At 54.9% G+C, this 57,671-nt stretch carries 51 protein-coding genes, 1 tRNA gene and 2 pseudogenes; 29 read left to right on the top strand and 25 right to left on the bottom strand.

Features of this window, described 5'->3' with window-relative positions; all coding sequences use genetic code 11:
• Positions 1–102 precede the first annotated feature (102 nt).
• The 3 genes from rsgA (at position 103) to mscM (ending at position 5,498) form a co-directional block, all read left to right on the top strand.
• Positions 103–1,158, top strand: a complete 1,056-nt coding sequence (rsgA, locus tag P3C52_RS14430) for a small ribosomal subunit biogenesis GTPase RsgA (protein WP_275555672.1) — start codon at positions 103–105, stop codon at positions 1,156–1,158.
• 104 nt (positions 1,159–1,262) lie between these two features.
• Complete coding sequence (asd, locus tag P3C52_RS14425) at positions 1,263–2,162, top strand: archaetidylserine decarboxylase (protein ID WP_275555671.1); 900 nt, start codon at positions 1,263–1,265, stop codon at positions 2,160–2,162.
• Positions 2,163–2,171: 9 nt separating this feature from the next.
• Positions 2,172–5,498 (top strand): miniconductance mechanosensitive channel MscM, encoded by a 3,327-nt coding sequence (gene mscM, locus P3C52_RS14420; protein ID WP_275555670.1) that lies wholly within the window; start codon positions 2,172–2,174, stop codon positions 5,496–5,498.
• 79 nt (positions 5,499–5,577) lie between these two features.
• Here mscM and epmA read toward each other — a convergent pair whose 3' ends face one another.
• Entirely contained in the window at positions 5,578–6,555 is a 978-nt protein-coding gene (epmA, locus tag P3C52_RS14415; protein WP_275555669.1) for an elongation factor P--(R)-beta-lysine ligase, read from the bottom strand.
• Positions 6,556–6,764: 209 nt separating this feature from the next.
• Here epmA and frdA point away from each other — a divergent pair, with 209 nt between their 5' ends.
• Genes frdA through frdD form a run of 4 tightly spaced genes read left to right on the top strand, consistent with a single transcriptional unit; the run spans position 6,765 to position 10,048 of the window.
• Positions 6,765–8,555 carry a fumarate reductase (quinol) flavoprotein subunit gene (frdA, locus tag P3C52_RS14410; RefSeq protein ID WP_275555668.1) on the top strand — a complete coding sequence of 597 codons (1,791 nt, stop codon included), beginning with the start codon at positions 6,765–6,767 and terminating at the stop codon, positions 8,553–8,555.
• The gene (locus P3C52_RS14405; protein WP_275555667.1) at positions 8,548–9,279 is read left to right on the top strand and encodes a succinate dehydrogenase/fumarate reductase iron-sulfur subunit; all 732 of its coding nucleotides are present in this window, start codon (positions 8,548–8,550) and stop codon (positions 9,277–9,279) included. The genes frdA and P3C52_RS14405 overlap by 8 nt, the downstream gene beginning before the upstream one ends.
• Positions 9,280–9,289: 10 nt before the next feature.
• Positions 9,290–9,685: a fumarate reductase subunit FrdC gene (gene frdC / locus P3C52_RS14400; protein ID WP_275555666.1), complete on the top strand. Its 396-nt coding sequence runs from the start codon at positions 9,290–9,292 to the stop codon at positions 9,683–9,685.
• Positions 9,686–9,694: 9 nt separating this feature from the next.
• Positions 9,695–10,048, top strand: a complete 354-nt coding sequence (gene frdD / locus P3C52_RS14395; protein ID WP_275555665.1) for a fumarate reductase subunit FrdD — start codon at positions 9,695–9,697, stop codon at positions 10,046–10,048.
• 2 nt (positions 10,049–10,050) lie between these two features.
• Here frdD and P3C52_RS14390 read toward each other — a convergent pair whose 3' ends face one another.
• Positions 10,051–11,502 (bottom strand): flagellin, encoded by a 1,452-nt coding sequence (locus tag P3C52_RS14390; RefSeq protein WP_275555664.1) that lies wholly within the window; start codon positions 11,500–11,502, stop codon positions 10,051–10,053.
• A 188-nt stretch (positions 11,503–11,690) separates the two neighbouring features.
• Here P3C52_RS14390 and P3C52_RS14385 point away from each other — a divergent pair, with 188 nt between their 5' ends.
• Positions 11,691–12,242 (top strand): lipocalin family protein, encoded by a 552-nt coding sequence (locus P3C52_RS14385; protein WP_275555663.1) that lies wholly within the window; start codon positions 11,691–11,693, stop codon positions 12,240–12,242.
• A gap of 69 nt (positions 12,243–12,311) precedes the next feature.
• On the opposite strand, the gene P3C52_RS14380 is transcribed toward P3C52_RS14385, so the two are convergent.
• Together P3C52_RS14380 and efp are read right to left on the bottom strand one after the other, a co-directional pair.
• Positions 12,312–12,446, bottom strand: a complete 135-nt coding sequence (locus P3C52_RS14380) for an entericidin A/B family lipoprotein (RefSeq protein ID WP_275555662.1) — start codon at positions 12,444–12,446, stop codon at positions 12,312–12,314.
• Between the two features lie 178 nt (positions 12,447–12,624).
• Positions 12,625–13,191 (bottom strand): elongation factor P, encoded by a 567-nt coding sequence (efp, locus tag P3C52_RS14375; protein ID WP_275555661.1) that lies wholly within the window; start codon positions 13,189–13,191, stop codon positions 12,625–12,627.
• A gap of 40 nt (positions 13,192–13,231) precedes the next feature.
• Here efp and epmB point away from each other — a divergent pair, with 40 nt between their 5' ends.
• Together epmB and P3C52_RS14365 are read left to right on the top strand one after the other, a co-directional pair.
• Positions 13,232–14,260, top strand: coding sequence for an EF-P beta-lysylation protein EpmB (gene epmB / locus P3C52_RS14370; RefSeq protein WP_275555660.1), 1,029 nt, complete (start codon positions 13,232–13,234; stop codon positions 14,258–14,260).
• Positions 14,261–14,360: 100 nt separating this feature from the next.
• Entirely contained in the window at positions 14,361–14,783 is a 423-nt protein-coding gene (locus tag P3C52_RS14365; RefSeq protein ID WP_275555659.1) for a DUF1090 domain-containing protein, read from the top strand.
• Positions 14,784–14,913: 130 nt separating this feature from the next.
• On the opposite strand, the gene P3C52_RS14360 is transcribed toward P3C52_RS14365, so the two are convergent.
• The 4 genes from P3C52_RS14360 to P3C52_RS14345 form a co-directional block, all read right to left on the bottom strand.
• Complete coding sequence (locus tag P3C52_RS14360) at positions 14,914–15,261, bottom strand: DUF4156 domain-containing protein (protein WP_275555658.1); 348 nt, start codon at positions 15,259–15,261, stop codon at positions 14,914–14,916.
• A gap of 191 nt (positions 15,262–15,452) precedes the next feature.
• Positions 15,453–17,099 carry a chaperonin GroEL gene (gene groL / locus P3C52_RS14355; protein WP_275555656.1) on the bottom strand — a complete coding sequence of 549 codons (1,647 nt, stop codon included), beginning with the start codon at positions 17,097–17,099 and terminating at the stop codon, positions 15,453–15,455.
• A 46-nt stretch (positions 17,100–17,145) separates the two neighbouring features.
• Complete coding sequence (locus P3C52_RS14350; RefSeq protein WP_275555655.1) at positions 17,146–17,439, bottom strand: co-chaperone GroES; 294 nt, start codon at positions 17,437–17,439, stop codon at positions 17,146–17,148.
• A 218-nt stretch (positions 17,440–17,657) separates the two neighbouring features.
• Entirely contained in the window at positions 17,658–18,119 is a 462-nt protein-coding gene (locus tag P3C52_RS14345; RefSeq protein WP_275555654.1) for an FxsA family protein, read from the bottom strand.
• Positions 18,120–18,496: 377 nt separating this feature from the next.
• Between P3C52_RS14345 and aspA the strand changes: the two genes are divergently transcribed.
• From aspA to P3C52_RS14305, 8 genes are all read left to right on the top strand, one after another.
• Complete coding sequence (gene aspA / locus P3C52_RS14340) at positions 18,497–19,933, top strand: aspartate ammonia-lyase (RefSeq protein WP_275555653.1); 1,437 nt, start codon at positions 18,497–18,499, stop codon at positions 19,931–19,933.
• A gap of 112 nt (positions 19,934–20,045) precedes the next feature.
• On the top strand, positions 20,046–21,347 hold the full coding sequence (locus P3C52_RS14335; protein WP_275555652.1) for an anaerobic C4-dicarboxylate transporter: 1,302 nt from the start codon (positions 20,046–20,048) through the stop codon (positions 21,345–21,347).
• Between the two features lie 107 nt (positions 21,348–21,454).
• Positions 21,455–21,778 (top strand): divalent cation tolerance protein CutA, encoded by a 324-nt coding sequence (gene cutA, locus P3C52_RS14330; protein ID WP_275555651.1) that lies wholly within the window; start codon positions 21,455–21,457, stop codon positions 21,776–21,778.
• On the top strand, positions 21,754–23,541 hold the full coding sequence (locus tag P3C52_RS14325) for a protein-disulfide reductase DsbD (RefSeq protein ID WP_275555650.1): 1,788 nt from the start codon (positions 21,754–21,756) through the stop codon (positions 23,539–23,541). Before cutA ends, P3C52_RS14325 begins: the two co-directional genes overlap by 25 nt.
• A gap of 74 nt (positions 23,542–23,615) precedes the next feature.
• On the top strand, positions 23,616–24,194 hold the full coding sequence (locus P3C52_RS14320; RefSeq protein WP_275555649.1) for a transcriptional regulator: 579 nt from the start codon (positions 23,616–23,618) through the stop codon (positions 24,192–24,194).
• A gap of 109 nt (positions 24,195–24,303) precedes the next feature.
• Positions 24,304–24,379, top strand: a tRNA-Phe gene (locus P3C52_RS14315).
• 540 nt (positions 24,380–24,919) lie between these two features.
• Positions 24,920–25,657, top strand: coding sequence for a hypothetical protein (locus P3C52_RS14310; protein ID WP_275555648.1), 738 nt, complete (start codon positions 24,920–24,922; stop codon positions 25,655–25,657).
• A gap of 385 nt (positions 25,658–26,042) precedes the next feature.
• Positions 26,043–26,330, top strand: a complete 288-nt coding sequence (locus P3C52_RS14305) for a SelT/SelW/SelH family protein (RefSeq protein WP_275555647.1) — start codon at positions 26,043–26,045, stop codon at positions 26,328–26,330.
• Here the strand turns inward: P3C52_RS14305 and yghX are convergent.
• Positions 26,327–27,215 (bottom strand): annotated as a pseudogene (gene yghX / locus P3C52_RS14300) (YghX family hydrolase). The gene P3C52_RS14305 and the pseudogene yghX sit on opposite strands and share 4 nt — an antisense overlap.
• Before the next feature lie 696 nt (positions 27,216–27,911).
• Here yghX and P3C52_RS14295 point away from each other — a divergent pair.
• Positions 27,912–28,802 carry a helix-turn-helix domain-containing protein gene (locus P3C52_RS14295; protein ID WP_275555646.1) on the top strand — a complete coding sequence of 297 codons (891 nt, stop codon included), beginning with the start codon at positions 27,912–27,914 and terminating at the stop codon, positions 28,800–28,802.
• Positions 28,803–28,926: 124 nt separating this feature from the next.
• On the opposite strand, the gene P3C52_RS14290 is transcribed toward P3C52_RS14295, so the two are convergent.
• Positions 28,927–29,624, bottom strand: a protein-coding gene (locus P3C52_RS14290) for an IS1 family transposase (RefSeq protein WP_275553408.1) whose coding sequence is annotated in 2 segments (ribosomal slippage) — positions 28,927–29,375 and positions 29,375–29,624 — 699 coding nt in all. Because the reading frame shifts where the segments join, the coding sequence is not laid out codon by codon here.
• 322 nt (positions 29,625–29,946) lie between these two features.
• Between P3C52_RS14290 and P3C52_RS14285 the strand changes: the two genes are divergently transcribed.
• A complete protein-coding gene (locus P3C52_RS14285; protein WP_275555645.1) occupies positions 29,947–32,334 on the top strand; it encodes a glucose/quinate/shikimate family membrane-bound PQQ-dependent dehydrogenase in 2,388 nt (795 codons plus the stop codon).
• A 43-nt stretch (positions 32,335–32,377) separates the two neighbouring features.
• On the opposite strand, the gene P3C52_RS14280 is transcribed toward P3C52_RS14285, so the two are convergent.
• The 8 genes from P3C52_RS14280 to P3C52_RS14245 form a co-directional block, all read right to left on the bottom strand.
• On the bottom strand, positions 32,378–33,589 hold the full coding sequence (locus P3C52_RS14280; RefSeq protein WP_275555644.1) for an MFS transporter: 1,212 nt from the start codon (positions 33,587–33,589) through the stop codon (positions 32,378–32,380).
• Positions 33,590–33,818: 229 nt separating this feature from the next.
• A complete protein-coding gene (locus P3C52_RS14275; protein WP_275555643.1) occupies positions 33,819–34,502 on the bottom strand; it encodes a substrate binding domain-containing protein in 684 nt (227 codons plus the stop codon).
• The gene (locus P3C52_RS14270) at positions 34,499–34,735 is read right to left on the bottom strand and encodes a LysR family transcriptional regulator (RefSeq protein ID WP_275555642.1); all 237 of its coding nucleotides are present in this window, start codon (positions 34,733–34,735) and stop codon (positions 34,499–34,501) included. The genes P3C52_RS14275 and P3C52_RS14270 overlap by 4 nt, the downstream gene beginning before the upstream one ends.
• Before the next feature lie 115 nt (positions 34,736–34,850).
• Complete coding sequence (locus P3C52_RS14265; RefSeq protein WP_275555641.1) at positions 34,851–35,750, bottom strand: manganese catalase family protein; 900 nt, start codon at positions 35,748–35,750, stop codon at positions 34,851–34,853.
• Positions 35,751–35,822: 72 nt separating this feature from the next.
• The gene (locus P3C52_RS14260; RefSeq protein WP_275555640.1) at positions 35,823–36,329 is read right to left on the bottom strand and encodes a DUF892 family protein; all 507 of its coding nucleotides are present in this window, start codon (positions 36,327–36,329) and stop codon (positions 35,823–35,825) included.
• A gap of 325 nt (positions 36,330–36,654) precedes the next feature.
• Positions 36,655–36,837, bottom strand: a complete 183-nt coding sequence (locus P3C52_RS14255; protein WP_275555639.1) for a general stress protein — start codon at positions 36,835–36,837, stop codon at positions 36,655–36,657.
• Between the two features lie 317 nt (positions 36,838–37,154).
• Entirely contained in the window at positions 37,155–37,517 is a 363-nt protein-coding gene (locus tag P3C52_RS14250) for an AraC family transcriptional regulator (RefSeq protein WP_275555638.1), read from the bottom strand.
• Between the two features lie 11 nt (positions 37,518–37,528).
• Complete coding sequence (locus tag P3C52_RS14245; RefSeq protein ID WP_275555637.1) at positions 37,529–38,122, bottom strand: TetR family transcriptional regulator; 594 nt, start codon at positions 38,120–38,122, stop codon at positions 37,529–37,531.
• Positions 38,123–38,565: 443 nt separating this feature from the next.
• On the opposite strand from P3C52_RS14245, the gene P3C52_RS14240 reads away from it, so the two are divergent.
• The 4 genes from P3C52_RS14240 (at position 38,566) to P3C52_RS14225 (ending at position 43,205) form a co-directional block, all read left to right on the top strand.
• Complete coding sequence (locus P3C52_RS14240; protein ID WP_275555636.1) at positions 38,566–39,435, top strand: nucleoside-specific channel-forming protein Tsx; 870 nt, start codon at positions 38,566–38,568, stop codon at positions 39,433–39,435.
• Between the two features lie 660 nt (positions 39,436–40,095).
• Positions 40,096–40,887, top strand: coding sequence for a histidine phosphatase family protein (locus P3C52_RS14235; protein ID WP_275555635.1), 792 nt, complete (start codon positions 40,096–40,098; stop codon positions 40,885–40,887).
• Between the two features lie 162 nt (positions 40,888–41,049).
• Positions 41,050–42,372, top strand: coding sequence for an OprD family outer membrane porin (locus P3C52_RS14230; RefSeq protein ID WP_275555634.1), 1,323 nt, complete (start codon positions 41,050–41,052; stop codon positions 42,370–42,372).
• A 53-nt stretch (positions 42,373–42,425) separates the two neighbouring features.
• The gene (locus P3C52_RS14225) at positions 42,426–43,205 is read left to right on the top strand and encodes a histidine phosphatase family protein (RefSeq protein WP_275555633.1); all 780 of its coding nucleotides are present in this window, start codon (positions 42,426–42,428) and stop codon (positions 43,203–43,205) included.
• 205 nt (positions 43,206–43,410) lie between these two features.
• On the opposite strand, the gene P3C52_RS14220 is transcribed toward P3C52_RS14225, so the two are convergent.
• Both P3C52_RS14220 and P3C52_RS14215 read right to left on the bottom strand, forming a co-directional pair.
• Positions 43,411–44,049 carry an RpiB/LacA/LacB family sugar-phosphate isomerase gene (locus P3C52_RS14220; RefSeq protein WP_275555632.1) on the bottom strand — a complete coding sequence of 213 codons (639 nt, stop codon included), beginning with the start codon at positions 44,047–44,049 and terminating at the stop codon, positions 43,411–43,413.
• Positions 44,050–44,078: 29 nt separating this feature from the next.
• Positions 44,079–45,650 carry an MFS transporter gene (locus P3C52_RS14215; protein WP_275555631.1) on the bottom strand — a complete coding sequence of 524 codons (1,572 nt, stop codon included), beginning with the start codon at positions 45,648–45,650 and terminating at the stop codon, positions 44,079–44,081.
• A 294-nt stretch (positions 45,651–45,944) separates the two neighbouring features.
• Between P3C52_RS14215 and P3C52_RS14210 the strand changes: the two genes are divergently transcribed.
• Entirely contained in the window at positions 45,945–47,129 is a 1,185-nt protein-coding gene (locus tag P3C52_RS14210) for an oligogalacturonate lyase family protein (RefSeq protein ID WP_275555629.1), read from the top strand.
• 4 nt (positions 47,130–47,133) lie between these two features.
• A complete protein-coding gene (locus P3C52_RS14205; protein WP_275555628.1) occupies positions 47,134–47,457 on the top strand; it encodes a cupin domain-containing protein in 324 nt (107 codons plus the stop codon).
• Between the two features lie 100 nt (positions 47,458–47,557).
• Here P3C52_RS14205 and P3C52_RS14200 read toward each other — a convergent pair.
• The 3 genes and pseudogenes from P3C52_RS14200 to P3C52_RS14190 form a co-directional block, all read right to left on the bottom strand.
• Positions 47,558–48,882, bottom strand: a pseudogene (locus P3C52_RS14200) (cytochrome c).
• 11 nt (positions 48,883–48,893) lie between these two features.
• The gene (locus P3C52_RS14195) at positions 48,894–50,675 is read right to left on the bottom strand and encodes a GMC family oxidoreductase (RefSeq protein WP_275555627.1); all 1,782 of its coding nucleotides are present in this window, start codon (positions 50,673–50,675) and stop codon (positions 48,894–48,896) included.
• 2 nt (positions 50,676–50,677) lie between these two features.
• Entirely contained in the window at positions 50,678–51,418 is a 741-nt protein-coding gene (locus P3C52_RS14190) for a gluconate 2-dehydrogenase subunit 3 family protein (protein WP_275555626.1), read from the bottom strand.
• 318 nt (positions 51,419–51,736) lie between these two features.
• Between P3C52_RS14190 and sbmA the strand changes: the two genes are divergently transcribed.
• The 3 genes from sbmA (at position 51,737) to P3C52_RS14175 (ending at position 53,918) form a co-directional block, all read left to right on the top strand.
• Entirely contained in the window at positions 51,737–52,972 is a 1,236-nt protein-coding gene (gene sbmA / locus P3C52_RS14185) for a peptide antibiotic transporter SbmA (RefSeq protein ID WP_275555625.1), read from the top strand.
• Between the two features lie 155 nt (positions 52,973–53,127).
• Positions 53,128–53,370, top strand: coding sequence for a hypothetical protein (locus P3C52_RS14180; protein WP_275555624.1), 243 nt, complete (start codon positions 53,128–53,130; stop codon positions 53,368–53,370).
• A complete protein-coding gene (locus tag P3C52_RS14175) occupies positions 53,367–53,918 on the top strand; it encodes a DNA-binding protein (protein WP_275555687.1) in 552 nt (183 codons plus the stop codon). The genes P3C52_RS14180 and P3C52_RS14175 overlap by 4 nt, the downstream gene beginning before the upstream one ends.
• Here P3C52_RS14175 and P3C52_RS14170 read toward each other — a convergent pair.
• Positions 53,911–55,548: a dihydroxyacetone kinase subunit DhaK gene (locus tag P3C52_RS14170; RefSeq protein WP_275555623.1), complete on the bottom strand. Its 1,638-nt coding sequence runs from the start codon at positions 55,546–55,548 to the stop codon at positions 53,911–53,913. The two genes, P3C52_RS14175 and P3C52_RS14170, sit on opposite strands and share 8 nt — an antisense overlap.
• A 256-nt stretch (positions 55,549–55,804) precedes the next feature.
• Entirely contained in the window at positions 55,805–57,349 is a 1,545-nt protein-coding gene (locus tag P3C52_RS14165) for a PAS domain-containing methyl-accepting chemotaxis protein (RefSeq protein ID WP_275555622.1), read from the bottom strand.
• Positions 57,350–57,671: the final 322 nt, after the last annotated feature.

The following is a 57,671-nucleotide window of genomic DNA, read 5'->3' as shown; positions in this document are numbered from 1 at the left end:
CCGCGCAAAGCCGCGCCGCGTCACTCGCTGTAATTCCGCCCAGGGTGTATCATAGACGTTTTGCCCAACGAGGCGAAACCGTCCCAATGCCTGTGAGGAAGAGTGAGTAAAAATAAACTGTCTAAAGGCCAGCAGCGTCGCGTCAACGCTAACCATGAACGTCGATTAAAGCAGCGAGCGGAAAAGCCTGAACCCGATGACAGCCTGTTTGGCGAAGCGCAGGATGGCATTGTCATCAGCCGCTTCGGCATGCACGCCGACGTTGAAGATAGCGCGGGCGCCGTTCACCGCTGCAATATTCGTCGCACCATTCGCTCGCTGGTCACCGGCGATCGCGTTCTCTGGCGGCCAGGCGTCGAAGGCGGCGCCACGGTTAAAGGAATTGTGGAAGCGGTGCATGAGCGCCATTCCGTCCTGACGCGCCCGGACTACTATGACGGCATCAAACCGATCGCCGCCAATATCGATCAGATTATTATCGTCTCCGCCATCGTGCCTGAGCTGTCGCTGAACATTATCGATCGCTATTTAGTCGCCAGCGAAACGCTTGGCATCGAGCCGCTGCTGGTCCTGAATAAAACCGACCTGCTTGACGATGAAGGCCGCGCCTTCGTTGATGAACAAATGGAGATTTATCGCCGCATCGGTTACCGCGTGCTGATGGTGTCCAGCTATGCAAAAGCGGGCCTCGCCGAGCTGGAAGCGGCGCTGACCGGTCGCATCAGCATTTTCGCCGGCCAGTCGGGCGTCGGAAAATCGAGCCTGCTTAACGCGCTGCTGGGTCTGGATCTCAGCAACCAAACTATTCTCACCAATGACGTTTCCGACGTCTCCGGTTTAGGCCAGCATACCACCACCGCCTCGCGTCTCTATCACTTCCCCCATGGCGGCGACGTGATTGATTCACCGGGCGTGCGCGAGTTTGGTCTGTGGCACCTGGAGCCGGAACAAATTACCCAGGGCTTTGTCGAATTCCGTGAGTTTTTAGGCGGCTGCAAGTTCCGTGACTGTAAGCACGATACCGATCCCGGCTGTGCAATCCGCGAAGCGGTGGAGAATGGGCAAATCGACGAAACGCGCTTTGAAAACTACCATCGTATTCTGGAAAGCATGGCGCAGGTAAAAACGCGTAAAAACTTCGGCAACAGCGAAGATTAATGCTGCGGTTATGGCATTATCGGCGCGTTAGCCTTAACCGGCTGGCGCTGCTACAATTCGCCCCCTTTTTCTTCAACGTCGTGTGATTAAGCCAGGAGGCTAACGTGTTGGATTCAATTAAACTCGGCCTGAATCATCTGCTCCCTAAAAAATGGCTCACCGAGCTGGCTGGCTGGGCGGCCGGCAAGCGTGCCGGTTGGCTGACCAAAGCAGTGATTGATATTTTTGTCTGGTTCTACCGGGTCGATATGTCCGAGGCGCAAAAGCCGGACACCGCCAGCTATCGTACCTTCAATGACTTTTTCGTCCGCCCGCTGCGCGACGAAGCGCGTCCGATTGATGCCGATCCTAATCTGCTGGTGCTGCCGGTGGATGGCGCCATCAGCCAGCTCGGCCATATCGATGGCGACACCATTTTTCAGGCGAAAGGCCACACCTATTCACTGGAAGCGCTGCTGGCGGGCGATCGTCAGATGGCGGCCCAGTTCCGCGACGGCGAGTTCGCGACTATCTATCTGGCGCCGCGCGATTATCACCGCGTGCATATGCCGTGCAACGGCATTCTGCGTGAAATGATCTACGTGCCGGGCGACCTCTACTCGGTAAACCCGCTGACCGCACGCAATATCCCTAACCTGTTCGCCCGTAACGAGCGCGTTATCTGCTATTTCGATACCGAATTCGGGCCGATGGTGCAGATTCTGGTGGGCGCGACTATTGTTGGCAGCATTGAAACCGCATGGGCCGGTACCATTACGCCGCCGCGTGAAGGCGTCATCAAACGCTGGAGCTGGCCGGGCGCCGACGCCGAAGGCGCGGTTGTGCTGCTGAAAGGTCAGGAAATGGGTCGCTTCAAGCTGGGTTCGACGGTGATTAACCTGTTCGCGCCGGGCCGCATTAAGCTGGCGGAAAGCCTGGAAGCGGAAACCAAAACGCGTCTCGGTCAGCCAATGGCGATGGCGCTACAGCGCACCGACGCGGAAACCGTTTTACATCACGAATAAGATCCTACTGTGCGACAGCTCCTCGCTTTAATTTTTCTCTCTCTGCTCACCCTGCCCACCTTCGCCGCCAGCGCGCCTGACGCGGCGCAGGTACGCCAGGAATTAGAGCAGGCAAAATCCGGGAAAACCTCGCCGGCTCAGGCCGAACTGGTGCAGACGCTGGAATCGGCCCTGAGCGCAATTGACGCGCGCAATGAATCGCTGGATCGCGCCAAACAGTATCAGCAGGTTATCGATGATTTCCCCAAACTGGCGCGTGAACTGCGCCAGCAGATCGCCAGCCTGAATGAGAGCAGTCATACGGTGCGCAGCGGCATGAACAGCGCCGAACTCGATCAGGAGATCCTGCAAATCAGCAGCCAGCTGCTGGAAGAAGGCCGTCAGGCGCAGCAGGAACAAGATCGAGCCAGAGAGATTAGCGATTCGCTGGGCCAATTGCCGCAGCAGCAAACCGAAGCGCGTCGGGCATTAAGCGAAAGCGAACGCGGTTTGCAGGGCCCCTCCTCCGCCACCGGCGCGCTGGCTCAGGCGCAAAGCTATGTGCGCCAGGCAGAAGCGGCAGCCTTAAAAGCTCGCGTTGACGAACTGGAGCTGGCGCAGCTTTCGGCCAATAACCGTCAGGAGCTGGCGCGGATGCGCGCCGAAGTGCATCAGAAGAAAGCGGAGCAGCTGGATGATTATTTGCAGGCGCTGCGCAATCGGCTGAACGGCCTGCGTCAGCACGAAGCGGAGCTGGCGCTGGCGCGTACCGAACAGCTGGCGGAAAACAGCGGCGATCTGCCACCGCCGATCACCGAGCAGTTTCATGTTAACCGCGAGCTTTCCGCCGCGCTGAATCAGCAGGCGCAGCGTCTTGACCTTATCGCCTCGCAGCAGCGTCAGGCGACCAATCAAACGATTCAGGTTCGTCAGGCGCTCAGCACCATTCGTGAACAGTCGCAGTGGCTTGGCGCGTCAAATCTGCTTGGCGAAGCGCTGCGCGCGCAGGTTGCGCGCCTGCCGGAAATGCCGAAGTCGCAGCAACTGGACAGCGAAATGGGCCAGCTGCGTGTCCAGCGTCTGCATTATGAAGATCTGCTGAGCAACCAGCAGCAGTTGCGCCAGCTGAAACAGGAAAACGGCGAGCCGCTGACCAGCGAGCAACGCCGCATTCTTGACGCACAGATCAAAACCCAGCGCGAGCTGCTCAGTTCGCTGATTTCCGGCTGCGATACCCTGATTCTGGAAGTAACCAAACTGAAGGTCGCTAACAGCCAGCTGGAAGACGCGCTAAAAGAAATTAAAGAGGCGACGCACCGCTATCTGTTCTGGACCGCCGACGTTAATCCGTTGAGTCTGAGCTATCCCCTGGACGTGGCGCGCGATCTGACGCGCCTGCTGTCGCTGGATACGCTGGGCCAGCTGGGTGGCGCAGTAATGATGATGGTCACCAGCCGCGAAACCATCCTGCCGATTCTGGGCGCGCTGCTGCTGGTGGGCTTCAGCATTAGTTCGCGGCGTCATTACAGCGCCTTTCTGGCGCGGGCCGCCGGGCGCGTTGGCAAGGTTACGCAGGATCACTTTACCCTGACGCTGCGCACCGTTTTCTGGTCCATTCTGGTGGCCGTACCGTTGCCGGTATTGTGGGCCGCCTTCGGCTTTGGCTTACAGCATGCCTGGCCTTATCCGGTCGCCGTCGCCATCGGCGATGGTGTCACCGCCACGTTGCCGCTGCTGTGGGCTTTTATGATCAGCGCCGCCTTTGCGCGCCCTAACGGGCTGTTCGTGGTTCATTTCCGCTGGCCACAGCTGCGGGTGGCGCGCGCGATGCGTTATTACTCGCTCTGCATCGGCCTGGTTGTACCGCTGATAATGCTGCTGATCACCTTCGCAAATCTGGAAGATCGCCAGTTTTCCGCCACGCTCGGACGTTTGTGTTTTATCCTGATCTGCGGCGCGCTCAGCCTGGTAACCGTCAGCCTGAAGCGCGCCGGAATCCCACTCTACCTGGATAATGAAGGCAGCGGCGATAACGTTATCAACCGCATCCTATGGAATATCCTGATCTGTATTCCGCTGGCAGCGGCAGCAGCTTCCTGCATCGGCTATCTGGCGACGGCGCAGGCATTGCTGGCGCGGCTGGAGACTTCGGTCGCCATCTGGTTCCTGTTGTTGGTGATTTACCATATTATCCGGCGCTGGATGCTGATTCAGCGCCGACGCATCGCCTTCGATCGCGCTCGTGCGCGCCGCGCCGATATGTTGGCGCACCGCGCACGCGGTGAAGAAGAAGCGACGACGTACACCGTGGACGGCGTGGAAGTGGATGAACCGGTTATCGATCTGGACGCCATCAGCGCGCAGTCGCTGCGTCTGGTACGTTCGATTCTGACGCTAATCGCCCTGCTCTCGGTTATCGTACTGTGGTCGGAAATTCATTCTGCCTTCGCCTTTCTGGAAAACATCCGCCTGTGGGATGCCAGCAGCACGGTACAGGGCGTAGAGAGCCTGCATCCGATTACGCTGGGCTCGGTGCTGATCGCTATTCTGATTTTCATTATTACCACGCAGCTGGTACGCAACATGCCCGCCCTGCTGGAGCTGGCGCTGTTGCAGCATCTCAGCCTGACGCCCGGCACCGGCTACGCCATCACGACGCTGACGAAATATCTGCTGCTGCTGATTGGCGGCCTGATGGGCTTCTCGATGATCGGCATTGAGTGGTCGAAACTCCAGTGGCTGGTCGCGGCGCTCGGTGTTGGTTTGGGCTTTGGCTTGCAGGAGATCTTCGCTAACTTTATTTCCGGCCTGATTATTCTGTTTGAGAAGCCGATTCGTATCGGCGATACGGTAACCATCCGCGATCTTACCGGCAGCATTACGCGCATTAATACGCGCGCCACCACCATTACCGACTGGGATCGCAAAGAGATTATCGTGCCGAATAAGGCATTCATTACCGAGCAGTTTGTTAACTGGTCGCTGTCCGATTCGGTGACGCGCGTAGTGCTTACCGTACCGGCTCCGGCGGGTGTGGACAGCGAGCAGGTCACGACCCTTCTGAAACGCGCCTGCGAACGCTGTAGCTACGTGCTGGATACGCCGGTGCCGGAGGTGTTCCTGGTAGATTTACAGCAGGGCATCCAGTTGTTTGAACTGCGTATTCACGCGGCGGAGATGGGTCATCGTATGCCGCTGCGCCATGAACTGCATCAGCTGATTCTTCAGGGCTTCCGCGAACATAATATTGAAATGCCGTTCCCGCCGTTCCAGGTGCGAATGGAGACGGCAGCAAAACGCACGCCTGCCAGTAACGGCGCGCCTGCGGCTCGTACCTTTAAATCGGGTGGGCTGTAGCGCTCAGCGGCGGGAGGTTTAAACCGCTGGAGAGGAAATGTTAAACGCGGCCTGCCTTAAACAGCAGGCCGCTTTGTTATCAGCAGCGATCGACCGGGAAGGCGATCACCTCGCTGAGCGACTCGGCCTTGAGCGCCAGCATAACCAGGCGATCGACGCCGAGCGCGACGCCGGAACAGGCTGGCATTCCATGCTCCAGCGCCGCCAGCAGGTTATTATCGATCGGCTGCTGCGGCAGGCCGCGTGCGGCGCGGCGGCGGTTATCCTGTTCAAAGCGCTGACGCTGTTCGCGCGCGTCGGTCAGCTCGCGGAAACCATTCGCTAATTCGATCCCTTTGAAGTAGACCTCAAAGCGTTCCGCCACACGGTGATCCTCGGTGCTGATCTCCGCCAGCGCCGCCTGGGTGGCCGGGAAATGATAGATAAAGGTCGGTTTTTCCTGGCCGATCTTCGGCTCCACGCCCAGCATAAACAGCAGCTGCAGCAGCGTGTCGCGATCTTCCTCAGCATTTGCCAGATCGCCAACGCCGAGCTTTTCTGCAACGGCGCGCAGCTGCGCCTTATCGGCAGAGAGCGGGTCCACTTCCAGATGGCGAATAAACGCCTGCTGATAAGAGAGCGACTCCGCTGACGGGCACTCCAGCACCTGCTGCAACAGATCGTCCACCTCATTCATCAGGCGGTACATATCGTAATGCGGGCGATACCACTCCAGCATGGTGAATTCGGGATTGTGATGACGCCCCGCTTCTTCATTACGGAAGCTGCGGCCCATCTGATAAATCGGCCCGCTGCCTGCCGCCAGCAGACGCTTCATATGATATTCCGGGCTGGTCATCAGCCAGAGATCTAACCCCTGCGATGCGCCAGGTCCGACAAAGCGGGTCTGGAAGGTGACCAGATGAATATCGGTTACCGTAGCCTGACTCATCGCCGGGGTTTCCACCTCCAGTACGCCGCGATCGGCAAAGAAACGTCGAATTTCCGCCAGGATTTTCGCGCGTTTCAACAGGTTAGAGATGGGTGCGCTCGGCTGCCAGCTTGCCGTCTCGCTCATGGGGTTTACTCCTCAGTCAAACAAGGGGATGCAGTCTACTCGTATCGCCGACATCAGACAAACCTCTGCCGATAAAACCAGCATATTTCCTTCTGCTCGCTTACGCACGCTTTCCCACCTGAATACCTGAGTACATCAATTTTGCGTCCGCTGAGCTGGCATATACTGCATAACCCTAAAGAGTTAGATAGCGTTCGAGGGAGGTAGCAGTGCAAAGCATTCAGGCCGATTTAGTGATTGTCGGCGCGGGCGGCGCGGGCTTGCGGGCGGCGATTGCCGCAGCCGAAGCTCATCCTCAGTTATCCATCGCCCTTGTGTCAAAAGTCTATCCCATGCGTAGCCACACCGTGGCTGCCGAAGGCGGTTCCGCCGCCGTTACGCAACAACATGACAGTTTCAATGCGCACTTCCACGATACCGTCGCAGGCGGCGACTGGCTGTGCGAGCAAGACGTGGTGGATTACTTCGTCCAGCACTGTCCGCAGGAGATGATTCAGCTGGAACAGTGGGGCTGCCCGTGGAGCCGCAAAGATGATGGCACCATTAATGTGCGCCGTTTCGGCGGGATGAAAATCGAACGCACCTGGTTCGCCGCCGACAAAACCGGCTTCCATATGCTGCATACGCTGTTCCAGACCTCGTTAAAATATCCGCAGATCCGCCGCTTCGATGAACATTTCGTTCTCGATCTGCTGGTGGATGATGGCCGTATCGGCGGCGTCGTAGCGCTGAATTTGATGGAGGGCACGCTGGTAACGCTGCGCGCCAACGCCGTCGTGGTGGCGACCGGCGGCGCCGGGCGCGTTTACCGCTACAACACCAACGGCAGCATTGTCACCGGCGACGGCATGGGCATGGCGCTGCGCCACGGCGTTCCGCTGCGGGATATGGAATTTGTGCAATACCATCCCACCGGCCTGCCCGGCTCCGGCATTCTGATGACGGAAGGCTGCCGCGGCGAAGGCGGCATTCTGGTGAATAAGCATGGCTATCGCTATTTGCAGGATTACGGGCTCGGTCCGGAAACGCCGCCCGGCGCGCCGAAAAACAAATATATGGAACTGGGCCCGCGCGATAAGGTTTCGCAGGCCTTCTGGCATGAGCTACAGGCCGGACGCACTATCTCCAGCGCGCGCGGCGAGGTGGTTCATCTCGATTTGCGCCACCTCGGCGCGAAAAAGCTGCACGAGCGTCTGCCCTTTATCTGCGAACTGAGCAAGGCCTATGTCGGCGTCGATCCGGTAACCGATCCCATTCCGGTGCGGCCAACGGCGCATTACACCATGGGCGGCATTGAAACCGACGCGCGCGGCGAAACCCGTATTCAGGGGCTGTTTGCCGCTGGCGAATGTGCTTCCATCGGTCTGCACGGCGCCAACCGGCTGGGCTCTAATTCGCTGGCAGAACTGGTGGTATTTGGCCGCCTGGCGGGCGAACAGGCGGCGCAGCGCGCGCTGGAGAGCCAGGCCGCCAGTGAAAAAGCGTTGAGCGCTCAGGCGCAGGATGTCGAGCAACGACTGCGGGCGCGGGTTAACCAGCCCGGCAACGAGCGCTGGTCAACGCTGCGCGATGAGATGGGACGCAGCATGGAGGAAGGTTGCGGCATCTATCGCACGCCGGAACTGATGCAGCGCACCATCGACAAGCTGGCAGAGCTAAAAGCGCGCTATCAGTGTCTGCATATCAGCGACAGCAGCAGTGTTTTCAATACCGAACTGCTCTACAGCCTGGAGCTGGAACATAGCCTGAACGTTGCCGAGTGTATGGCGCACGCGGCCATGCAGCGTAAAGAGTCGCGCGGAGCGCATCAGCGGCTGGATGAAGGCTGCCGCCAGCGCGACGACGAAAACTTTCTGCACCATACGCTGACCTTTTTCAACGGCGACGGCGCGCCACGCATCGAGACGTCGCCGGTAAACATTACCCGTCTTCCGCCGGCGCAGCGGCTTTACGGTGCCGAGGCGGAGGCCGCACAGGCTCAGGAGGCGCCTCATGACTAAGTCCACCCTGAATGTGACCGTGCAGCGCTACAACCCGGAGCAGGACCACGCGCCGCACGACGAACATTTTTCCGTTCCCTGGGATGAACAGACCTCACTGCTGGATGCGCTGGGCTATATCAAAGATCATCTGGCGCTGGATCTTGCCTGGCGCTGGTCATGCCGGATGGCGATCTGCGGCTCCTGCGGCATGATGGTCAACGGCATCCCGAAACTCGCCTGTAAAACTTTTCTGCGTGATTACCCGGACGGTTTGCGCATCGCGCCGCTGGCGAATTTTCCGGTGGAACGCGATCTGGTGGTGGATATGAGCCACTTTATTGAAAGCCTGGAGGCGATTAAGACCTACATTATTGATAATCCTCGCGTTCCGGCACAGGGCGCCAACCGGCAAACGCCAGCGCAAATGGCGCGCTACCATCAATTTTCCGGCTGTATCAACTGCGGCCTCTGTTACGCCGCCTGCCCGCAGTTTGCCCTGAACCCGCAGTTTATCGGTCCGGCGGTTATCGCGCTGGCGCACCGTTATAACCTTGACAGTCGCGATCGCGGAAAGGCGAAACGGATGCCGTTATTAAACGGCGACAACGGCGTCTGGCCCTGCACCTTCGTCGGCTTTTGCTCGGAAGTGTGCCCAAAACATGTCGATCCGGCAGCCGCTATCCAGCAGGGCAAGGTCGAAAGCGCAAAGGATTATCTGATTGCCCGGCTAAGACCGCGCTAAGGAGCTTTTGATGTTAAGTAAACGCAAACCTTATCGGGCACCGGTTTCCGCAAACTGGTGGCGGCAGTTGAGATTCTATCGCTTTTATATGCTGCGCGAAGGAACCGCTATTCCGGCGCTGTGGTTTAGCCTGGAGCTGCTGTTTGGCCTGTATGCGCTGAAAGACGGCCCGGAGTCGTGGCAAAGCTTTGTCGGTTTTCTCCAGCATCCGATCGTGCTGCTGTTAAATCTGGCAACGCTCGCCGCCGCGCTGCTGCACAGCAAAACCTGGTTTGAGCTGGCACCGAAGGCGGCCATTATTATGGTCAAAAATGAGAAGCTAAAGCCGCAGCCCATCATTATCGCACTGTGGATCGTCACGCTAATCGTGATGCTGGTCGTGCTATGGCTGGCATTGAAAGCGTAAGGAGGAAACATGCAGCAACCACAACGATCGGATGAGCCGCTGTTCTGGGGAATGTTTGGCGCGGGCGGCATGTGGGCAGCCGTGGTGTCGCCGGTGCTGGTTCTGCTGGTTGGCCTGCTGCTGCCGCTGGGCTGGTGGCCGGAGGAAGCCTTAAGCTATGCGCGTATTAGCGGTTTCGCCAGCAGCATTGTTGGACGCGGGCTGATTTTCCTGGCTATCGTTTTGCCGCTGTGGTGCGCGCTGCATCGTCTGCATCATGGCGCGCACGATCTTCAGTTCAGGATCCCCGCCGGTAAATGGTGGTTTTATGGCTTTGCCGCTATCCTGACGATTATTGCCGCTATCGGCGTCGTCACGCTGTAAAATCATCCTTTCAACAGCGACAACATTATCTGCGGCTGCTGGTTCGCCTGAACCAGCACCGCATTGCTGGCCTGCTGAATAATCTGCGCCTTCGTCATATTGCTCGCTTCCAGCGCGTAATCCGCATCCATAATTCGGCTGCGTGCCGCCGTGGTCGCCAGCGTCTGCGCGGAGAGCGTCGCCTTTGCCGATTCCAGGCTGTTAATAGTGCTGCCGTATTCACCCCGGTAGCCGTTAACGGTATCCAGCGCCTTATCCAGCGCGCCCAATGCTCTGCTCGCCTCATCTTTCGGGTTAAGGCGCGTGGAAGCCAGCCCTAAAGAGGCGCTGTCAGAAGGCGTCGGCTCGATAGTTTTGGTTTTCAGTTCATCACCAAAGTTAGCGCTGGTCACGATCTGCGTGGCGCTGCTTACCTTGACCGGCTCTGCGGGCGTGTAGGTTGGCGTCGGCATATTTCCCCAGGTCATGCGTGCGGAGAAAGAGCCATTGCCGACCACCATCACCACCAGGTCTTCGGTCACGTTATCAATCGTGATGCGCTCCTGAGTATTGGTGCTGGAAACGGTGCCGTCGTTATAGCCGCCGGTAGAGGCATCTTCATAACGGTCGCCGTCGCCGCTATAGGTAATGGTCATCCCGTTATAATTTTGTGTGGCGCTACCGTTAATATCGTAACTGCTGCCGCCCTGTACCAACGTGCTGTCATCGTAGCTGGCATTCGGCAGGAAGCCGTTGGCTTCAGTGATGACGCTGCTGTCGGCCTGCGCGGCGCTGGTGATCCCTTTACTGGCCCAGGTAGAATCAGGATCGCTGCCCTGCAGCGGCGTGCCCACCAAATGCTTGCCGTCGCGGGTAAAAATCTGGATGTCATCATCATAAGAGTAAGAATCGATGCGCATCGCAATATTGGTCGCGCCCGCCGGAATGTAGGCCAGCGAAACAATGCCAGAGGTAAAACCGTAGTTAGCGCCTGCTACCGGAAATTTGCTGCTGGCTGGCGCGACGTTTCCTAACTGTACCGGCAGCTCTGCGACCGCAGGCGCCAGCGGATATTTGCCGAAAATCTCAGTATTGCCAGCAATTTGATCGATAGTGGCGCTAATTTGCTGGAATTCATCCTGCAGGCTCTGCCGATCGCTATCTGATAACGCGTCGTTCACTGAACGGATCGCCAGCTCTTTCGCACGGATCAGCAGTTGAGAAATCGAATCCAGGCCGCCGTCGGCGGTTTCTGACAGGCTGATACCATCATCAAGTCCACGTCCGATAACCGTGTCCGCGCCGAGATTCGCCGTCATGCGGTTAGCAATCGCCTGACCAGCAGAGTCATCCTTCGCGCTGTTAATGCGCAGCCCTGAAGAAAGACGCGTAAGCGCCTGGCTAAGCTGTGAGGCGTCCTTTGCCTGATTTTTCAGCACGTTGGCTGATAACAGATTGGTAAAAATGGTCGCCATGATAAGGAATTCTTCATTGACTGTTGCTTGAGTAGAAGGGTTATCGGCGTAAAAACAAGCCGCTTTAGCAGGTTTACATTCGCTTACGACCAGGGCCGACAAGGCTTTGCCCGTTACGGCTGCATTTCTGATGCGGCATTGAATTCACTATCTATACTTAAACTGTTCAAACTTATCAGGAAAGCACGATGAAATTATGGAAAACCTTTATGGCCAGCGTTGGCGCCCTGCTCTCCGTGGCCTGTAGCACGACGCCGCCGAAAAACGTTACGGTGGTCGAAAATTTTGAGGCCGATCGTTATCTCGGTCAGTGGTATGAAATCGCGCGGCTCGATCACCGCTTCGAGCGCGGTCTGGACCATGTCACCGCCACCTACAGCAAGCGCGACGATGGCGGTCTGAAAGTGATTAATCGCGGCTACAGCCCGGAGAAACAGCGCTGGAAAGAGAGTATCGGCAAGGCGTACTTTACCGGCTCGCCGCAGCGTGCGGCGCTGAAGGTCTCTTTCTTTGGGCCTTTCTATGGCGGCTACAATGTTATCGCGCTCGATAAAGAGTATCGCTACGCGCTGATATGCGGACCGAATTACGATTATCTGTGGATTCTGTCACGCACGCCGCAGCTGGACGATTCCGTTAAGCAACGGCTAACGGAGCAGGCGCGGCAGGCCGGTTTCCCGGTCGATAAGCTGATCTGGGTAAAACAGGATGGCGCCACGGCACCGCAGGCGGGAAATTAATGTTAAGGCAGGCGTGAAGGTCGAGATAGGTAAAATGCCGGTACGGAACCGCGTTCCGCACCGTTCATATTACTGAGCGCTGCGCTGAATCGCCTCGCCGCCCGCTTCAACATCCTGGCCCACGCCGCGCGTGGTATTGCAGGCAGAAAGCAGCGTTGAAAGAATTAAAGCGGAAAAAATTGCGACAATACTTTTCTTAGACATAGCCATTTCCTTGTTGGTTACTGTTGAAAGTACAGTAACTAAAGCATAGACCGAAATTATTAGCTTGCTCGTTGCGATAAAGGAAATGGCGGGCAATAAAAAAGCGCATCCGTTGGATGCGCCTCTTCGCTGCTTATTGCACGTACGAAACGTCATTTCATACGTGAAGCATGTTCGCTTATTTTACGCGAGATACGTATTCGCCAGAGCGGGTGTCAACTTTGATCACTTCGCCGATCTGCACGAATAGCGGAACCTTCACGACCGCGCCGGTAGTCAGCGTAGCTGGTTTGCCGCCGGTACCCGCGGTATCGCCTTTCAGACCCGGATCGGTATCAACGATTTCCAGCTCGACGAAGTTCGGCGGCGTAACGGCGATCGGGCTACCGTTCCACAGGGTAACGATGCATTCAGCCTGATCCAGCAGCCATTTTGCGCTATCGCCTACCGCTTTCTCATCGGCAGCCAGCTGCTCGAAGGTTTCATTGTTCATGAAGTGCCAGAACTCACCGTCGCTGTAGAGGTAAGTCAGGTTCATATCAACCACGTCAGCGCCTTCGGCGGAGTCGGTAGATTTGAAGGTTTTTTCAATCAGCTTGCCGGTCAGCAGACGACGCATTTTAACGCGTGCGAAAGCCTGACCTTTGCCCGGTTTAACAAATTCACTGGATTCGATAGCGTAAGGTTCGCCTTCGAACATGATTTTGAGACCGTTGCGAAAATCGTTGCTAGAATAAGTCGCCATAAAGGCCCTCTACAATTAATACTGGTACTTAGCCAAAAAAATGGCACACATTGTAACCCTAAATACCCCATCCAGAGAAGAATGGTTGCATCAACTTGCAGACGTCATCACTGAACCCCATGAATTACTACGCTTTTTAGCGCTGGATCAGTATCCTCAGCTCTCTGCCGGAGCCGATGCGCGGCGGCTTTTCGCCCTGCGCGTGCCGCGCGCGTTTGCAGATCGCATGAAAAAAGGCGATCCGCAGGATCCGCTGCTGCTGCAGGTGATCACCGATCGGCAGGAGTTTATCGATACGCCAGGCTACAGTGTTGATCCGCTGGATGAGCAAAGCAGCGTTGTGCCGGGCCTGCTGCATAAATATAAAAACCGGGCGCTGCTGCTGGTAAAAGGCGGCTGCGCGGTAAACTGCCGCTACTGTTTCCGCCGCCATTTTCCCTATCAGGAGAATCAGGGCAACAAGCGCAACTGGCAGCGGGCGCTGGATTATATTCGCGATCATCAGGAGCTGGATGAGATCATTTTCTCCGGCGGCGATCCGCTGATGGCAAAGGATCATGAGCTGGACTGGCTGATCGGCGAACTGGAAGCGATCCCGCATCTGAAACGGCTACGTATTCACAGCCGTTTGCCGGTGGTGATCCCGGCGCGCATTACCGAAGGACTTTGCCAGCGGCTGGCCAACTCGCGGTTACAGGTGTTAATGGTGACGCACATTAACCATGCGCAGGAAATTGATGATGCGTTGCGCCACGGCGTAGTGATGCTCAAACGCGCAGGCGTAACCATGCTGAATCAGAGCGTGCTGCTGCGCGGCATTAATGATAATGCGCAGACGCTGGCGGCGCTTAGCAATGCGCTGTTTGATGCCGGTATCCTGCCCTATTATCTGCATGTGCTGGATAAGGTGCAGGGCGCGGCGCATTTCTATGTTTCCGATGAGACGGCGCGCACCATTATGCGTGAGCTGCTGGCGCTGGTTTCCGGCTATATGGTGCCGAAGCTGGCGCGTGAAATCGGCGGCGAACCCAGCAAAACGCCGCTCGATTTACAGCTCAGGCAATCCTGAAAACCTGCCCGGTAACAGACTGTTTACCGGACGCCCTCTGGCAGAGATCCTGCCGCTGCTTACAGATAAGCAGATAATTACTTTCGTACAAAGAGTTACGATGAAAAAGCTCACCCTGATTTCCACTCTCATTCTGGCCGGCACGATGAATATGGCGCACGCTGAGGATTGCGCTGCGAAACGCGCCGCTCTGCAAAAAGAGATGGATATTGCCCAGCATTACAATAACAGCGCAAAGGTTAATGGCCTGAAGCAGGCGTTGGCGGAGGTTAACGCGCACTGTACGCATGACAGCGTGCTGGCGGATGCGCGACAGGATGTTGCCAAACTGGAGAGAAAGCTGGAAGAAAAGCAGGCAGATATTCGCGAAGCGGAAGCGGATTTACGTGAAGCACAGGCTGAAGGCAAGCAGGACAAAATGGCGAAGTATCAGCGCAAAATTCGTGAAAAACAGGCTGACCTGCAGGAAATAAAACAGGAACTGGCGCAGGCGCGCGCTGAGCAGGCCGCACTACAAAAATAAGCACATTAAAACGCATCAGGCCAGCAGGAAAACAGGAAAACCGCTGTTAAGCGAAGAGGCTGAATAAACAGGGCGTTAAACCGGCGTTAATCTGAAAAGGCGCCGGAATAACGCAACAGGCTTCAGATGGTTACGGGCACTTATAAACCTGGCCGGTCATCTTGCTGTCAAGCGGTGCGAAGCTTGACCAAATATTTTGCGTTGGGCTGGTGGCACCATAAATGACGTTGCCGCCCATTTCAGCTGCCCGATTGCGTAAGTCATTAGCTGCGCCGCGCAGCGAGCTGTTTTCACCGCCTGCGCCGCTGAGCCAGTTGCTCTGGCTACCGGTGATTTCACCCAGTAACTGACACGTCTGAGCCGGCTGCTGATCGGTAAAGGTGACGCGCTCTCCGGCTGCACTTAGCTCTTTAGAGGTGCTACAACCCGCCAGCAGCAGCGCTGCCGCAGAAAGCCCCAGCAAGACATTAATCCGCATGTGATTCCTCATTTATTATCGTCAGTATCCGGTTCGAGCGTATCAGAAAAGCATGTGTTTTCTTAAACATCCCTTGCCGCAAAACGTTCAGTATAAGACTGCGCGTTTACTTATACCTTTTTCAGCAACAAAAGAAAAACCCCCTGCCATTTCTGACAGGGGGTTGAGATGACTTAAGCCGTTGGGGGCAATTACATCATGCCGCCCATACCGCCCATGCCGCCCATACCACCAGCAGCACCTAAGTCGCCTTTATCTTCTTTCGGCAGGTCAGTCACCATACATTCGGTGGTGATCATCAGACCGGCAACGGAAGCAGCGTACTGCAGCGCAGAACGGGTCACTTTGGTTGGATCCAGGATACCGAAGTCGATCATGTTGCCGTATTCTTCGGTCGCTGCGTTGTAACCGTAGTTACCGTCGCCCGCTTTAACCATGTTCGCAACCACAGACGGCTCTTCACCGGCGTTAGCCACGATCTGACGCAGCGGAGCTTCCATTGCGCGCAGCGCAACTTTGATACCGACGTTCTGGTCTTCGTTCTGGCCTTTCAGCTCAGCGATTTTCGCAGCAACGCGCACCAGCGCCACGCCACCACCAGCAACCACGCCTTCTTCTACCGCAGCACGGGTTGCATGCAGGGCATCTTCAACGCGCGCTTTCTTCTCTTTCATTTCAACTTCAGTTGCTGCGCCCACTTTCAGTACGGCTACACCGCCTGCCAGTTTCGCTACGCGCTCCTGCAGTTTTTCTTTGTCGTAATCAGAGGTCGCTTCTTCGATCTGCTGACGGATCTGAGAAACACGGCCCTGAATAGCGGTTTCTTCGCCCACGCCATCGATGATGGTGGTGGTGTCTTTATTGATAACAACGCGTTTCGCCTGACCCAGATCTTCCAGCGTTGCTTTTTCCAGCTCCATACCGATCTCTTCAGAGATAACGGTACCGCCAGTCAGGATAGCGATATCCTGCAGCATCGCTTTACGACGGTCGCCGAAGCCCGGTGCTTTCACCGCAGCCACTTTCACGATGCCGCGCATGGTGTTCACCACCAGCGTTGCCAGCGCTTCGCCTTCTACGTCTTCAGCAACGATCAGCAGCGGCTTGCTTGCTTTAGCAACGGCTTCCAGAACCGGCAGCAGTTCACGGATGTTAGAAACTTTTTTATCAACCAGCAGGATGAACGGGCTGTCCAGTTCTACAGCGCCAGTTTCCGGCTTGTTGATGAAGTAAGGGGAGAGGTAGCCACGATCGAACTGCATACCTTCAACCACATCCAGCTCGTCCTGCAGGCCGGTGCCTTCTTCAACGGTGATAACGCCTTCTTTGCCCACTTTTTCCATCGCCTGGGCAATCAGGGTACCTACGGACTCGTCGGAGTTAGCAGAGATAGTACCTACCTGCGCGATCGCTTTGGAATCAGAGCAAGGTACGGACAGGGTTTTCAGCTCTTCCACAGCGGCGATAACTGCTTTATCGATACCGCGTTTCAGATCCATCGGGTTCATACCCGCAGCAACAGCTTTCAGGCCTTCGTTAACGATGGACTGAGCCAGCACGGTTGCGGTGGTGGTACCGTCGCCCGCAGCGTCGTTCGCTTTAGAGGCAACTTCTTTCACCATCTGCGCACCCATGTTTTCGAACTTATCGTCCAGTTCGATTTCACGTGCAACGGAGACGCCATCTTTAGTGATGGTCGGCGCACCGAAAGATTTATCCAGAACCACGTTACGACCTTTCGGGCCCAGGGTAACTTTAACTGCGTCTGCCAGGATGTTTACGCCGCGCAGCATTTTTACGCGAGCGTCATTACCGAATTTTACGTCTTTAGCTGCCATTTGAAATTTCCCTTAAATTCGTATGTTCGATGTGGTTTACGCGTAATCAGGCTTCAACGATTGCCAGAATGTCGCTCTCAGAGATAATCAGTACTTCTTCGTTGTCGATCTTCTCGGTTTTAGCGCCGTAACCTTCGTTGAAAATCACAACGTCGCCCACTTTGACATCCAGCGGCTTCACGCTGCCGTTTTCCAGGATGCGACCATTGCCGACAGCCAATACTTCACCGCGAGTAGATTTAGCTGCCGCAGAGCCGGTCAGAACGATGCCGCCAGCAGATTTGGATTCAACTTCTTTACGCTTGACGATAACGCGATCGTGCAATGGACGAATGTTCATTTGATAGCTCTCCTTTGAGAAGTCCAATCAGTCATTTTTGGGATGAATGCCGGGCTTATGGGCTTCCGGCCTCGTGGCTCAAGAGATAGGGACAGTGCCAATCGCTTTCAAGGGGCACAATGAAAAAAAATTTTTGTTTGGGGTGAATCTGCCGAGCCGGCTAACCGGCTGAAGAAAAAAGGGCGGCGGCTGTTTGCCGTCGCCCTTTATCAGGAAAATTAACGATCCTCGCGATCTTTATCGTGGCCGATACGATCGCTCTCTTTGCGTTCGTATTCGCCTTCCATAGTATAGCCGCTGTCGGGGCCCGCTCCTGGCCCGCGCCAGACGCGCAGATGCGGCATCAGCTTCAGCGTAAGATGTTTTTGTACCGGCGGCAGCAACAGCAGCAGGCCGAGAAAGTCAGTAAAGAAGCCGGGCAACAGCAGCAAGAAACCAGCGATAATCAGCGACACGCTTTTGATCATCTCCGCCGCCGGGCTTTCGCCCTGCGCCAGCTTCTGCTGCATCAGCATAAAGTTTTTTACGCCCTGGTTTTTAACCAGCGATACGCCGATGCAGGAGGTAAAGATCACCAGCAGCATCGTCAGCAGCACGCCCATCACATGCGCCACCTGAATAAACAGGGAAATCTCAATCCAGGCGAATAAAAACAGTATTAATAACGGTAACCAGCGCACCGTATTCTCCTTTGGTCGGGCCGCCACGCCTGCGGCGCAGCGGCAATATTCTTAAGGTTAAACGCGCAAAGCGCTTTGCGGCGCGTTCATTATGCGGTCCGCATAAGTTACTGAGATGGGTATCGGCGCGTTATTTTTCAACCATCGCGCCGGATTTTTCCCACCCGCCACAATTTTGCGATTATGATCACACCACAGAGCTGGTAATCCTTCAGCTTTTATCTGAAACGCGATCTGTACTCAGATATTTCTGTTGCTTCAGCCTATGATCGTGCTGCCCGGCAGTCAGGGATACATATTCCGGCGCTGGCTCTATCCGACACGATGAACGCATCACCCGTAATGATGTAACCGGTAGCTCTAACAAGAAGGTTCCCATGGCAAATAACATTCGTATCGAAGAAGACCTGTTAGGCATGCGCGAAGTTCCGGCGGATGCCTGGTACGGCGTTCATACTTTGCGTGCGATTGAGAATTTCTGTATCAGCAGCCACAAAATCAGCGACATTCCAGAATTTGTGCGCGGCATGGTAATGGTGAAAAAAGCAGCGGCATTAGCCAACAAAGAGTTACAAACGATTCCGCGCAACATTGCCAACGCCATTATTCAGGCCTGCGATGAAGTGCTGAATAACGGCAAATGTATGGATCAGTTTCCGGTTGATGTCTATCAGGGCGGCGCGGGAACCTCGGTAAATATGAATACCAACGAGGTGCTGGCGAATATCGGTCTTGAACTGATGGGACATCAGAAAGGGGAATATCAGTACCTGAACCCCAACGATCATGTGAATAAATGTCAGTCCACCAACGATGCGTATCCTACTGGTTTCCGCATCGCGGTTTACACCTCTATTCTGAAACTGTTGGATGCGATCGCGCAGCTTGGAGAAGGCTTTGAGCGTAAAGCGGTCGAGTTCGAAACCATTCTGAAAATGGGCCGTACGCAGCTTCAGGATGCGGTACCGATGACGCTGGGCCAGGAATTTCACGCTTTCAATGTGCTGCTGAAAGAAGAGATTAAAAACATCACCCGCACCGCCGAGCTGCTGCTGGAAGTGAACCTCGGCGCAACGGCTATCGGCACGCGCCTGAATACGCCGGATGGTTATCAGCAGCTGGCGGTAGAAAAACTGGCGGAAGTCAGCAACCTGCCGGTGACGGCGGCGGAAGACCTGATCGAAGCGACCTCCGACTGCGGCGCCTATGTGATGGTGCATTCCGCCCTGAAACGTCTGGCTGTGAAGCTGTCGAAAATCTGCAACGATTTACGTCTGCTCTCCTCCGGGCCGCGCGCGGGCCTGAACGAAATCAACCTGCCGGAACTGCAGGCGGGCTCGTCGATTATGCCGGCCAAAGTGAACCCGGTAGTGCCGGAAGTGGTCAATCAGGTCTGCTTTAAAGTTATCGGCAACGATACAACCGTAACCATGGCCGCCGAAGCGGGTCAGCTCCAGCTAAACGTCATGGAGCCGGTGATCGGCCAGGCGATGTTTGAGTCTGTTCAGTTACTTACCAACGCCTGTTATAACCTGCTGGAAAAATGCGTTAATGGCATTACCGCCAACAAAGCGGTCTGCGAAGCTTACGTCTTTAACTCTATCGGCATTGTGACCTACTTAAACCCTTACATTGGCCACCATAATGGTGATATTGTCGGAAAAGTCTGTGCGGAAACCGGTAAAAGCGTCAGAGAAGTGGTGCTGGAGCGCGGTCTGCTTACCGAAGCAGAGCTGGATGAGATATTTTCCGTACCTAACCTGATGCGGCCAGCGTATAAAGCAAAACGCTATACCGATGAAAATGAAAACTAAGTCAGATCAGTAATTTAACAGGCACGTCTGCTTTCTGAGCGACGTGCCTTTTTTATTGCCGCAAAATACAAACTATTAACTACTTTTTAGCATTCTTTTAAGGAGTCAAATTATGGTGGGGTTAGAGCTGATTATCGTTCTGCTGGCGATATATCTGGGCGCCAGGCTGGGCGGTATCGGTATCGGCTTTGCAGGCGGCCTCGGCGTGCTGGTTCTGACGCTGCTGTGCCAGATGAAGCCTGGCGCCATTCCTTTCGACGTGATCGAAATTATTATGGCGGTGATCGCCGCTATCGCCGCGATGCAGGTCGCAGGCGGTATGGATTATCTGGTCAGCCTGGCCGAGCGCCTGCTGCGTAAGCACCCACGCTACGTCACCTTCCTGGCGCCGCTGGTTACCTACTGCATGACCCTGCTGGCGGGCACCGGCCACACCGCATTCTCCACATTGCCGGTAATTGCCGAGGTGGCGAAAGAGCAAGGCGTGCGCCCGTCGCGTCCGCTTTCTATCGCGGTGGTCGCTTCGCAAATCGCCATTACCGCCTCGCCTATTTCCGCGGCGGTGGTCTATTTCGCGGGCATTCTGGAGCCGCGCGGCATCGGCTATCTGGCGCTGCTGGCGGTGGCGATACCTTCCACCATGGCGGCGATATTCGTGGCGGCGCTGGTAACCAATTTCCTGGGGAAAGAGTTACAGGACGATCCGATTTATCAGGCGCGCCTGGCAAAAGGCGAAGTGACGCTGCGTGGCTCACAGGTTTTTGCAGAGAAGCCCGGCGCAAAACGTTCGGTGCTGCTGTTCCTGATCGGCATTGTCGCGGTCATGCTTTACGCCACGGCGATTAGCGATAATGTTGGCCTGATTCAAAATCCGCTGCTGCCGCGCAATGAAGCGATTGTGGTCTTTATGCTGACCATCGCCACGCTGATCTGCCTGAGCTGTAAGGTGGACACCAGTGAAATCCTGAGCGCCAGTACCTTTAAATCGGGCATGAGCGCCTGTATTTGCGTCATGGGCGTCGCCTGGCTGGGTGATACCTTTGTAAAAGGCCATATCGACGATATTCAAACGCTGGCCGGCGAGCTGCTGAACAACTATCCGTGGATGCTGGCGCTGGTGCTGTTTTTCGCTTCTACCCTGCTCTATTCCCAGGCGGCGACCACCAAGGCGTTGATGCCTGCCGCGCTGATGCTGGGCGTATCACCGATCACCGCCGTCGCCTCTTTTGCCGCCGTTTCCGCGCTGTTTGTTCTGCCAACCTATCCTACGCTACTGGCGGCGGTAGAAATGGATGACACAGGTTCCACGCGCATCGGCAAATTTGTCTTCAACCATTCGTTCCTGATCCCCGGCACGCTGGCAATTGTGCTGTCGGTGGCGTTCGGCTTCCTGTTCGGACATTTATTCCTTTAGCGGTTTGCGCTAACCCGGCTGCGGCCGGGTTACGTCTGTTCACCGCCTGTCAAAAATATCCACATCGGCTCGTGCTATGATTGCCCTTTTACGTTCAGGAGCGAGCCATGTCTTTATCAACCGCCGTCATCGTTCTTTGCACTGCGCCCGACGCCGCCTGCGCCGAACAGCTGGCCGACAAGGCGCTTTCCGCGCGGCTGGCCGCCTGCGTCACCGTGCTGCCGGGCGCTACGTCTTATTATGTCTGGCAGGGCCAGCGCGAATGCGCCAGCGAAATCCAAATGCTGTTTAAAAGCGACGTCACGCATCAGCAGGCGCTAATCGACCTGCTGAAAGCAGCGCATCCTTACGATACGCCCGAACTGCTGGTATTGCCGGTACAACATGGAGAGAGTGATTACCTGTCATGGCTCAGCGCATCGCTTCGTTAATCCTGCTGTTTTTCAGCACTTTTTTCACGCTTTCCGTCCATGCCGGTCTGTTTGATGCCAGTCCGCAAAGCCAGTTTGTGCCGGTTAATCAGGCTTTTTCCTTCGATTTCAATCAGCAGGGCAATCAGCTGACGCTGCGCTGGCAGGTCAAACCTGGCTATTACCTTTATCGCCAGCAGATCAGCGTGACGGCACAGCAGGCGACACTCGCTCCGCTTCAATTGCCAGCGGGCCAGCCGCATGAAGATGAGTTTTACGGTAAGAGTGAAATCTATCCGCAGGATCTGACGATCCCGGTGGTTATTAACCAGGCGGGTTCGGGAGCCAGTATTACGCTGCGTTATCAGGGCTGCGCGGCGGCGGGCTTTTGCTATCCGCCGGAAACGCGAGAGATTCCGTTAACGCCGGTGACGGCAATAAAACCAGCCGCTGAGGCGACGACAGCGACGACAGCGACGACAGCGACGACAGCGACGACAGCGACGACAGCGACGACAGCGGAAAACGTATCCGATGCCGCCGTTAGCGCAACTTCGCCGCCATCCAGCCCGCTGCCCTTCTCACCGCTTTGGGCGCTGCTAATTGGCATCGGCGTCGCCTTCACGCCCTGCGTATTGCCGATGTATCCGCTGATTTCCGGCATTATTCTGGGCGGCAACCGTCAGCTTTCACTGGGCCGTCTGCTGGCGCTGTCGATGGTCTATGTTCAGGGCATGGCGCTCACCTACACCTTGCTGGGCGTGGTGGTTGCAGCCGCAGGTTTACGTTTTCAGGCAGCGCTGCAGCATCCTTATGTATTGATCGCGCTCTCCGCCATATTCGTCCTGCTGGCGCTCTCAATGTTTGGCCTGTTTAACCTTCAACTGCCAGCCAGCCTGCAAACGCGCCTGACGCTATGGAGCAATCGTCAACGCGGCGGCTCCCTGCCCGGCGTCTTTTTAATGGGCGCGCTGGCGGGGCTGATCTGTTCGCCCTGCACCACCGCGCCGCTGAGCGCCATCCTGCTCTATATTGCGCAAAGCGGCAATTTGCTGGCGGGCGCGGGCACGCTGTGGCTATACGCTTTCGGCATGGGTTTGCCGCTGATCGCCGTCACGCTGTTTGGTAATCGCCTGCTGCCGAAAAGCGGCCCCTGGATGCAGACGGTTAAAGAAGGCTTCGGCTTTGTGATTCTGGCGCTGCCGGTCTTTCTGTTGGAGCGCATTGTCGGCGACAGCTGGGGAGTACGGCTCTGGAGCCTGCTGGCGGTCAGTTTCTTTGCCTGGGCCTTTATTATCAGCCTGAAAACGCCGCGCGGCTGGCTGCGGGTGCTGCAAATTTTCCTGTTGCTGGCGGCGCTGGTCAGCGCGCGTCCCTTGCAGGATTGGGCCTTTGGCACAGAAAACGCTGCCGCTCCCTATGCGGCGCTGGATTTCACGCAGGTCAGCAACGTCGCGCAGCTGGATGCGGCTCTGAAGCAGGCGCAAGGCAAAATCACGATGCTCGATCTCTATGCTGACTGGTGCGTGGCCTGTAAAGAGTTCAGCAAATACACCTTTAGCGATGCGGGCGTACAGCAGGCGCTGAAACCCATCCAGCTTTTGCAGGCGGACGTGACGGCGAACAGCCCGCAGCAAAGCGCGCTGTTACAGCATCTTCAGGTACTGGGGCTGCCCACTATTCTGTTCTTCGATGCGCAGGGAAAAGAAATTCCCGGTTCGCGCGTGACCGGCTATCTCGACGCGGACGCCTTCCGTGCGCATTTGCAGAAACTGGCGCGGTAAACGACACTGGAGTCTGGTTCAATAAACGTGGCTCCGCTTTAGCGGCGGAGTCACGCTGACAGGAGAAGTCTGACGTGCAACGTGAACAGGTACTCGACCACGCACTTAACGTACTGGAACATAATGGCCTGGCGGGCACGGTCTCGCTGGAAGAGCTGGCGGGTCAGGTCGCGGTTCCTTATGAGCAACTGCAACGTTTCTGGCCCGATCGCGATGCGTTGCTGTATGACGCGCTGCGCTACCACGGGCAGCAGATTGACAGCTGGCGCCGTCAGCTATTACTCGACGACGAGCTAAATGCAGAAGAGAAGCTGCTGGCGCGTTATAAGGTGCTGGAGGAATCGGTTGGCAACGGGCGCTTCCCCGGCTGTTTATTTATTGCCGCCTGTAGCTTCTATCCGCAGCCCGATCATCCGGTACATCAGCTGGCCGAACAGCAAAAACGCGCGTCCTGGCAATATACTCATGAATTGTTAACGGAACTGGGCGCGGACAACCCTACGCTGGTAGCCGATCAGATGGAGCTGGTGCTGGAAGGCTGCCTGAGCAAGCTGTTGGTGAAACGCAATCAGCAGGATGTGGCGACCGCTCGTCGCCTGGCGGAAGATGTGCTGCGCATCTCGCTCTGTCGGCGAAACGGTGCCTTAACGTAACAATTTTTCACCAGGCTGCACGAAAAGCAGGCGATCGACCGCATTTCCGCAACTTTTTCACAGAAAGCCGTTGACGCTGTTAAGCCTTTACGGTTTAATGCGCCCCGTTGCCCGGATAGCTCAGTCGGTAGAGCAGGGGATTGAAAATCCCCGTGTCCTTGGTTCGATTCCGAGTCCGGGCACCACTAATTCATAGAAACGGACGCCTTCAGGCGTCCGTTTTGCTTTGGTTTTTCCGCCAGCGCTCATTCTTCATAACCAGGCTAACCTGAACGGCGTCTGTTCCTGAAATTTTGTCACGCCCTCTTTCAGCCCGTTAAATTAAGCAAAATAGAAAAACAAATATTCCAGCAGAGTTATTTATTTCTGGATAATCATTGTTAACCTTAAATCGCCAGTCACTCTTCCCTGCCTGCTCAATCATTTCCTAATGTGAAATTCTACCGTTAATGACGTACTCCTCACCATGAAAGCCTGCACACCCAGAAAAATCTCTTTTCCTTTTATTTAGCGCATAAAAGAAATAGAACTAAAGGTGAATTAATGTACATAGCTGAATAAAGACTTTCTTATTGGCATGGCGGCACCGAGCAGTTTAACTAAATTTGCTTAAAACCTGTTTACGCAAGCTCTATCGGCGTCGAAAGCAAAGCCGGTGGCGAAGGCGCAACCTCGCTTGGCTATCGCGCTAATACTTCCGGCTACAGCAGCACTTCTGTTGGCGCATGGAGCAGTTCAGAAGCCAGAATGGTACGGCAATTGGCATATTTGCTTCAGCGACGGCAAATCAGAGCGTGGCGCTGGGTTATCAATTACAGGCGACAAAAGAATATACCGTTTCTCTCGGCAACGATTTTATAAAACGTCAAATTACCAATATGGCAGCGGGTACAGAAGATACTGATGGCGTAAACGTTTTACAATTAAAAGGGGCTAACGCAGAGATATTAATTGAAGCAAATAACTACACCGATAATAAAACAGCTGAGATCGTCACTACGGTAAATAACTATACCGATCAGAAAGCGGCTGAAACTTTAAATTCCGCCAATAACTATACCGACCAGAAAGCAGATGAAACCTTAACCTCTGCCAATAATTACACCAACCAGAAAACCTCTGAAACCCTTACCTCAGCCAATGACTACACCAAGAGTCAGGTTGCTCAGAAGGCAACAGCCCGTCAGGAAGGCGATCGAAAAACGCTGCAAAAAGCTAACGACTATACCGACAGCAAACTCTCCGGGCTGGGTAATAAAGTTACCAATCTGGATAAGCGCATCGATCGTAACCGTAAAACGGGCCGATACCGGCATTTCAGGCGGAATGGTCATGACGGCGATTCCAATGGTGGAAGGAAAACGGCTGAGCTTCGGTATGGCGATGGCGGGCTATCGCGATCAGGGCGCTGTCGCTGCCGGTTTCAGATTACGCACCAACGCATCGTCGGCGGTAAAAATTAATACCGCAGGGATTCCCAAAATGGCGTTGGCGTAGCTGCTGGCTTTGCATTGGGCTGGTAAGCAATAGTCGGCTCGCCGTTCAGACGGAACGGCGACGCAATGAGATAAAATGAAAATGGCGAGCGGAAATACCCCCGCTCGCCTCCTCTCAAAGCGGGTAAACTCTTCTGCTGGATAAAGATGTCATTAGCACGAGTCCTTTACTTGTGCCTTTAGCTCACCGCATAGCGCTGTATCAGACTGCTCCATTTATTACGATTCTCTGCTTCATAAAAGCATCTGCATGACGCGTTCAGACGCAGGCGTCATCTGAATGGGCCTGCGCTTGACAGGCTGGCAGTGGCGCTGGAAGATGCGTTTACCCTTCTCCGCACAGATAGCTGCTATGAAAAACTTACCCGTCGTCACGATTCATTACTGCACCCAATGCAACTGGCTGCTACGCGCGGGCTGGATGGCGCAGGAATTATTAAGCACCTTCAGTACCGATCTGGCGTCCGTCTCGCTGGTGCCCGGCACGCAGGGCATTTATCAGATAAAAGTGGATGATGCGCTTATTTGGGATCGCAAAATTGATGGCGGCTTTCCCGACGCGGCGGAGCTTAAACGTCGGCTGCGCGACCGCTGCTTTCCCGATCGCGCAATGGGCCATAACGAGAAGAAATCGAACTAACTCAGATAGCGGCGAAACCAGGCGATGGTACGATCCCAGGCCAGCTCCGCTGCCTTGCGGTCATAGCGTGGCGTGGAATCATTATGAAAACCATGGTTCACGCCCGGATAGATCCAGGCCTCATATTTTTTTCCGGCGGCCTTTAACGCGGCCTCATAGGCGGGCCAGCCTTCGTTAATGCGCGTATCCAGCTCTGCATAATGCAGCAGTAACGGCGCCTGAATACGTTCCACCTCGTTAAGCGGTGGCTGTCGGCCATAGAAAGGGACGGCGGCGGCCAGTTCTGGATAAGCAACCGCCGCGGCATTAGCCACCCCGCCGCCGTAACAAAAACCGGTAATGCCCACCTTGCCGGTACTTTGCGGATGCTGCATCAGGAACTCAATGGCGGCAAAGAAATCGTTCATCAGCTTAGTTTGATCGACCTGCTGTTGCAGCTCGCGCCCTTTATCATCATTGCCAGGGTAGCCGCCGACGGAACTCAGCCCGTCCGGCGGCCAAGGCAATAAACCCCGCCTTTGCCACGCGACGCGCCACATCTTCAATATAGGGATTCAGGCCGCGATTCTCATGCGCTACCACAATCGCTGGCGCTTTTTGCTGAAGCGCCGCCGGACGGACAAAATAGCCGCGCACCGACTGGTGGCCGTTGGGCGAAGGATAAGAGAGATATTCAGCATGAATATCGGGATCGGTAAACTCCACCTGCTCCGCCAGCGCATAGTTCGGGCTGAGCAGTGAAAGCAGGCTGGCCGCTGTCAGGCCGCCAATGGCATATTTTGCCGCCTGAGAAAGAAACTCGCGCTTACTCATCATGCCATGGGCGTAATAATCGTAAAGCTCCAGCAGTTCTTGCGGAAAATCCTGTGCGGTCAGTCGTGCCATTTTTCGCTCCTTCCGTCGGGTTTGCTCACAATGTAAACAGCGAAAACGGAAAAAAGAAGCGTTATTTAGCCTGTCCATGGCAAGGCCGAAGCCTTTGTAAACGGCGCAAACCCTAAGCCAGCTGCAAAAACAGGAGCAATAGCGTACGTTGCTGGTGACGAAAAGATGTCAGGAAGCGCAAACGTCGGTAAAAAGGCCCGCAGGGCTGGCCATTAAGTTATTAATATTGATACTTTTTTAATACTTCCTGTACCAGCCCGCTAATATCTGCCCCGGTTTTTGACAGGCTGGTTATTTGCTTTTCCGTGTTGCTGCCGATAAGCGAACCCGTTTTCAGGCCAAGCTGTAATGCTTTTTCCCGCTCGGCAGGAAACCTATCGGTATAGAGATGTTAGTAGTAGCCAATCATCAGATCCTGAATTTCTCCAGCACCGCTAATATGGCAGAGCTGGCTATTCGTTAGCGATTTTATAAATAACATTCTTATTATAAGAGATTGAATAAAAAGAGTTATCTCTTGCAACCGCTCTTTTAAACACCCTTTTTCTGCTTACAAAAACAGGCTAATGCTTTTTATCGTGTAAAAACATTTGTTTACACTGAGCTACATTTTGCTACGGAGAATTTTGTTAAATTAATTACCCTGAAAACTGTATCTAACAAAATTATAACTATTGTTACTTTCTGGGTAGGCAAATGGGCGAGACGCAAAAAACGCAGTACATTGAGGATCTGATTGCCTGGATTGAGGATAACCTGACGGAAGCGTTGAATATCGATATCATCGCGCAAAAATCGGGCTATTCAAAATGGCATATGCAGCGTCTGTTTAAAGAGATGACCGGACAAACCGTCGCCGCCTATGCGCGTAAAAGGCGCCTGACGAAATCGGCAATGGCGCTGCGTTTAACGCGCCTTTCGCTGATTGATATTGCCATACGCTACGGGTTCGATACCCAGCAAAATTTTACCCGCGCCTTTCGCAATCATTTCGCTTTAACGCCCCATGCTTATCGTTACGCCAGCGAGCTAAATACCTCCGCCTTTCACAGCCGTTTTACACCGGCGCGCCAGGCGGAAAAACAGCCGGAATTGATAACGCTACCTGAGCGGGTGATATATGGCGAGAGCCAGCAGTATCAATGCTTATATGGCGACTTCGTCGAAGATAAACAGCAAATCCTGACGCAATATCTGCACGATTTTATCCGCGATAATAAAGGAAGCCGTGAGCAAGGTTATATCACGCTGCAGTTTACGCCTTGCGCCCAGCGCCGCGAGTATCACACGGTAAGCCTGATGTGCGGTCTGGAACAGCGTGAAGGCGAATATTCTCTTCAGGCGCAGCGCGATATTTTACCAGGCGGTTTATGGCTGAAAATCGCTTTCCAGGATCGTCCACGTAATTTCAGTGCTTTTATTATCGAAACTTATTATCGTCACCTGGCGCAACCAGGCCTGTCACGCCGTCCCGGTCAGGATTTCCTGTCGCTCGATCTGGCGCGCTGCACGGCGGAATGGCTGGAAGGTTATTTTTTTATCCCCGTTAATTTTCACCTGCCAAATACGGCTTCGCTCGCCTCATAAGCGGACGGCAAATAAATCCCCCAGCGAATAAGGCGATTATTCAAACGATTTTTATTGTCTTTAATCGCCTGCTGATCATAACAACCCGTGCGGAACAGGTTAGTTTTCCGGTAATGACTCCAACTTACTGATAGTGTTTTATGTTCAGATAATGCCCGATGACCTTGTCATGCAGCTCCACCGATTTTGAGAACGACAGTGACTTCCGTCCCAGCCTTGCCAGATGTTGTCTCAGATTCAGGTTATGTCGCTCAATGCGCTGAGTGTAACGCTTGCTGATAACGTGCAGCTTTCCCTTCAGGTGTGATTCGTACAGCGGCCAGCCATCCGTCATCCATACCACGACCTCAAAGGCCGACAGCAGGCTCAGAAGACGCTCCAGTGTGGCCAGAGTGCGTTCACCGAAGACGTGCGCCACAACCGTCCTCCGTATCCTGTCATACGCGTAAAACAGCCAGCGCTGACGTGATTTAGCACCGACGTAGCCCCACTGTTCGTCCATTTCAGCGCAGACAATCACATCACTGCCCGGTTGTATGCGCGAGGTTACCGACTGCGGCCTGAGTTTTTTAAGTGACGTAAAACCGTGTTGAGGCCAACGCCCATAATGCGTGCACTGGCGCGACATCCGACGCCATTCATGGCCATATCAATGATTTTCTGGTGCGTACCGGGCTGAGAGGCGGTGTAAGTGAACTGTAGTTGCCATGTTTTACGGCAATGAGAGCAGAGATAGCGCTGATGTCCGGCAGTGCTTTTGCCGTTACGCACCACGCCTTCAGTAGCGGAGCAGGAAGGACATCTGATGGAAATGGAAGCCACGCAAGCACCTTAAAATCACCATCATACACTAAATCAGTAAGTTGGCAGCATTACCAGTTTTCCTACTGGTTAATCGCCCCGGCATCGCTATTTTTCGCCCACAATTCAGCCAGAGCTGCTATATAAAAAGCAACGGTTAATAATTCATGCCAAAAAAAACGAAACTTGTAACGCTCATTCATATAAAATTTAACGCATCAGGAACATTTGGCTCACAGGAAGAGCAATATCAGGAACACTGAACACCCGTACTTTATCTACTGGTACGCAACCAGGCTGGTTGTTTACTTAGGTTTATGGCAACACTCAAGAGGACTAAATTATGGGGAAAGACTCCTCATCTTCGCGCGTCATACGGTTTCTGACCATATTGTTCGCTGTGCTTTGCGGGGCATATCTGCTGATTGGCGGCATCTGGCTGTCAACCATCGGCGGTAGCTGGTACTACATTATTAGCGGTATCGCTATGCTGGTGACAGCGTTTCTGCTGTATCGCCGCCATAGCGCGGCGCTGGTGGTTTATGCGCTGGTGCTGCTCGGCACGCTGGCCTGGGCGGTCTGGGAAGTTGGCTTCGACTTCTGGGCGCTGGCGCCGCGTACTGATGTCTGGGTTATTTTCGGCGTCTGGCTGTTGCTGCCCTTTGTCTATCGCGGCATTACGAGCGGCGGGAAAGCGGGCGCATCGCTGATGGGATTAAGCCTGGTGGTTAGCGCCGTGGTGCTGGCCTGGGCGGTATTCAACGATCCGCAGGAAATCAACGGCACGCTGCCGACCGCGCAACAAACCGCACCGGCTGGCGCTGACAGCACCATTCCGCCGGGCGACTGGCCAGCCTACGGCCGCGATCAGGCCGGTACGCGTTACTCTCCGCTGAATCAAATCAACGAGAAAAACGTGAAGGATTTACAGGTTGCCTGGACTTTCCGTACTGGCGATCTGAAAACCCCGAACGATCCGGGTGAAATCACCAACGAAGTGACGCCGATTAAAGTGCGTGACACACTTTACCTGTGTACAGCGCACCAGATCCTGTTTGCGCTGGATGCGGTAACCGGTAAAGAGAAGTGGAAATTTGATCCAGGTTTGAAACCCGATCCGACTTTCCAGCACGTCACCTGCCGTGGCGTTTCTTACCATGAAACGCCTGCCGCAGCCGATGCGGGCACTGCAGCCCCTGCGCTTTGCGCACGCCGTATTATCCTGCCGGTCAATGATGGCCGTCTGTTTGCGTTAGATGCCGAAACCGGTAAGCGTTGCCCGGACTTCGCTAATAATGGCGAACTGGATCTGCAGCATAAGCAGCCGGTCACCACGCCAGGCGCTTACGAGCCAACTTCTCCGCCGATTATCACTGACAAAGTCATCGTGATTGCTGGCGCGGTTACTGATAACTACTCTACGCATGAACCGTCAGGCGTGATTCGCGGCTTCGACGTGAACACCGGCGCGCTGCTGTGGGTGTTCGATCCGGGCGCGAAAGATCCGAATGCCATCCCGGCAGACGGTGAAAGCTTCGTACCAAACTCGCCTAACTCCTGGGCGCCAGCGGTATATGACGCCAAACTGGATATGGTTTACCTGCCGATGGGCGTCTCTACGCCGGACATCTGGGGCGGCAACCGTACGCCGGAGCAAGAGCGCTACGCAAGCAGCGTGCTGGCGCTGAACGCCACTACCGGTAAGCTGGTATGGTCGTATCAAACCGTACACCACGATCTGTGGGATATGGATCTGCCTTCTCAGCCGACGCTGGCGGATATTACCGATAAAGATGGTAACCAGGTTCCGGTTATTTATGCACCGGCGAAAACCGGTAACATCTTTGTGCTGGATCGCCGTAACGGCAAGCTGGTTGTACCGGCACCGGAAACGCCGGTTCCGCAGGGTGCGGCCAAAGGCGACCACGTTTCTCCAACCCAGCCTTACTCTGAGCTGACGTTCCGTCCGAAAGAGCATCTGTCGGGTAAAGATATGTGGGGCGCCACCATGTTCGATCAGCTGGTGTGCCGCGTTATCTTCCATCGTCTGCGTTATGAAGGGCCGTTCACGCCGCCGTCTGAGCAGGGTACGCTGGTGTTCCCTGGCAACCTCGGCATGTTTGAATGGGGCGGTATCGCCGTTGATACCAACCGTCAGATCGCAATCGCTAACCCGATGGCGCTGCCGTTCGTTTCCAAACTGATCCCGCGTGGTCCGGGCAACCCGATCGAGCCGCCAGCTGACGGTAAAGGCGGTTCAGGCACCGAAACCGGTATCCAGCCGCAGTACGGCGTGCCGTACGGCGTTGAGCTGAATCCGTTCCTGTCGCCGTTTGGCCTGCCGTGTAAACAGCCGGCCTGGGGTTATATCTCGGCGCTGGATTTGAAAACCAACGAAGTGGTATGGAAAAAACGTATCGGCACCGTACGCGACAGCTCACCGGTTCCGCTGCCGTTCAAAATGGGTATGCCGATGTTGGGCGGCCCGGTAACAACGGCGGGTAACGTCTTCTTTATCGCCGCTACTGCGGATAACTACCTGCGCGCTTTCAGCACCAATACCGGTGAGAAGCTGTGGGAAGGCCGTCTGCCAGCGGGTGGTCAGGCTACGCCGATGACCTATGAAGCTAACGGTAAGCAGTACGTGGTGATTGCCGCTGGCGGTCACGGTTCCTTTGGCACCAAGCTGGGCGATTACATCATTGCCTACGCGCTGCCGGATCAGAAATAAGCAGTTCCGTAAGTTAAGCAACCCCGGCCTGGCCGGGGTTTTTTTATGTCTTTTTTCCTGCCTGTCGCATGTGCAACAGGTTAAAAAACGCGCCCGCCGCCATAATCACGCAGGTAGCGAGAAACACCGAGCGCATGCCCAGCCAGCCGCCAACAAAGCCGCCAAACAACGGCCCGCAGACCTGGCCCACGTACTGCGCCGAGGTAGACCAGCCGAGCGCCCTGCCCACCTGCTCGCCAGCAACATGATGCCGAATCAGGCTGGCAATACAGGGCAGCAGTCCGCCGCGCGCCAGCCCCATGAAAAAGCGCAGCGCTACCAGCTGCCAGGCGCTGGTAATAAACGCCTGTGGAATTAACAGCAGCGCGGCGGCGAACAGGCCGCCAGTCAACACTTTCCAGTGACCGATGCGATCCGCTAACCGTCCCAACCAGGCCGCCGAAAGGATGCTGCCCAGCGCCGCCGCCGACATCACCACGCCCGCCGCCAGCGTTATACGCTGCGGCTGCTGCACAAATTGCGCAACGTACAGCGTAACAATCGGTTCCACGGACATATTGGCGAATATCAACAGCATGCCGGTCAGCAGCATCAGCGGCAGAATGCCATTACGCAAATTGAGCATTGGCGCCGCCGTCACGCGTCGCTGCCCAGGCGTACGCGGCGCCTCTTTCAGCAGAAAACAGGTCGCGAGAAACGCCAGAAAAATGACGCCGCCCGCCAGCCAGAAGGTGGCGCGGATACCGATCAGCGGTGGCAGCAGGCCGCCGATTAACGGCCCGACCACGTTGCCTGCCATAATGCCCGATGAGAGCATTCCCAGCGCCCAGCCGGTATGCGCTTTTGGCGTTTGCGCGGCGATAAGAATGGTCGAGCCGGAGGCATATCCGCCTAACAATCCTGCCAGCAGACGCAGCGTTACTAGCTGCCAGGGCGCGCTGGCCATGCCGATCAGCGACATCGCAACGGCCATTCCGAGGCTGGCGCGAATCAACATCAGTTTGCGCCCGTAGCGATCCGCCAGCCTGCCCCACAGCGGCGCGGTAAGCGCGGCGGTAAAAAAGGTCGCGCCATAGGCAATGCCTGACCAGCGCGCGATGGATGCCGGCTCGCTAACGCCCAGTTCTGCGACGTAGAGCGGCAAAAAGGGCAGCAGCAGCGTCATCGCGACCAGGGTAGTAAAGGAACCCAACATACAAACCCATAAATTGCGCCGCCAGTATTCTGGCTCTTCATTGCTCATAGAAAGCATCATTCTTTTCTCCTTGTCATCACCCCGCTATGCTAGCAAGCCACGGAGATCATCCCGACAGCGCGGCAGAAAGTTCTCTGGATGCCCTTGTTTGTTTCCCGTGAGAAACAATGCGCGGCATCAGCAAGGCTGGGATAGAAGAAAGACCGACGTTGAACCAGCGTCAGCAAGCGGATTGCCTCAATGCCTTAGGTGACATGGATTATCAAGCTGCCCAAAAACGCCAGCGCGATTATTCTGCGAATGGCGGTAGGGATTCAGCGGGCGCCAGCGCCGCCTGAAGCTGCTGGCAAAACCGCGCCACCAGCGCACGGGCGCCTTCCGCCTGCTGCACAATCAAATAACTGTAATAGCAATCCATCTGCCAGTCGGCCAGCAGGCGCACCAGTTGCCCTTGCCGCTGCGCCGCCTGCGTCACATAGCAGGGAAGATACGCGATGCCCGCCCCGGCGATGGCCGCGCTTAGCAGCGCCTCGCTGTTATTGATACGAAACCGGCTATGTACCGCAATATCGAGCTTTTGCTTGCCGTGACGAAACGGCAAAGCAAGCGTATGCGCTGCGCCGCGAAATAATAAATAGTCGTGACGCGGCAGCTGTTGCGGATGTGAAAGCGTGGCGGGCAGAGGATAGTCGGGCGCGGCAAATAATCCCCATTCAATCGCGGTAAGCGGATAGCAGGTGAGCGCGGGCGGCGGCGTTTGCGCCACCACAATTGCCAGATCGTAGCGATCGCTCTGCAAATCAACGGATCGGTCGGACAAATCCAGATCAACCTGCACATGAATATGCTGTGCAACAAAGCTATTCAGTACCGGCAGAATGCAGTGACGGCCAAAATTAACCGGTGCGATGATACGCAGATTGCCGGCGGGCTCCTGGTGATAGTCACGAATAAAAGCATCGGCGCCGTTCACTTCCTGCAATGCCCTGGCGCAAAACTGATACCAGGCGCGCCCGACTTCGGTAACGGCAATATGCCGGGTGGTCGCTCCAGCAGCTTAACGCCGAGCCGGATCTCCAGCTGCGCGATTTCTTTACTGACGAAAGATTTCGAGAGGCCGAGGCTGTTCGCCGCGTCGGTGAAGCTCAGCGTATCCACTACACGGGCAAACACCATCATTGCGGTTATATTTTCAAGCGGCTGCATAAGGTTTTCCGTCGGCAAGAGAGCGACAGACTGACAAAAAGCAGGAGAAAAAACCAGTGGCGGGAAGAAGGGAAATCAGAAAAACAAAGCCGCCCGCATGCGGCTCAGAGCATGCTTATTTCTTCGGAGAATTTTTTACCGCATCATCATCCAGCTGCTGAGAACCGAGTTCGGCACCGGTAGTTGGATCGATGTCTGGGTTGGAGCGGGTACGCAGTACCATACTTCCCAGATCGGCTTTTTCGCCTTTCGACAGCATCACAGAAGCAAGGCCATCGCCGCCGTCTACGGCCGGTTGCGGATTCGCTACGTAATCGAAGTTTTCATCCGAGTTCCAGCTGCCGCGTACTTCACCGCCTTCAGACATATTGAAGTAGGTGTTGGAGTACTGCTCGATCGGCGGCAGTTTGCCCGGCGGGAAGTTATTACGAATCGAATAGAGCGCTTTTTCAAAGGAGATCTGGTGCGCCACTTCGCGCGTCATCAGGAAGCCCAGCGCATCTTTTACGCCCGGATCGTCCGTCAGGTTAATCAGGCGCTCATAAATAATTTTCGCACGCGCTTCGGCGGCAATATTGGAACGTAGATCCGCCGTCACTTCGCCGATGGTATCGATATAGGCTGCAGTCCAGGGTACGCCAGCAGAGTTGGTCAGCGCCGGGCCGCCGCCGTACAGCAGCGCGGTAGTATGGCTGTCGTTGCCGTTGCCGGTCAGGGAACGGTAAAGCTCAGCTTCCTGTTCGGTTCCTTCAGCCAGCGCGCCTTTCGCGCCTTTGTTCAGCATCCCTACCAGAGAACCGATGATCTCAAGGTGGCTCAGCTCTTCCGTTGCAATATCCAGCAGCATATCTTTGCGGCCGGCATCGTCATCGCCCAGGCCTTGGGTAAAGTAACGGCAGGCAGCAGCCAGTTCACCCTGCGGGCCGCCAAACTGTTCGAGTAGAAGATTAGCCAGGCCAGGATTCGGCTCGGCGACGCGGACGGTATATTGTAACTGTTTTACGTGTCTAAACATTGCTCGCTCCTCTATAGAGGTTGCCATTGCTGGCAACCCCGATACAGTAAAATGCCATTGCTGGCTAAGGTTTTATTTTTTTGCTTCGGTGTCTGGCTGCGCGGAACGCACCATAAACTGCTCGGTTACATCTGGCAGATGGGTCAGCGCCCAGTCAGCCATTGCTTTTTCCTGTTCACGGATTTGTTCGAATACGCGGGCGCCTTCGGCGTCGCCAGCCAGTTCGGCCGCGGCGATCAGAGAGGTATAACAGGCAATTTCGAACTGTTCGAATACGTAGCCGCTGATTGCACCTTTAACCACTTCGTCAGAGGCGAACATACCGCCAACGGCCTGTCCCATCGCGGCGACTTTACCCATCATGTCTTTCATGGTGGAGTTGGATGTATCCTGGCGATCAATAACCTGTTGCAGCATTTGCTGTTGCTGACGGGTTTCTTCAATGTGTTGCTGAAGACGTGCTTTCAAATCGGGATAATGCTCCAGACGGGCGGACATTTTTTCCAGCATTTCTTCTGCTTGTTTTTCCATTGCATGCGCGTCACGCAGCCAGCTGAGATAGTTTTCCTGATAAGTCATACTTTCACCTCGTGATAAGTGAGCCAGAAAATAAGCCCAACGCTATAAACACAAGCAACGTCAGAATTATCTCTATAAGATTATTCACCGATAAAAAGTCATCAGACTTTATAATCAACACATAAAAAAGCGTAGGCAGCGAAACAGCAAATAACAACCGTAACGCGAAAAAATTTGCGTTATGTTTTTGTTAATGCGTTATAAAGCGGGATCAAGGCGGAACGCGGTTTAGCGCCTTTCTTTAAGCGACAAAAAATAATAAACCCCTGGTACGCCCGATAAAAAGCGCCAGGGGTTAATAAAGGTAAGTTAGCTAACTAATAAATTAGCTATTGGATGGACGGCCACCGCCGTGGCTGTTTTGCCCACCTTTTTTGCCTGCTTCAGAGGCTTTTTCGCGGTCGTTTTTAAAGTTGCCGCCACTATGCTGACCGCCTTTTTTACCGGCTTCAGATGCTTTCTCACGGTCTTCAGCGAAATTACCAGGATTGCCACGATGTTCTGCCATAGTATTTCTCCTCAATATTCCATAATTAATATTCTTATCCAGTACGCCAGTAGTGGAAAGAATATCCGCGACTTCGGGTTTAAATCTAGTTGACTCCTGAAATAACGCAAATTGCAAACGCAGCGGCAATAAGTTTATGAAATCAAAAAGAAGAACCTGGCAGAATGGCGTTTTTGAAAGATTTAATTACAATCAGTCGCGAAAATTAAATAACCGCAGCGCGGTTAAACAAGCGCAGCGGTAATAAGTTCAATAAAAATGTCATATTTTTATTTAAGCGGAGCGCAGCCTGCAAAATGTATCGCACCCGGAATAGCTTAACGCTCTTCACGACACTTTTGACGGAATTCGCCGGGGGTCATGCCATAGTAACGAACAAAGGTTTTATGAAAGGTATCGTGAGATGAGAAACCGTGGCGCACAGCAACATATTCGATAGTGACATTATCCTCCAGCAACATCCGCGCTGAAGCGACCAGCCGTTTTTCCCGACAGAAAGCCGCCAGCGTTTTGCCCGTGACCGCATGAAAATAACGCTGCAAATACCATTTCGAATAGCCGGTTTTCTCTGCGCAATCATCAACGGTAATACGTCGATCCAGATTATTCTCAATCCAGCGTATCAGTTCGCGGACAACGCCATAGGTAAACACTCTTTCGCTTGCTGCGCTCACGTTCATGATTTATTCCCTTACTGTCCAGACTCTATCGGTAGCAGTTCCAGTCGAATAATGTGGAGCAAATCACTGTGTAATTGTTCCTGGTCACCACCCACTACGCCGTGCATCGCCAGTGAATCCTGCCCCAATGCCAGGGCCATCAGCCGCCAGGCCGTGGTGGATGCCGTATCGTGGCAGCGCAAAACATTCTGGTTGATGCCGTCGGTAATGGTTTCGCTGATGATGCCGTGCCAGAGATTAAGCCCGTAAACCAGGATGTCCTGCAGCGAGCGATCCTGATGCGCCAGCACCGAGACTTCACGCCAAAGCTCGCTCATATACTGTTCTTCTTTGCAATCGACCAGTAGCGAGAGTACCGCCTCAACGCCACTCAGCGTTTCCCGCGTCACCTTATGCCTTTCCGCTTTTTCATGAACGATAGCCAGAAAAGCCTGACACTTAAGCTCACCCAGAGAGGTAAAATGACGGTTGATATGTCCTATTGCCGCCCCGCTCTCCAGCGCGACTTTTCTGGCGGTAACCGCCGCAAAGCCCTGGCTTTTCATGATTTTTTTCGCTGCGTTGAGTAATAAATCCGCCCGCGCATCCGCTTTTAAATAGCCCATTCCCTGCTCCGCCCGTTTTAACTGGGCGACAGTTTGCCTCTTTTTGAACAGCTGTTCAATATTTGCTGAACGCACGTTCAAAAAAATTCAGGATAACTTTACATAAGTCAGAAAAGGGTGAATGACCAATTAAACGTTTGCGTGGATGACGTAAGCGATTGCTTTTGTATTTAGCGCGCTTTTATGACCTGTTTTTTAACCGCCTCCAACCAGTTCGTGATCTGCATCACATAACAACTGAATCAAAATGAAACAAACTTTGACAAACGTGAGCAATATCTATTTTCTATCGGCAGGATGCAGGCAACCTATGCGGGCTGCCGCGACGTACCCGTACGTCTTCCCCGGAGTGGCATATAAAAATACCTTCCCGTCCAGCAGTGGACACTTGATTCGCGGCCTTCTCTGACTCAGCAGAGAGGCCTTTAAGCATGTGGTAACCAATGAAAAATAAAATGTTGATGGCTGGCGCGCTGTTGGCCGCGTCCTGGAGCGTCACTTCTCAGGCGCAAAGCAACGATGCGACTTATCTGTCAGACTGGTGGCATCAGAGTGTTAACGTAGTAGGCAGCAACCACACTCGCTTCGGACCGCACCTGAACAACGACGTTTATCTGGAATATGAAGCGTTCGCCCACAAAGACTGGTTCGATTTCTACGGCTACGTTGATATTCCGAACTTCTTCGGCGCGGCAAACAGCTATCAGCAGGGAATCTGGGACAACGGTTCGCCGCTGTTTATGGAAATCGAACCGCGTTTTTCCATTGATAAGCTGACCGGTACCGATCTGAGCTTCGGCCCGTTTAAAGAGTGGTACTTCGCCAATAACTATGTTTATGACATGGGCCACAACAGCGATAACCGCCAGAACACCTGGTATATGGGCCTGGGCACCGATATTGATACCCATACCGATCTCGCCCTGTCGCTGAACGTCTACGCCAAATACCAGTGGGAAAACTATGGCGCAGCGAACGAAAACAGCTGGGATGGTTACCGCTTTAAAGTGAAATACTTCCTGCCGATTACCACCCTGTGGGGTGGCAACCTGAGCTATATCGGCTTTACCAACTTTGACTGGGGCTCCGATCTGGCGGATAAAACGCCGGGCGCCTCACGCACCAGCAACTCTATCGCCTCCAGCCATATCCTGGCGCTGGGCTACGATCACTGGCACTACTCTGTCGTGGCGCGTTATTTCCACAACGGCGGCCAGTGGGCAGATGGTGCGAACCTGAACTTTGGCGACGGCCCGTTTGAAGTGAAATCAACCGGTTGGGGTTACTACCTGGTGGTAGGTTACAACTTCTGATGCTGTTGAGGCAGAAGCGCGCGCCGCTTCTGCCTTCTCTCGTTTCGCCCGCTCTCTCTTCGTTTCCATAAGCCTGCTTTCCCTTCTGCCGTGACGTCAGTCTGCCGCTATTCGCTTTGCCTTTATTAAAGGATGTCTAAAGTAAGCGCTGCGAATTCGACAATATATTCATTCTGTTTCCTTTATATTTATCCAGAGCATTAATAACAGGCGCAATATTATTCATTTCATTTTCTGGCCGGTAAGTACTGACTCCAGGGCAAATTCGTCTGCTGTTTATTCCCTTTGCTTCACCATTAATTACAGAAAAAGAAGCGGTTCAGCATATCAGCCTTTTCTATTGCAGCCATTATCAACATCAGGCAAGGAAATATAATGCACCTGAATAATAATTAATGTTTCCCGTAACGTTATTTAATGAGATCCGAATTTATAATTAATCTATTAATATTAAACATGAAGCCGATCACATTCCCGCTCAGAATAAAATATCAGGCTTTTATTTTATAAATAAGCTGTGCTAGCGTAGCCGCCATATGGATTGTCACTGTTTCCAACAGGCAAAACCTTTTTTATCCGTTACTGCGTTTGTATAAAAGCTATCATGCGCAGCATTAACGGCAGGTCCCCTATTTTAAACAGAAACAATGGTGAATCCAGATGCTAAGGAAAGTCTTTGCTTTATTATTCATTCTCAGCAGCGCTACTGCTTATAGTGCAGAAACAGTCACGCCATCCACCGATAATAATCAACCCATCACAATCTGGTTTGTACGTCACGGTAAAACCTTATTAAACACGCTGGATCGCGTCCAGGGATGGGCCGATTCCCCTCTTACCGATAAAGGACGCCGCGAGACGCGATATCTCGGCGCGGGGTTAAAAGGCATTACGTTTGACGCCTTTTATGCCAGCGATGCCGGACGACAGCGCGAAACAATGAAGCTCCTGCTGCAACAGATCGGTATCGAAAGCTATCAGCTTAATGAGCTAAGCGGCCTGCGCGAAGCCTGCTTTGGCAGTTTCGAAGGCGGGTTCAATCGGGATATGGCGGCTGCAGCCGCCAAACAGCTGGGCCTGGCCGATGGTAGCGCGCTTTTTTCGCGTATGAAGTCAGGTACGCTGCCGGTCGAGGAGAGCATGAACGCGCTGGCCAGCGCGGATCCCACAGGCATGACGGAAAGCTATCAGCAGGTGAAGTTAAGAACGCAGGCGGCGCTGCATACCATTATCGATAATGCGATCGCCAACCATCAAAAAAACATTCTGGTTATTTCCTCCGGCACCGCAATTCAAATAATGATTTCCGATCTGACGGATAACCCAGCGAAAAATAAACCGCTGCCTAACTTAGCGGTAATAAAAATGGTTTATCAGAATGGCAAAACAGAGGTTGCTGAAATTGGCGAGATGAAATATATCGCCGCCGGAAAGAAAGCGCTTCAACCATAATAAAACCCCGTTCCGGCCCTGCCACTAATAAAAAACAGTTAATTAAACAAGACTATTATTTCGAAAGTAAAACCCGGCATAACAAAAAACATTAATCATAACGTTTTAAATAACACCAACGTTCAACACCAGGGAACTTTTACATCCATAGCCAGGGAATATATGAAAATAAACAAGCTAACAATAATAGCGCTCCTGTGCCCGGCACTTTGTCAGGCGCAGGCGCAAAATACGGAATTTACCGGGCAGGTTCTGGCGAATCCGTTCTTTAGCGATAGCTCGCTCGATCTCTCTTTCCGTAATTACTGGAAGTATTTAAAAGAGGATGGTGCTAATCCAAAAACCGTACATGCGGCGTGGGGGCAAGGCGTCACGCTCGATTACCAGTCTGGTTATCTGGCTGATATTATCGGCGTAGACCTCTCGTGGTATAACGCGGTGAAGCTGGGCGCCAGCGATTATTTCAACTCGCGCGGCATTCTTTACAGCAAGGGCAGCGGTAATCATAAACATAACGCAACGGGCTACAGTAAAATCGGCCAGCGTTATATCAAGCTGAAGCTGGAAGGCGAACACCTTCGTTTTAATGGCAAGGCGGGCTGGCAGATGCTGCGCGACTACGGCGTGGTAACCACCTCCAGACGCCTGTCGCCCACCACCTATCTGGGCTGGAGCGGCGATCTCGCCCTGGATAACGTCTCGCTACGTGCTGCCTGGCTGACCCGCTCGCTAAGGCGTGACTCGCCGGACAAAACCACCTTTCAGACCAACGATGGGCGGAATATCGATCATCTCTATTCCGCCAGTCTGCTTTATCGCGGCGAAGCGCTGAAGGCGCAGTATGGCTTTGGCGAAAGCGACGGTTACCTGCGGCGCCAGCTGTTGCTGCTGGATATGGCGCTGTTGCCGCAGCTTTCCGCTGGCGCGCAGATTTATGCTACCGAAGCGCTGGACAGCTATCAGGCGATGGCGGCCAGCAAGCGCGACTTCGATCATCATGCCCGTCACTACGCCGTTGACGTTAGCTGGAAGCATGACAGATGGCATTCAAAATGGGGGCTGGGCTATACCGATGCCAGCAAGCAGGATGCAGTTGGTTTTTACCCACGGCACATGAGCAAAAATTCGCGCGGCACCTTTCCTTCCATGGCCACCGCTGGCGAGGATTACATGCGTGATAAAGAGTGGATGCTCGCCACCATGACCGACTATCGCCTGACGCCTGAGCTTACCGCCGGCCTTGCCGCTAACGCAGGGCGCTTCTCTTACCGCGGGCAGCACGTTATTACCGGCGAAGTTAACCTTTATGGTCGCTGGACACCGTCGCATCCGGCGCTGAAAAACCTGACCATTTGGGCCATGGTTGGCCCTGGCTGGTCATATAAAAACGTGAAGCGCACGCCAATAATACGCGATGGACACTATCAACGCGCCCACAGTCTCGCGGGCGAGGTAATTATCGATTATCGCTTTAAGTTGCTGTAACCCCTCTCCGGGGACGGCGTAAGTAGCGTTGTTCAGTTCAGTAAGGAGACTCGATGAAAAAATGGATGGCTATTTTTGTAATGCTCTTAAGCTGTGGTGCCAGTGTCGCTGCGCCTACGGTAACCGAACCCGACACCATTACCGTCTGGTTCGCCCGCCACGGCAAAACCTGGCTTAATACCCTGGATCGAGTACAGGGCTGGGCCGATTCGCCATTAACGGACGAAGGCGCGCAGGTGGCGCGCTATCTGGGCGAAGGCTTAAAAGCGATCCCCTTCGACAGTTACTATTCTGGCGATGCGGGCCGCCAGCGGGAAACGATGCAGCTTATCCGCACGGCTCGCGGCGATAATTCCATCCCAACAGTCGAAATGAAAGCGCTACGCGAGGTGTTTTTTGGTGGCTTTGAGGGGCTGCCAAATCATGAAATGATCGGCGCGGTGGTAAAGAAACGAGGCCTGAACAACAGCGACCAGCTTTTTGCCGAAATGAAACAGGGTAAGCTAACGCTGATACAATATCTGGATGAGATCGCCAATGTTGATCGGGAAAACCTGGCGGAACGCGGTGAACAGGTGAAAGCACGGATGCAGTCCGCCCTGCGCACCATTATTAAAAATGCACAACATCGCGGTGAAAAAAATGTGCTGGTGGTCTCTTCCGGCGCTGCCATTCTGGCAATGGTTGCCGATCTGACCGATGACGGCCGAAAAAATCAACCGTTGGCGAATGCCGCCGTCGTTAAGTTGGTTTATCAGAAAGGCGCCCTGAAGGTTACTGAAATCGGCAATATGCAGTATGCCAATGCAGGTAAGGAGCGGCTTGCGCCATAGTAAAAATCCGCCTTCATAGAAGGCGGCATACTTACGTCCAGGCAGAGCGTGTCACCCTGAAGTGCCCCGAAAAAGAGATCTCTATCCGGTCTGAACAATGTAAACCTAAAGGTAAGCCCCTGTTGCTGACCAACTACACAGAAGGTGATATTCAGATGTGTGTGAAATTCAGGCCAGAGCGAGCTGGCCTGAAGCGGTGCGTCAGTTAGCCGAGGATTTCCCGTACAAAGGCTTCGATCTCTTTGTTCTGGCAGTTTTCAAAGAAGCACTGCTGGAAGCGCTGACCGCTGACGGCGGTTTTCACCAGTTCAGGATCGATCGCGCGCAGCGTATCCAGGTAGTTATCCTTCACCACCGCCGCTTTCACCTGATTCAGAATCCCGGCGTTGCGCACCTGCGGCTCTTTACGTTCCGGCGGATAGCCCTGGCCTTTCTCGCCGCTAAAGGCTTTTTCAAAGATAAAGCGCAGATTCAGCTCAGCGCCCCAGCCGAAACCTTTAGCGAAAGGTAGCGCCAGCGCGTTGCCGTTATTGATCTGTGCAAACAGATAGGCGTCTGCCGGATCGATACAGTAGCCGCAGGCGACGCCCGGATGAATGTTCAGCGACATCAGCGCGCCCTGCCCGGTGCCGCAGCCAGCGATAACAAAATCCACCGCCTTTGAGTTCAGCAGAATGCTGGCCATAATTCCCAGATGAATATAGGTCAGATGATGATCCTGCTCATCGCTCATGCCTACGTTGAAAACCGGATAATCTAGCCCGTTCGCTACCTGCTGTAGCTCTTTCAGCACAATGGCGTTTTTCGCCGCCTGGCTGTTCTCCATCATCAACGCAATTTTCATCGTTTATCCTCTCGTTACATAGCACGTTGTCAGACCGGTGAAACGGGTTTCCCCATCACCGGCCGCGTTTCTGGAATAATATTCATTTTGCGACATACCGGGCTGTTGCCCCAGCAGTGTTCATAAGGATGGCCCACCAGCTCTTCAATAACGGTGCGCGCCGCCGGGCTAATCCCATTTATCGCGCCGCCTGCCTTAATGCGCGCCACCTCTTCCAGCACGATCATATGCGTCTGGCGATTCAGCTTCATTTGACGGCTGTAAAGCATGGCGCACAGCGCCAGGGCGCTCACGCCCAGGAAGAAGACCCAGCCGATAGCATCCACCGCACTTTCCGGCTGCGTATGCGATTTCGACTGAAAGCCATAAAAACTCAGTACCGCGCCCATCGCGAACACAATCACCGAGCGGGCGATTTTGCCGCAAAAGGTCATTGCGCCCGCATAAATGCCCTCACGCCGACGGCCGGTATAGATTTCATCCACATCAGCCAGAAAGGTATAAACCGTCCATGGAATATAGTAGACGCCGCCGGTGCCCAGGCCGAACACCACGGTAATCGCGATCAGCGCAATAGTGGAGTAGTAAGCGGGCAGCGAGAAAAAGTGCAGCATGGAATAACAGGCGACGGCGAATACCACGATGCTCAGCGCCCAAATATAGGGTTTACTAAAGCCTTTTTTCACGCACAGGCCGATAAACAGCGCCGTAGAGAACAGCTGCAGCACCGCGTTAAGGCTGTTCAGACCGGCCACAATCGCCGGATCGTGCTGCAAGACGAAAATAATAAAATAGGTAAACACCGAGGCAAACAGCCACTCGGCGCCAAAACCGAACAGATACATGCCTAAATGCTTGCGGAACACGCGCAAATAGAAGGTGGACTGCATATCGCGCATCAACGAGACAAGGGTTTTTCCCAGTCCCCGTTTCTCCGTTACCGCCGCAGGCGCTTCGCCTTTACGTTCCCATGTCGCCAGCCACAGCAAGCCAATCGCCAGCAACAGAATCAACCCGTAGGTCAGGCCGGTCAGGAAAAATGGCGTGGCAGAATCCTTGCCATACAGCAGAATAAACTGACCGGGAATAAAGGCGGCCAGGAAGTTCGCCAGCTTGCCGAAAATGGCCTTGTAGCCGGTCAGCTTTGAACGCACCGCGAACTGCGTCGTCATTTCGGTCGCCAGCGTTTCATAAGGCACCATAACCGAGGTATAAATCAGCTCAAACAGCACATAGGTGCTGAGGTAATACCAGAAGCCGAACCCTTCTACCCACAACAGCGGATAGAACATCATTAACGGCGCGCCGATCAGCAGAAAAAAGCGTCGGCGGCCAAAACGCCGCCCCAGACGCGTGCGCCCGAAATTATCGGTCAGATAGCCCATCAGAGGATTGCTTAACGCATCGACCACGCTGGCAATAGAAAAAATCAGCGAGGCTTCCAGCAACGATAATCCGCAGAACGTGGTATAGAAATAGAGTAGCCATGCGCCGCTAATAGCCAGCGCGCCGCTGCCCAACAGGTTGCCGCCGCCATAACTTAACCTGTGCCACAGTTTGACCTGCGGCTCTTGCCCGGAAGGTAAAGAGGATGTGGTCATAATTACGCCTCGTTATAATTATGAAACAGCGTTTCAATTTATAAGATGTGCTGTTTCTTATAGAGATCGCGTCTGCTATTTGCTGTGATTGCTTTCACATTTCTGCGTCAGGCTCTCTTTTGTAAAGGGCGTTTTGCGAGCCAGACAGCATTCCTTCCTCTCAGGAAAAATAGTGTGATCCTTCTTACATTTTTTTCAGCCTTAACTCGGCAACGGCCACGAACAGGGTATCCTCTCTTAAAATTGTGAAACAGCGTTTCATTTTATATCAATATCTGGCGAGAGGAGGAAACGATGGCAAAAGGGAATCAACTGCATCTGCCGTTTCATCGCTTTCAGGATGAAAAAACCGGTGCGGAGATGGTGCGCTTAACGCCGCCTGAAGTGTTATGTCACCGCAACTATTTTTATCAAAAATGCTTTTTCAACGACGGCAGCAAATTGCTGTTTGCCGGTGAATTCGATGGTCATCGCAACTATTACCTGCTCGATCTGCAACGGCAACAGGCAACGCAGCTTACAGAAGGCGCTGGCGACAACACCTTTGGCGGCTTCCTCTCGCCGGACGATCGCTATCTGTTTTACGTTAAAAATGAACGCGAACTGCGCCGCGTCGATTTACAAAGCTATGAAGAAGTCATTATCTACACCGTACCGCAGGAGTGGGTAGGTTATGGTACCTGGGTCGCCAACAGCGACTGTACCAAACTGGTGGGCATTGAAATTGACCATCAGGACTGGCAGCCGCTCAGCGACTGGCAGGTATTTAAAACCTTCTTTGAGAAGAACCCGCACTGCCGCCTGCTGCGCGTCGATTTACACACCGGCGAAGCGCAAACCATCCTGGAGCAGCGATTGTGGCTGGGCCATCCGATTTATCGTCCTTTCGACGATCAAACTGTCGCCTTCTGCCACGAAGGGCCGCACGATCGGGTCGATGCCCGTATGTGGCTGATTAACGAAGACGGCAGCCACATGCGCAAGGTAAAAGATCATGCCGAAGGGGAAAGCTGCACCCATGAGTTCTGGGTGCCCGACGGCTCGGCGCTGATTTACGTTTCCTACCATAAAGAACGGCCAGAGCGGGAAATTTGCCGTTACGATCCCGTCACGCAACATAATGAAGTGCTGATGACCATGCCCGCCTGCTCCCATTTGATGAGCAATCAGCACGGCACGCTGCTGGTCGGCGACGGTTCCGGTACGCCAGTGGATGTGCAGGATACGCAGGGCTACACCATTGAAAACGACCCGATGCTGTGGCTGTTTGATGTGGCAACGCGCAGCTATCGCCCGCTGGCGGCGCATAACAGCTCGTGGCGCGTGCTGAACGGCGACCGGCAGGTTACTCATCCACATCCGTCGTTTACGCCGGACGATCGCCAGGTCCTGTTTACTTCTGACTACGAAGGCCAGCCGGCGCTCTATCTGGCGACCATCGGCGACCATTTTTTCAGCCAACCTGCACATAACGGATAACTATATGTTTACTTTCAAAGAGCAAACCCACGTTGAGGATTTAGGCAACGGCGTGACGCGGCGCATACTGGCGCACGGCGGTGGAATGATGGCGGTGGAAGTCACCTTTGAGAAAGATGCGGTCGGCCCGCTGCATCATCATCCGCACGAGCAGCTCACCTATGTGCTGTCCGGGCGCTTCGCATTTACCATTGATGGGGAAACTTATGAGGTCAGCGCGGGCGACACGCTGTATAAGAAGCCGAATGTGGTTCACGGCTGCGTCTGCCTGGAGCCGGGCGTTCTGTTAGATACCTTTACGCCGCAGCGGCAGGATTTCCTTTCCTGAAACAGCGTCAGGGCTTTTTTGCCGAAAACAGCGGCAGAACCCTCTTTTCTGAAAACAACAGCGGAGCGCCAGATGGCGCTCCGCTGCTTCGTTCGAGGGTTTACTTTTTAGCCTGTGGCAGCTTTTCAATATCCACGTTGCCCTGCTGTTCAGCAACAAAGGATTCCTTGCGCACCTCCGCCACATCGTGCGCGGTGACCGGTTTCTCGCCTTTATTGCCCCAGCTGGTACGGATAAAGTTCACCACGTCCGCGACCTGATTGTCGTTAAGACGCCAGCCGAAGCCCGGCATTACCACTGAACTCGGCGCATCCTTAACGCCCGGCAGCGTGCCGCCGGTCAGCACGATGTGGATCAATGAGGTAGGATCGTCCGCCAGCACCACCGGATTGCCGCGCAGCGCCGGGAAGAAGCGCTTGTAACCGCGACCGTCGGTACGGTGACAGGCGGCGCAGCTATCGACATAGGTCGCCGCGCCCGGTTTGCTGTCGTCGCCTTTCCATAGCGCCTGCGCAACGGCGTCATCCGGCTGGAAGCCAGCCTGTGATGGATCTTTCGCGCCCAGCGACTTCAGATAACGCGCGATGGCGTTAATATCTTCCTCGCTCAGATATTGCAGGCTGTGTTCCACCACATCGGTCATGCCGCCGAAGGCCGCCGTATCATCGTTGCGCCCGGTGCGCAGGAACTGTGCCAGATCGTCCTGACTCCAGCGTCCTAAACCGTCACGGTTATCGCCGCGCAGGTTGCTGGCGGTCCAGCCATCAATCGGCGCGTTGCTGCCCGCCAGGTAGTCGCTGCCTTTCGCATCGTTCAGCGCTTTTTCCTGCATGGTGAAGCTACGCGGCGTATGGCAGGCGCCACAGTGACCCAACCCTTCCACCAGATAGCGTCCGCGCGCCAGCTCTTTGTCCTCGCCCGCTTTCGGCTGGAACGCCTTCACGTTCGGCGCGAATACCGTGCGCCAGATCGCCAGCGGCCAGCGCATCGACAGCGGCCAGGGAATATCGCTCTCTTTATTCTGCTGCGCCACCGGCGCCACGCCGTGCATAAAGTATGCGTAAAGCGCCTGCATATCCTCATCGCTGACTACTGCGTAAGAGGGATAGGGCATCGCCGGATAGAGCGTATCGCCATTTTCGCAATGCCGTGACGCACCGCCTTCTGGAAATCGTCATAGCTGTAGCTGCCGATACCGCTTTCTTTATCCGGCGTAATGTTGGTGGAGTAGATCGTGCCGATCGGCGTCTCCATCGGCAGGCCGCCCGCAAAGGGTTTGCCATCCTTGCTGGTGTGACAGGCGACGCAGTCGCCCGCTCGCGCCAGATATTCGCCGCGTTTAATCAGATCGCCGCCCTGGTTATCGGCCGCCAGCGCGGCAGACGCGCTTGCCAACAGGCCCAGCGCCAGTAATGCCTTTTTCATTGCCATCATCCTTATGCCTGTACCAGCGGCCCTGGGTTTTTCAGATACTGTTCGCGAATTGCCTTTGCCGACCAGTAGGTCAGCGCGGCCACCATGCCGGTCGGGTTATAGCCCAGGCCCTGCGGAAACGCGGAAGCGCCCGGCACAAAGACGTTCGGCACGTCCCAGCTTTGCAGATAGCGGTTAACCGCGCTGGTCTGCGGATTTTCGCCCATAATGGCGCCACCGTTCATATGCGTGGTCTGATAAACCGTGGTATCGAAATGGGTGCCCTGCGTTTTCGGCGCGCCAATGATCTCTTTCGGGTTCATCGCTTCGGCAATTTTGCGCATCTTGCCATGCATAAACTGCGACATCTTGATGTCGTTGTCCTGCCAGTCAAAAGTCATACGCAGCAGCGGCTGGCCGAAGGCATCCTTATAGTTCGGATCGAGATCGAGATAGTTGGTGCGGTAAGACTGGTGCGCGCCGTGCGCATCCATGGAAACGTGATGCGTATAGTGATCGGCCACCGCCGCCTTCCATTTGCTGCCCCAGCCCGGTGTGCCCTGCGGCACCGGCAGGCCGGAAATCGGCTTCACGCCCGCCTGGTTTACCCAGAACGGCGAACCGCCGACAAAGCCATATTTGCCGTGGTCGAAGTTATCGGCGTTGAAATCATCGACGCCAACGCCCGCGCCGCCTGCACCGATAAAGTTATTGGTATGCACATCCTTGCCGAAGAACGCCTTAATAGTGGAAATGTTCTGGTAGGCAAAGTTGCGCCCGACCACGCCTTCGTTGGTAATCGGGTTGTACGGCTTCCCGATGCCGGAAAGCAGCATCAGATGCACGTTATGGAACTGGAACGCGGAAAGGATCACCAGATCCGCTGGCTGCTCAACCTGGCGGCCCTGCGCATCGACATAGGTCACGCCGGTGGCGCGTTTTTTATCATCGGTGAGATTAACGCGCAGCACGTGTGAGTTATCACGCAGCTCAAACTTCGGCTCCTGACGCAGCGCCGGCCAGATATTCACGTTCGGCGACGCTTTGGAATACATGTAGCAGGCGTAGCCGCTGCAGTAACCGCAGAAGTTGCACGGGCCCATCTGTGCGCCGTAGGTGTTGGTATAGGGGCCGGAGGTATTGGCAGACGGCAGATCGTAAGGATGATAGCCGACCGATTCCGCCGCTTTAGCAAACAGCTGTGCGGAATAAGTGCGCTTCTGCGGCGGCAGAGGGAAATCATCCGAGCGATCCGGTGCGAACGGGTTGCCGCGGCCTTTGCCGACCACTTTGCCTTTAATACTCCAGGCGGAACCGGAGGTGCCGAACACCTTTTCCGCCTTGTCAAAGAACGGCTCCAGCTCATCATAGGTGACGCCGAAATCCTGGATTGTCATGCCTTCCGGGATAAAGTTTTTGCCGTAGCGCTCTTCGTAGTGGCTGCGCATCCGCAGTTCCATGGGATCGACGCGGAAGTGAACGCCGGACCAGTGCAGGCCCGCGCCGCCGGTGCCGGTGCCGGGTAAAAACGCCGCCAGCTGACGATAAGGCTGGGCGGTCTGAGAAGGATTGTGACGAATCGTCACGGTGCTTTTCGACAGGTCCTGGAACAGCTTTTTACGCACGTTATAGGTGAGTTCGTCGATGACCTGCGGATAAGCGCCGTCGGGATAGGTATCACGATGCGGACCGCGCTCCAGCGCTACCACATGCAGGCCCGCTTCCGTCAGCTCTTTCGCCATAATGGAACCGGCCCAGCCGAAGCCGACAATTAACACGTCCACTTTTTTCATTACGTTTGCCATGCTTATGCCCTGTCTCCACGAATCGATACCGCCGGGAAGGGATAACGCTCGCCGCGCTCCACCCAGTCCATAAAATCAGCGCGTGCGCCGGGGAAGCCGATCAGCTTCCAGCCCACCATATGCTGATTGCCGCCGTGCAGCGGATCGCAGAAAAAGCCCTCGCGAGTGTTTTGCAGCAGGTAAGCGAAGAAGGTTTTTGCAGGCAGCTGCTTAAAGCTGGCTTTGTTGCTTTCAAAATCGCCCAACAGCGCATCCTGCTGTTCCGCCGTCAGCGCAGCAAAGGCTTTGCCATGCTGCTGTTTGGCCCAGGCGTCCGCTTCGGCGATGCCGAGACGATAAATCTGCTGCGGCACCAGCGGCAGCTGATAGCCCAGCTCTTTTGGCGCATCGGGATCGAAGGGGCCCTGCATATACCAGTTGTTGCCGGTAGCGTAAGGCGTGTTCATCTGGCGATCGATGAACTCCGGCACGCCAGCTTCCAGCGCGCCTGGACCGCGCTCATCAGCCGGAATCAGGCGGGCGACCGCCGCCTTAATAAAGGCGAACTCCTCAGCGGTAAACCAGACCGGCTGATAATCGCGTGCGGTTTGCGGCCCCGCAGGCGCCGCGTTATCCTGCGCCTGGGCGTTCTTGCTGAGGCCAAGCGAGGCAATCCCGGTGGTGCCCATCGCCACGGCTGGCGCCAGCGTGATGGTTTTCAGGAGAAAATCTCTCCTGGAAGTACTCGTTTTTTCTTTCGACATGACATTGCCTTAGCGCGCGTCCCTGACGGCGCAACTGTTAATCGTCTCGTTGTTATTATTGTTATCAATAAATGAAGGGTCTTTCCGGCGGATAAAAATCACATTGTTACCGGTAACAAAGGCGTGCATTGTAACAGTTATTTTGTAAAATCTTTAGTTCCATCAAACAAAAAGACACAAATTCCTTAACATAAACGTGACAAGTTTCTGAACGCGCCCGTCAGCGAACAGGAACGCTGAAACGGCTGGACACAACCCTCCACAGACTGTTAATACTCAGCAGCGCTATAACAGAGCGAATCTATTAGCGGAGTGTTTATGTTTAGTTGCTTTTTCCCCCGACCCGCGCTGTTCTTCAGCAGCGCCGCCCTGTTTAGCCTGGCGGCCATATTTTTATGGTTTGGCGAAGCCAGCCAGCTGGTGTTTCATCTGGCGCTGTTTGCCTCGTATGCCGGACAGCCGCTGCCTGACAATGCGTGGCGTTTTCTGCAGCCCGGCGAGCTGTGGTTTTATCTCTACTTCGCCCTGATGACGGCGCTGTTTGCCGCCTGCTGGTTTATTTTTAGTCCGCATCGCTGGCAACGCTGGTCAGTGCTGGGTTCGGCGCTGATTCTGTTTGTCACCTGGTTTGATGTACAAATCGGTGTGGCGATCAACGCCTGGTACGGCCCGTTTTACGATCTGATCCAGCACGCGCTGAGCAAGGCGGGCTCGGTCTCTCTCGCGACGTTCTATCAGCAGATTTTTAATTTCCTCAGCATTGCGTTGATCGCCGTGGTGGTTGGCGTGCTGAATGCATTTTTTATCAGCCACTGGGTGTTCCGCTGGCGTACGGCGATGAATGACTGGTATATGGCGCACTGGCAGAAGCTACGCCATGTAGAAGGCGCGGCGCAGCGCGTTCAGGATGACACTATGCGCTTTTCCAGCACGCTGGAGGATTGGGGCGTCAGTTTGATTCAGGCGATCATGACGCTGGTGGCTTTTTTGCCGGTGCTGGTCGCTTTGTCAAAGCATGTTAAAAGCGTACCGCTGCTGGGCGATATGCCGTACGGGCTGGTGATCGCGGCGCTGCTGTGGTCGCTGTTCGGCACCGCGCTGCTGGCGCTGGTCGGCATTAAACTGCCGGGGCTGGAGTTCCGTAATCAGCGGGTAGAAGCCGCCTGGCGAAAAGAGCTGGTGTATGGCGAGGACGATCCGCAGCGCGCTGCGCCCGCCACGGTACGCGAACTGTTCAGCCGGGTACGCCGCAGCTATTTCCGCCTGTGGCTCCACTATCTCTATTTCAACGTCACGCGTATTCTTTACCTGCAGCTTGATAACGTTTTCGGCCTTGTTGTGCTGTTTCCGGCGATTATCGCCGGTACGTTAACGCTGGGGCTGCTGCAGCAAATCACCAACGTTTTCGACCAGGTACGCGCCTCCTTCCAGTACTTAATTACTTCATGGTCAACGCTGGTTTCGCTGATGTCGATTTATAAGCGTCTGCGCAGTTTTGAACGCATCATCGCCGGCAAGGAAACGGCTGAAACGCTACGCGAGACGTTGCAATAGCGCTGCGAGCCGTTACTCAGAACGATCAAATATCGACTTATCCATGCCGCTTTGACTTCCGCTCCGTCTGGAACTGTTTGAAGATAGCGACAGGAGCATGTGGTGTTGACATCGGTCAACACCACATGTACATTCCCCTCTGTCCAGGATGGATAATGAAAAAACACCCTAATAAACATATTCAGGATGCGATTGAGTTCGCCCTACTGTGCGGCTGGCGTTTTCGTCCTTCTAACGGGCACGCGTTTGGCAGATTAATTTGCGACGTGCCTGAGCATAGCGAGCATCAAATCAGTATCTGGTCTACCCCGCGCATCCCTGAATATCATGCGGAGCAAATCCGGCGCAAAGTCAGTCAATGCGCAATTGATGATGCTCCCCACATCAGGAGGAACTGATGGTTTATCACTTTACGCTCACCCTTACCGGCGTGAATGCCCAAACGCCAGGGCTGGAAGATGCGCTGTTTGAAAGCGGCTGCGATGACGCCCTGCTCTGCTTTTACGGCAACACGGCTTATCTGGAATTTGATCGCGCAGGCAGCAGTTTCGAACAGGCGGTGCTGAGCGCCATTGACGATATTGAAAGCAGCGCGCTACCAGCGCGCGTGGTCTCCGTTGACGCCACGCTGCTTGGCCTGAGCGATATTGCCCAACGCAGCCAGCTTTCTCGCCAGGCGGTCGCCATGCTGAAAGATGGTACGCGCGGGCCGGGCAGCTTTCCCGCCCCGGTTCAGCGCCTTACCGGCCACTCGCCGCTGTGGCGCTGGGCCGCTGTTGCACGCTGGCTGCATGAGAACGGCAAGCTTAGCGCCGAGCTGGCGGAAAACGCGCAGGTGATGGAAAACATCAATCTGGCGCTGGCGCTGCGTGAAACGCCGCAGCGCCAGTATGTCACCCAGCTGGCGGCACGCCTGGCGAAGTCAGAACCGCGCCGCGCTAGCTAAGCGCAGCGAATACGCGTTCGACCGCGTAAGCGCCCGGATCCTTAACGCCGTTCAGGCTGTCCTGGTTCAGATAGGAAGAGCGGCCCGCTTTTGCCGCGCTCATGCTGGCCGTCGACTCCGCGCCCTGCTGCGCGGCAGTGGCGGCCTCCGAAAGACCTTTTCCTGCTATCAGCGCCTGCAACGCCGGTTCCAGCGCATCAATCAGCGTGCGATCTCCCACGCGAGCGCCGCCGTAGTGTTTCATCCGCTCCAGCCCAGCCATCAGCGCCTGCGGCAGCGATTTGCCCTCTTCCAGCTGCTGTCCGGCGGCGGTAAACATAATCGACATTAGCACGCCGCTGGAGCCGCCCATCACCACCGCCAGTTGCTCGCCGATCAAAGTCAGCAGACGCGATGGTTCATTAAAGGGCAGCGCTTTCTGCTGACTGCCCTGCAAAATTTTGCGCGCGCCCGCCGCGAAAGTAGAGCCGGTATCGCCATCGCCCACTTTGGCATCCAGCTTATTCAGCTCGCTCTCCAGATCCATCAGCGTCTGGCAGACCTTGTCCACGACGCGCTGCACCGCTGCATTGTCCGAAGGCTGCGCCTCCTGCTGACGTTTAATCGCTTCGCCCTTGATGATTTGCGGCGTGGCCAACTGCTGTATCGGCTGCCAGCCGCTGGCTTCAACCGGCGCCGCTAATGCCTGCAGCGTTTCGTCATCCAGCAGCAGCGTGGTTAACGAAAACCCTTTCATATCCAGCGAGCTAACCAGCGTGGCCGGGCCGATTAAATGGCTCAGCCGTTTCGCCAGCGGCGAACGCAGGGTCTCCCGCACCAGCACGCCCAGTTCCAGCATCGAAAAGCCGCCGAGGTTATTGACCAGCAGCAGCGCCTGTCGATCCTGCGGCACCTTTTCCGCCAGTTTTTCCGTCATGATCTGCACAATTTCGCGGCTGTTCTGCGTTTTTAAGGTCGTTACGCCCGGCTCGCCGTGAATACCCATACCCAGCTCGCTTTCGCCTTCCGCCACGCGATTATCCTGTGGCTCGCCGGGAATATGGCAGGTGGCGAACGCCAGGCCAATGCTGGCGGTAGCGGCAATCGCCTGTTTAGCGCGCTGCGTGACCGCATCCAGCGTATCGCCCCGTTCAGCGTAATACCCGGCCAGCTTATGAATCAGCACGGTGCCCGCCAGGCCACGCGGCTGCGGGTTTTCCGGCAGCGCAATATCATCCTGCACAATCGCCAGCTCAACCTTATAGCCGAGCGCCCGCGCCTTTTCTGCCGCCAGCCCGAAATTAAGGCGGTCGCCGGTATAGTTTTTCACAATCAGCAGGCAACCCGCCTCGCCGGTGACATTGATAATGGCGCTCAGTACCGCGTCCACGCTGGGCGAGGCGAACACATCGCCGCAGACGGCGGCAGTCAGCATTCCTTTCCCGACAAAGCCTACGTGCGCTGGCTCATGGCCGGAGCCGCCGCCGGAAATCAGCGCGACCTTACTTTTATCCCAGTCATTGCGCACCACAACGCGAATGCCTTCTCCGGCATCAAGCCGACCCAGATTATGAAAGGGCGTGGCTATCAGCGCGCCTTCAATCGCTTCCTTCACCAGCTCGCTTTTTTCATTCATGAAAAACTGACTCATGGTTTTCCTCTCTCTGTGTTGGTTCGCCCAGGCACAGCGGCGCAAAAGGTTAACTGTAGTTGAAAAAGTTGTCAGAGATTCGACAGCGAATGTCAGCTATGCAGGCGCGCAAAAGCGAGCGTTACTGAAAAATGGTGGGGTAACCCTCACTGGAGGGCCTTGTATTAGCGGAAAAGGTTACCTTAACATCGCCTTCTCTTCCCCTCCACGCCGATCGTTCGGCTAATGCCGGGCATCGCTGTCCGGCAAAATTGAGTTAACGAAACACGCTGATCGCTTCTACCAGACGCGTTGCCTGGCGACTCATACGTCCTGACGCTTCCGCACCTTCCTGGACACGCGCCGCATTTTGATGAGTAATATCGTCCAGATTTTCCACCGCCTGGCTGACTTCGCTGAGTGCAGTGGCCTGCTCCGCCGTGGCGGCGCTAATCTGGCCGATCAGCGTCGAGACATCCTGCACGCGGTCAACAATCTCCTGCATGGTGCTGCCGGTCTGGTTAACCTGCCCGCTGCCCATCTCAACGCGCGTGACGCTGGTTTCCACCAGTGCTTTAATTTCGCTGGCCGCCTTCGCGCTACGCTGCGCCAGATTACGCACTTCGCCAGCCACCACGGCAAACCCTTTGCCCTGCTCGCCCGCACGCGCCGCCTCGACCGCCGCGTTAAGGGCCAGAATATTGGTCTGGAACGCAATACCGTCGATCACGCTAATAATACTGGCGATTTTCTTCGAACTTTCAGCGATGTCGCTCATCATGCTGACCATCTCTTTCATCGCCTCGCCGCCTTTCTGCGCCGCCTGGCTGGTGGTGATGGAAAGCTGATTCACCTCCGCTGCACTTTCTTTATTGCTTTTTACCGTGGCGGTCATTTCATTCATGGTCGCCGCCGTTTGCTGAACATTGGCCGCCGCCTGCTCGGTGCGCTCGCTCAGCTCGCTGTTGCTCTGCGCCATCGCATCGCTGGCGCTCAGCACATTGATCGCCTGGCCGCTAACATCATCCACCAGCCAGCGAAACATCAAACCAAGCTGGCCGATGGCGCGCAGCGTGGTACCAACTTCATCGACCCGATCGAGCAGATCCACTTTATGGCTGTTGCCGGTAGCGACATCGAGCGCCTGCTGACAAACCCGCTCCATCGGCCGGGAAATTTGTTGTTCCAGCCAGCCGCTGGCGAGCAGCAGCAAAAAGGTCATTCCGGCGCTGAAGATCCCTAACGCGCCCGCCGTGACATTCAGCGCCCAGACACCCGCTATTGTCAGCGGCAGCAGCGCCAGTAACGTGGAGCGAATGCGCCAGCGTAGCGGCATGGTTTTGAACAGCGAGCGCCAGCGCCGCCAGCCGGTATAAAGCAGCAGCCCCTGGTGCAGCTTACGGCCTTTATGACGTCCGGCGCGGAAATCGCTGTAGAGCGCTTCCGCCTGACCGATCTCCGCCGTGGTCGGCTTGGTACGAACCGACATATAGCCATGCGCCGCGCCGTTGCGCATAACCGGAATCGCATTGGCGCGCACCCAGTAATGGTCGCCATTCTTACGGCGGTTTTTCACCAGCGCCGTCCAGGGCAAGCCCTGTTTCAGCGTGCCCCACATATCGGCAAAGGCTTCCGGCGGCATATCGGGATGGCGCACCATATTATGCGGCTGGCCGTTAATCTCGTCCGGGCTAAACCCGCTGACCTCAATAAACGCATCGTTGGCATAGGTGATATAGCTGTTAAGGTCGGTGGTCGACATCAGGGTTGCGTCGTCGCTAAACGCATACTCCTGCTGGCTGACGGGTTGGTTGTTACGCATTACATGAATTCCTTAAACGGGGCGCTGAGCAAGATGCGGTGGATAGATTATATTTTTTTATATTTTCGGCATGGCAACGGGAGATCTTTAGCGCGAAGCAGGGTTTATTTCGACGGCGGTCGCGTTTTGAGCATGATTTATGCACATACCGCCCACCGTTGCAGCGAAAACCGGGTTAATTTAATCCGTAAGTTTTTATTTAGAGTAGAAAAAATGAATGTTCAGGAAGGATAAGCCGTTAACCATGTCAGTAAGGTTAGCGGCTTAAAGCAAACAGAGATGATGAGCAGGCGGGCTGCCATAGCGAACCAGTGGCCTGCCC

It is taken from the genome of Mixta sp. Marseille-Q2659, assembly GCF_940807255.1.
GTDB lineage: Bacteria > Pseudomonadota > Gammaproteobacteria > Enterobacterales > Enterobacteriaceae > Mixta.
This window is presented reverse-complemented; position numbering and strand designations above follow the sequence as displayed.

What these genes read in the sequence shown, in the direction of transcription:
- P3C52_RS14195 (WP_275555627.1), bottom strand. Translation starts at nt 50,675, where the DNA reads ATGGCAAACGTAATGAAAAAAGTGGACGTGTTAATTGTCGGCTTCGGC.
- P3C52_RS14270 (WP_275555642.1), bottom strand. Translation starts at nt 34,735, where the DNA reads ATGCAGCCGCTTGAAAATATAACCGCAATGATGGTGTTTGCCCGTGTA.
- P3C52_RS14365 (WP_275555659.1), top strand. Translation starts at nt 14,361, where the DNA reads ATGAAAAAGCTCACCCTGATTTCCACTCTCATTCTGGCCGGCACGATG.
- P3C52_RS14220 (WP_275555632.1), bottom strand. Translation starts at nt 44,049, where the DNA reads ATGAAAATTGCGTTGATGATGGAGAACAGCCAGGCGGCGAAAAACGCC.
- P3C52_RS14215 (WP_275555631.1), bottom strand. Translation starts at nt 45,650, where the DNA reads ATGACCACATCCTCTTTACCTTCCGGGCAAGAGCCGCAGGTCAAACTG.
- P3C52_RS14205 (WP_275555628.1), top strand. Translation starts at nt 47,134, where the DNA reads ATGTTTACTTTCAAAGAGCAAACCCACGTTGAGGATTTAGGCAACGGC.
- P3C52_RS14230 (WP_275555634.1), top strand. Translation starts at nt 41,050, where the DNA reads ATGAAAATAAACAAGCTAACAATAATAGCGCTCCTGTGCCCGGCACTT.
- P3C52_RS14165 (WP_275555622.1), bottom strand. Translation starts at nt 57,349, where the DNA reads ATGCGTAACAACCAACCCGTCAGCCAGCAGGAGTATGCGTTTAGCGAC.
- P3C52_RS14325 (WP_275555650.1), top strand. Translation starts at nt 21,754, where the DNA reads ATGGCTCAGCGCATCGCTTCGTTAATCCTGCTGTTTTTCAGCACTTTT.
- frdD (WP_275555665.1), top strand. Translation starts at nt 9,695, where the DNA reads ATGCAGCAACCACAACGATCGGATGAGCCGCTGTTCTGGGGAATGTTT.
- P3C52_RS14210 (WP_275555629.1), top strand. Translation starts at nt 45,945, where the DNA reads ATGGCAAAAGGGAATCAACTGCATCTGCCGTTTCATCGCTTTCAGGAT.
- epmA (WP_275555669.1), bottom strand. Translation starts at nt 6,555, where the DNA reads ATGAGCGAGACGGCAAGCTGGCAGCCGAGCGCACCCATCTCTAACCTG.
- P3C52_RS14170 (WP_275555623.1), bottom strand. Translation starts at nt 55,548, where the DNA reads ATGAGTCAGTTTTTCATGAATGAAAAAAGCGAGCTGGTGAAGGAAGCG.
- P3C52_RS14225 (WP_275555633.1), top strand. Translation starts at nt 42,426, where the DNA reads ATGAAAAAATGGATGGCTATTTTTGTAATGCTCTTAAGCTGTGGTGCC.
- P3C52_RS14305 (WP_275555647.1), top strand. Translation starts at nt 26,043, where the DNA reads ATGAAAAACTTACCCGTCGTCACGATTCATTACTGCACCCAATGCAAC.
- P3C52_RS14250 (WP_275555638.1), bottom strand. Translation starts at nt 37,517, where the DNA reads ATGAACGTGAGCGCAGCAAGCGAAAGAGTGTTTACCTATGGCGTTGTC.
- groL (WP_275555656.1), bottom strand. Translation starts at nt 17,099, where the DNA reads ATGGCAGCTAAAGACGTAAAATTCGGTAATGACGCTCGCGTAAAAATG.
- P3C52_RS14285 (WP_275555645.1), top strand. Translation starts at nt 29,947, where the DNA reads ATGGGGAAAGACTCCTCATCTTCGCGCGTCATACGGTTTCTGACCATA.
- P3C52_RS14265 (WP_275555641.1), bottom strand. Translation starts at nt 35,750, where the DNA reads ATGTTTAGACACGTAAAACAGTTACAATATACCGTCCGCGTCGCCGAG.
- P3C52_RS14190 (WP_275555626.1), bottom strand. Translation starts at nt 51,418, where the DNA reads ATGTCGAAAGAAAAAACGAGTACTTCCAGGAGAGATTTTCTCCTGAAA.
- P3C52_RS14235 (WP_275555635.1), top strand. Translation starts at nt 40,096, where the DNA reads ATGCTAAGGAAAGTCTTTGCTTTATTATTCATTCTCAGCAGCGCTACT.
- aspA (WP_275555653.1), top strand. Translation starts at nt 18,497, where the DNA reads ATGGCAAATAACATTCGTATCGAAGAAGACCTGTTAGGCATGCGCGAA.
- P3C52_RS14390 (WP_275555664.1), bottom strand. Translation starts at nt 11,502, where the DNA reads ATGGCGACCATTTTTACCAATCTGTTATCAGCCAACGTGCTGAAAAAT.
- P3C52_RS14360 (WP_275555658.1), bottom strand. Translation starts at nt 15,261, where the DNA reads ATGCGGATTAATGTCTTGCTGGGGCTTTCTGCGGCAGCGCTGCTGCTG.
- P3C52_RS14380 (WP_275555662.1), bottom strand. Translation starts at nt 12,446, where the DNA reads ATGTCTAAGAAAAGTATTGTCGCAATTTTTTCCGCTTTAATTCTTTCA.
- P3C52_RS14405 (WP_275555667.1), top strand. Translation starts at nt 8,548, where the DNA reads ATGACTAAGTCCACCCTGAATGTGACCGTGCAGCGCTACAACCCGGAG.
- P3C52_RS14280 (WP_275555644.1), bottom strand. Translation starts at nt 33,589, where the DNA reads ATGATGCTTTCTATGAGCAATGAAGAGCCAGAATACTGGCGGCGCAAT.
- P3C52_RS14295 (WP_275555646.1), top strand. Translation starts at nt 27,912, where the DNA reads ATGGGCGAGACGCAAAAAACGCAGTACATTGAGGATCTGATTGCCTGG.
- P3C52_RS14310 (WP_275555648.1), top strand. Translation starts at nt 24,920, where the DNA reads ATGGAGCAGTTCAGAAGCCAGAATGGTACGGCAATTGGCATATTTGCT.
- frdC (WP_275555666.1), top strand. Translation starts at nt 9,290, where the DNA reads ATGTTAAGTAAACGCAAACCTTATCGGGCACCGGTTTCCGCAAACTGG.
- P3C52_RS14260 (WP_275555640.1), bottom strand. Translation starts at nt 36,329, where the DNA reads ATGACTTATCAGGAAAACTATCTCAGCTGGCTGCGTGACGCGCATGCA.
- cutA (WP_275555651.1), top strand. Translation starts at nt 21,455, where the DNA reads ATGTCTTTATCAACCGCCGTCATCGTTCTTTGCACTGCGCCCGACGCC.
- efp (WP_275555661.1), bottom strand. Translation starts at nt 13,191, where the DNA reads ATGGCGACTTATTCTAGCAACGATTTTCGCAACGGTCTCAAAATCATG.
- P3C52_RS14350 (WP_275555655.1), bottom strand. Translation starts at nt 17,439, where the DNA reads ATGAACATTCGTCCATTGCACGATCGCGTTATCGTCAAGCGTAAAGAA.
- P3C52_RS14335 (WP_275555652.1), top strand. Translation starts at nt 20,046, where the DNA reads ATGGTGGGGTTAGAGCTGATTATCGTTCTGCTGGCGATATATCTGGGC.
- P3C52_RS14255 (WP_275555639.1), bottom strand. Translation starts at nt 36,837, where the DNA reads ATGGCAGAACATCGTGGCAATCCTGGTAATTTCGCTGAAGACCGTGAG.
- P3C52_RS14245 (WP_275555637.1), bottom strand. Translation starts at nt 38,122, where the DNA reads ATGGGCTATTTAAAAGCGGATGCGCGGGCGGATTTATTACTCAACGCA.
- sbmA (WP_275555625.1), top strand. Translation starts at nt 51,737, where the DNA reads ATGTTTAGTTGCTTTTTCCCCCGACCCGCGCTGTTCTTCAGCAGCGCC.
- P3C52_RS14385 (WP_275555663.1), top strand. Translation starts at nt 11,691, where the DNA reads ATGAAATTATGGAAAACCTTTATGGCCAGCGTTGGCGCCCTGCTCTCC.
- P3C52_RS14240 (WP_275555636.1), top strand. Translation starts at nt 38,566, where the DNA reads ATGAAAAATAAAATGTTGATGGCTGGCGCGCTGTTGGCCGCGTCCTGG.
- epmB (WP_275555660.1), top strand. Translation starts at nt 13,232, where the DNA reads ATGGCACACATTGTAACCCTAAATACCCCATCCAGAGAAGAATGGTTG.
- P3C52_RS14180 (WP_275555624.1), top strand. Translation starts at nt 53,128, where the DNA reads ATGAAAAAACACCCTAATAAACATATTCAGGATGCGATTGAGTTCGCC.